At 54.1% G+C, this 57,671-nt stretch carries 53 protein-coding genes (1 of these 53 running past the window's edge); 24 read left to right on the top strand and 29 right to left on the bottom strand.

What is annotated here, in order from left to right; translation table 11 throughout:
• The 3 genes from ppk1 to ACTH3S_RS03515 all read right to left on the bottom strand — a co-directional run.
• On the bottom strand, positions 1–282 hold the beginning of the coding sequence (ppk1, locus tag ACTH3S_RS03525; RefSeq protein WP_441807640.1) for a polyphosphate kinase 1. Its footprint begins 1,860 nt before the window's first position; 282 of the gene's 2,142 nt are visible here — the first part of the coding sequence; the start codon lies at positions 280–282; its stop codon lies beyond the left edge, outside the window.
• Between the two features lie 65 nt (positions 283–347).
• Entirely contained in the window at positions 348–1,364 is a 1,017-nt protein-coding gene (gene hemB / locus ACTH3S_RS03520) for a porphobilinogen synthase (RefSeq protein WP_441807639.1), read from the bottom strand.
• A 131-nt stretch (positions 1,365–1,495) separates the two neighbouring features.
• A complete protein-coding gene (locus tag ACTH3S_RS03515) occupies positions 1,496–2,527 on the bottom strand; it encodes a lipase secretion chaperone (RefSeq protein ID WP_441807638.1) in 1,032 nt (343 codons plus the stop codon).
• A gap of 173 nt (positions 2,528–2,700) precedes the next feature.
• Between ACTH3S_RS03515 and ACTH3S_RS03510 the strand changes: the two genes are divergently transcribed.
• The 4 genes from ACTH3S_RS03510 (at position 2,701) to panP (ending at position 7,423) form a co-directional block, all read left to right on the top strand.
• The gene (locus tag ACTH3S_RS03510) at positions 2,701–3,336 is read left to right on the top strand and encodes a TetR/AcrR family transcriptional regulator (RefSeq protein WP_441807637.1); all 636 of its coding nucleotides are present in this window, start codon (positions 2,701–2,703) and stop codon (positions 3,334–3,336) included.
• A 2-nt stretch (positions 3,337–3,338) separates the two neighbouring features.
• Positions 3,339–5,030 (top strand): isovaleryl-CoA dehydrogenase, encoded by a 1,692-nt coding sequence (locus tag ACTH3S_RS03505; RefSeq protein ID WP_441807636.1) that lies wholly within the window; start codon positions 3,339–3,341, stop codon positions 5,028–5,030.
• A 102-nt stretch (positions 5,031–5,132) separates the two neighbouring features.
• Positions 5,133–5,573 (top strand): DUF503 domain-containing protein, encoded by a 441-nt coding sequence (locus ACTH3S_RS03500; RefSeq protein WP_441807635.1) that lies wholly within the window; start codon positions 5,133–5,135, stop codon positions 5,571–5,573.
• A 173-nt stretch (positions 5,574–5,746) separates the two neighbouring features.
• On the top strand, positions 5,747–7,423 hold the full coding sequence (panP, locus tag ACTH3S_RS03495) for a pyridoxal-dependent aspartate 1-decarboxylase PanP (RefSeq protein WP_441807634.1): 1,677 nt from the start codon (positions 5,747–5,749) through the stop codon (positions 7,421–7,423).
• A gap of 170 nt (positions 7,424–7,593) precedes the next feature.
• Here the strand turns inward: panP and ACTH3S_RS03490 are convergent, their stop codons facing one another.
• On the bottom strand, positions 7,594–7,863 hold the full coding sequence (locus tag ACTH3S_RS03490) for a hypothetical protein (protein WP_441807633.1): 270 nt from the start codon (positions 7,861–7,863) through the stop codon (positions 7,594–7,596).
• A gap of 97 nt (positions 7,864–7,960) precedes the next feature.
• Entirely contained in the window at positions 7,961–9,520 is a 1,560-nt protein-coding gene (locus ACTH3S_RS03485; RefSeq protein ID WP_441807632.1) for an inorganic phosphate transporter, read from the bottom strand.
• A gap of 215 nt (positions 9,521–9,735) precedes the next feature.
• Between ACTH3S_RS03485 and ACTH3S_RS03480 the strand changes: the two genes are divergently transcribed.
• The 3 genes from ACTH3S_RS03480 to ACTH3S_RS03470 all read left to right on the top strand — a co-directional run bounded on the left by ACTH3S_RS03480 (position 9,736) and on the right by ACTH3S_RS03470 (position 14,000).
• Entirely contained in the window at positions 9,736–10,839 is a 1,104-nt protein-coding gene (locus tag ACTH3S_RS03480; RefSeq protein ID WP_441807631.1) for a GGDEF domain-containing protein, read from the top strand.
• Between the two features lie 77 nt (positions 10,840–10,916).
• Positions 10,917–11,375 carry a flavodoxin domain-containing protein gene (locus ACTH3S_RS03475; RefSeq protein ID WP_441807630.1) on the top strand — a complete coding sequence of 153 codons (459 nt, stop codon included), beginning with the start codon at positions 10,917–10,919 and terminating at the stop codon, positions 11,373–11,375.
• A gap of 63 nt (positions 11,376–11,438) precedes the next feature.
• The gene (locus ACTH3S_RS03470; RefSeq protein WP_441807629.1) at positions 11,439–14,000 is read left to right on the top strand and encodes an EAL domain-containing protein; all 2,562 of its coding nucleotides are present in this window, start codon (positions 11,439–11,441) and stop codon (positions 13,998–14,000) included.
• 10 nt (positions 14,001–14,010) lie between these two features.
• On the opposite strand, the gene tesB is transcribed toward ACTH3S_RS03470, so the two are convergent.
• From tesB to ACTH3S_RS03455, 3 genes are all read right to left on the bottom strand, one after another.
• Positions 14,011–14,865 carry an acyl-CoA thioesterase II gene (gene tesB / locus ACTH3S_RS03465; RefSeq protein WP_441807628.1) on the bottom strand — a complete coding sequence of 285 codons (855 nt, stop codon included), beginning with the start codon at positions 14,863–14,865 and terminating at the stop codon, positions 14,011–14,013.
• Between the two features lie 174 nt (positions 14,866–15,039).
• A complete protein-coding gene (locus ACTH3S_RS03460) occupies positions 15,040–16,194 on the bottom strand; it encodes an NAD(P)/FAD-dependent oxidoreductase (RefSeq protein WP_441807627.1) in 1,155 nt (384 codons plus the stop codon).
• Positions 16,195–16,213: 19 nt separating this feature from the next.
• Positions 16,214–16,381 (bottom strand): rubredoxin, encoded by a 168-nt coding sequence (locus ACTH3S_RS03455; RefSeq protein WP_441807626.1) that lies wholly within the window; start codon positions 16,379–16,381, stop codon positions 16,214–16,216.
• Positions 16,382–16,647: 266 nt separating this feature from the next.
• Between ACTH3S_RS03455 and ACTH3S_RS03450 the strand changes: the two genes are divergently transcribed.
• The 5 genes from ACTH3S_RS03450 (at position 16,648) to phoR (ending at position 20,836) form a co-directional block, all read left to right on the top strand.
• Complete coding sequence (locus ACTH3S_RS03450; RefSeq protein WP_441807625.1) at positions 16,648–17,205, top strand: hypoxanthine-guanine phosphoribosyltransferase; 558 nt, start codon at positions 16,648–16,650, stop codon at positions 17,203–17,205.
• Complete coding sequence (locus tag ACTH3S_RS03445; RefSeq protein ID WP_441807624.1) at positions 17,186–17,800, top strand: chorismate--pyruvate lyase family protein; 615 nt, start codon at positions 17,186–17,188, stop codon at positions 17,798–17,800. Before ACTH3S_RS03450 ends, ACTH3S_RS03445 begins: the two co-directional genes overlap by 20 nt.
• Positions 17,801–17,804: 4 nt before the next feature.
• Complete coding sequence (ubiA, locus tag ACTH3S_RS03440) at positions 17,805–18,692, top strand: 4-hydroxybenzoate octaprenyltransferase (RefSeq protein WP_441807623.1); 888 nt, start codon at positions 17,805–17,807, stop codon at positions 18,690–18,692.
• 80 nt (positions 18,693–18,772) lie between these two features.
• Entirely contained in the window at positions 18,773–19,465 is a 693-nt protein-coding gene (phoB, locus tag ACTH3S_RS03435) for a phosphate regulon transcriptional regulator PhoB (protein ID WP_441807622.1), read from the top strand.
• A 54-nt stretch (positions 19,466–19,519) separates the two neighbouring features.
• Positions 19,520–20,836: a phosphate regulon sensor histidine kinase PhoR gene (gene phoR, locus ACTH3S_RS03430; RefSeq protein WP_441807621.1), complete on the top strand. Its 1,317-nt coding sequence runs from the start codon at positions 19,520–19,522 to the stop codon at positions 20,834–20,836.
• A 47-nt stretch (positions 20,837–20,883) separates the two neighbouring features.
• On the opposite strand, the gene ACTH3S_RS03425 is transcribed toward phoR, so the two are convergent.
• On the bottom strand, positions 20,884–21,768 hold the full coding sequence (locus tag ACTH3S_RS03425; protein ID WP_441807620.1) for a response regulator: 885 nt from the start codon (positions 21,766–21,768) through the stop codon (positions 20,884–20,886).
• 249 nt (positions 21,769–22,017) lie between these two features.
• Between ACTH3S_RS03425 and ACTH3S_RS03420 the strand changes: the two genes are divergently transcribed.
• The 4 genes from ACTH3S_RS03420 to rsuA all read left to right on the top strand — a co-directional run bounded on the left by ACTH3S_RS03420 (position 22,018) and on the right by rsuA (position 26,078).
• The gene (locus tag ACTH3S_RS03420) at positions 22,018–23,268 is read left to right on the top strand and encodes a lytic murein transglycosylase (RefSeq protein WP_441807619.1); all 1,251 of its coding nucleotides are present in this window, start codon (positions 22,018–22,020) and stop codon (positions 23,266–23,268) included.
• Between the two features lie 151 nt (positions 23,269–23,419).
• The gene (locus ACTH3S_RS03415) at positions 23,420–24,151 is read left to right on the top strand and encodes a THxN family PEP-CTERM protein (RefSeq protein WP_441807618.1); all 732 of its coding nucleotides are present in this window, start codon (positions 23,420–23,422) and stop codon (positions 24,149–24,151) included.
• 192 nt (positions 24,152–24,343) lie between these two features.
• A complete protein-coding gene (locus ACTH3S_RS03410) occupies positions 24,344–25,372 on the top strand; it encodes a metal-dependent hydrolase (protein ID WP_441807617.1) in 1,029 nt (342 codons plus the stop codon).
• Positions 25,373–25,376: 4 nt separating this feature from the next.
• Positions 25,377–26,078: a 16S rRNA pseudouridine(516) synthase RsuA gene (rsuA, locus tag ACTH3S_RS03405; RefSeq protein ID WP_441807616.1), complete on the top strand. Its 702-nt coding sequence runs from the start codon at positions 25,377–25,379 to the stop codon at positions 26,076–26,078.
• Between the two features lie 12 nt (positions 26,079–26,090).
• Here rsuA and ACTH3S_RS03400 read toward each other — a convergent pair whose 3' ends face one another.
• From ACTH3S_RS03400 to ilvD, 3 genes are read right to left on the bottom strand one after another with little or no spacing between them, the layout of a single operon-like run.
• The gene (locus ACTH3S_RS03400; RefSeq protein ID WP_441807615.1) at positions 26,091–26,570 is read right to left on the bottom strand and encodes an asparaginase domain-containing protein; all 480 of its coding nucleotides are present in this window, start codon (positions 26,568–26,570) and stop codon (positions 26,091–26,093) included.
• Between the two features lie 33 nt (positions 26,571–26,603).
• On the bottom strand, positions 26,604–27,545 hold the full coding sequence (gene pbpG, locus ACTH3S_RS03395; protein WP_441807614.1) for a D-alanyl-D-alanine endopeptidase: 942 nt from the start codon (positions 27,543–27,545) through the stop codon (positions 26,604–26,606).
• 31 nt (positions 27,546–27,576) lie between these two features.
• Complete coding sequence (gene ilvD, locus ACTH3S_RS03390) at positions 27,577–29,253, bottom strand: dihydroxy-acid dehydratase (protein WP_441807613.1); 1,677 nt, start codon at positions 29,251–29,253, stop codon at positions 27,577–27,579.
• Between the two features lie 131 nt (positions 29,254–29,384).
• Here ilvD and ACTH3S_RS03385 point away from each other — a divergent pair, with 131 nt between their 5' ends.
• The gene (locus ACTH3S_RS03385) at positions 29,385–31,787 is read left to right on the top strand and encodes a xylulose 5-phosphate 3-epimerase (RefSeq protein ID WP_441807612.1); all 2,403 of its coding nucleotides are present in this window, start codon (positions 29,385–29,387) and stop codon (positions 31,785–31,787) included.
• A 27-nt stretch (positions 31,788–31,814) separates the two neighbouring features.
• Here the strand turns inward: ACTH3S_RS03385 and ACTH3S_RS03380 are convergent, their stop codons facing one another.
• The 7 genes from ACTH3S_RS03380 to cysZ form a co-directional block, all read right to left on the bottom strand.
• Positions 31,815–33,554 carry an alkaline phosphatase D family protein gene (locus ACTH3S_RS03380; RefSeq protein WP_441807611.1) on the bottom strand — a complete coding sequence of 580 codons (1,740 nt, stop codon included), beginning with the start codon at positions 33,552–33,554 and terminating at the stop codon, positions 31,815–31,817.
• A gap of 260 nt (positions 33,555–33,814) precedes the next feature.
• Entirely contained in the window at positions 33,815–34,390 is a 576-nt protein-coding gene (locus tag ACTH3S_RS03375) for a glutathione S-transferase N-terminal domain-containing protein (RefSeq protein ID WP_441807610.1), read from the bottom strand.
• A 152-nt stretch (positions 34,391–34,542) separates the two neighbouring features.
• The gene (locus tag ACTH3S_RS03370) at positions 34,543–34,749 is read right to left on the bottom strand and encodes a cold-shock protein (protein WP_041340064.1); all 207 of its coding nucleotides are present in this window, start codon (positions 34,747–34,749) and stop codon (positions 34,543–34,545) included.
• Positions 34,750–34,985: 236 nt separating this feature from the next.
• Positions 34,986–35,366, bottom strand: a complete 381-nt coding sequence (crcB, locus tag ACTH3S_RS03365) for a fluoride efflux transporter CrcB (protein ID WP_441807609.1) — start codon at positions 35,364–35,366, stop codon at positions 34,986–34,988.
• Positions 35,367–35,383: 17 nt separating this feature from the next.
• On the bottom strand, positions 35,384–37,834 hold the full coding sequence (locus tag ACTH3S_RS03360; protein ID WP_441807608.1) for an acyl-CoA dehydrogenase: 2,451 nt from the start codon (positions 37,832–37,834) through the stop codon (positions 35,384–35,386).
• A 131-nt stretch (positions 37,835–37,965) separates the two neighbouring features.
• Positions 37,966–40,845: an RNA polymerase-associated protein RapA gene (gene rapA / locus ACTH3S_RS03355; RefSeq protein ID WP_441807607.1), complete on the bottom strand. Its 2,880-nt coding sequence runs from the start codon at positions 40,843–40,845 to the stop codon at positions 37,966–37,968.
• Positions 40,846–40,861: 16 nt separating this feature from the next.
• Positions 40,862–41,611 carry a sulfate transporter CysZ gene (gene cysZ / locus ACTH3S_RS03350; RefSeq protein ID WP_441807606.1) on the bottom strand — a complete coding sequence of 250 codons (750 nt, stop codon included), beginning with the start codon at positions 41,609–41,611 and terminating at the stop codon, positions 40,862–40,864.
• Between the two features lie 97 nt (positions 41,612–41,708).
• Here cysZ and ACTH3S_RS03345 point away from each other — a divergent pair, with 97 nt between their 5' ends.
• From ACTH3S_RS03345 to ACTH3S_RS03320, 6 genes are all read left to right on the top strand, one after another.
• Positions 41,709–42,113 (top strand): VanZ family protein, encoded by a 405-nt coding sequence (locus tag ACTH3S_RS03345; protein ID WP_441807605.1) that lies wholly within the window; start codon positions 41,709–41,711, stop codon positions 42,111–42,113.
• Between the two features lie 516 nt (positions 42,114–42,629).
• The gene (gene mnmH / locus ACTH3S_RS03340) at positions 42,630–43,733 is read left to right on the top strand and encodes a tRNA 2-selenouridine(34) synthase MnmH (RefSeq protein ID WP_441807604.1); all 1,104 of its coding nucleotides are present in this window, start codon (positions 42,630–42,632) and stop codon (positions 43,731–43,733) included.
• A gap of 129 nt (positions 43,734–43,862) precedes the next feature.
• On the top strand, positions 43,863–44,747 hold the full coding sequence (locus ACTH3S_RS03335) for a mechanosensitive ion channel family protein (RefSeq protein ID WP_441807603.1): 885 nt from the start codon (positions 43,863–43,865) through the stop codon (positions 44,745–44,747).
• Between the two features lie 123 nt (positions 44,748–44,870).
• The gene (locus ACTH3S_RS03330; RefSeq protein WP_441807602.1) at positions 44,871–45,425 is read left to right on the top strand and encodes an aminoacyl-tRNA deacylase; all 555 of its coding nucleotides are present in this window, start codon (positions 44,871–44,873) and stop codon (positions 45,423–45,425) included.
• 85 nt (positions 45,426–45,510) lie between these two features.
• Entirely contained in the window at positions 45,511–46,806 is a 1,296-nt protein-coding gene (locus ACTH3S_RS03325) for an FAD-dependent monooxygenase (protein WP_441807601.1), read from the top strand.
• Positions 46,807–46,844: 38 nt separating this feature from the next.
• Complete coding sequence (locus tag ACTH3S_RS03320; protein WP_441807600.1) at positions 46,845–47,210, top strand: histidine triad nucleotide-binding protein; 366 nt, start codon at positions 46,845–46,847, stop codon at positions 47,208–47,210.
• A gap of 16 nt (positions 47,211–47,226) precedes the next feature.
• Here the strand turns inward: ACTH3S_RS03320 and phoU are convergent, their stop codons facing one another.
• The 5 genes from phoU to ACTH3S_RS03295 form a co-directional block, all read right to left on the bottom strand.
• Positions 47,227–47,949, bottom strand: coding sequence for a phosphate signaling complex protein PhoU (phoU, locus tag ACTH3S_RS03315; protein WP_441807599.1), 723 nt, complete (start codon positions 47,947–47,949; stop codon positions 47,227–47,229).
• A gap of 32 nt (positions 47,950–47,981) precedes the next feature.
• Positions 47,982–48,809, bottom strand: a complete 828-nt coding sequence (gene pstB, locus ACTH3S_RS03310; protein ID WP_441807598.1) for a phosphate ABC transporter ATP-binding protein PstB — start codon at positions 48,807–48,809, stop codon at positions 47,982–47,984.
• A gap of 13 nt (positions 48,810–48,822) precedes the next feature.
• Entirely contained in the window at positions 48,823–50,100 is a 1,278-nt protein-coding gene (gene pstA / locus ACTH3S_RS03305; protein ID WP_441807597.1) for a phosphate ABC transporter permease PstA, read from the bottom strand.
• Positions 50,093–51,481 carry a phosphate ABC transporter permease subunit PstC gene (gene pstC / locus ACTH3S_RS03300; RefSeq protein ID WP_441807596.1) on the bottom strand — a complete coding sequence of 463 codons (1,389 nt, stop codon included), beginning with the start codon at positions 51,479–51,481 and terminating at the stop codon, positions 50,093–50,095. The genes pstA and pstC overlap by 8 nt, the downstream gene beginning before the upstream one ends.
• A gap of 64 nt (positions 51,482–51,545) precedes the next feature.
• The gene (locus ACTH3S_RS03295) at positions 51,546–52,550 is read right to left on the bottom strand and encodes a substrate-binding domain-containing protein (protein ID WP_441807651.1); all 1,005 of its coding nucleotides are present in this window, start codon (positions 52,548–52,550) and stop codon (positions 51,546–51,548) included.
• 246 nt (positions 52,551–52,796) lie between these two features.
• On the opposite strand from ACTH3S_RS03295, the gene ACTH3S_RS03290 reads away from it, so the two are divergent.
• Entirely contained in the window at positions 52,797–53,201 is a 405-nt protein-coding gene (locus tag ACTH3S_RS03290) for an acyl-CoA thioesterase (RefSeq protein WP_441807595.1), read from the top strand.
• Between the two features lie 34 nt (positions 53,202–53,235).
• Here the strand turns inward: ACTH3S_RS03290 and ACTH3S_RS03285 are convergent, their stop codons facing one another.
• The 5 genes from ACTH3S_RS03285 to ACTH3S_RS03265 are packed head-to-tail and all read right to left on the bottom strand — an operon-like array spanning position 53,236 to position 57,488.
• Complete coding sequence (locus ACTH3S_RS03285; RefSeq protein ID WP_441807594.1) at positions 53,236–54,357, bottom strand: tRNA-queuosine alpha-mannosyltransferase domain-containing protein; 1,122 nt, start codon at positions 54,355–54,357, stop codon at positions 53,236–53,238.
• Positions 54,354–54,974, bottom strand: coding sequence for an SDR family oxidoreductase (locus tag ACTH3S_RS03280; protein ID WP_441807593.1), 621 nt, complete (start codon positions 54,972–54,974; stop codon positions 54,354–54,356). The genes ACTH3S_RS03285 and ACTH3S_RS03280 overlap by 4 nt, the downstream gene beginning before the upstream one ends.
• Entirely contained in the window at positions 54,878–56,083 is a 1,206-nt protein-coding gene (gene arsJ, locus ACTH3S_RS03275; protein WP_441807592.1) for an organoarsenical effux MFS transporter ArsJ, read from the bottom strand. The genes ACTH3S_RS03280 and arsJ overlap by 97 nt, the downstream gene beginning before the upstream one ends.
• A 1-nt stretch (position 56,084) precedes the next feature.
• Positions 56,085–57,089, bottom strand: coding sequence for an ArsJ-associated glyceraldehyde-3-phosphate dehydrogenase (locus ACTH3S_RS03270; RefSeq protein WP_441807591.1), 1,005 nt, complete (start codon positions 57,087–57,089; stop codon positions 56,085–56,087).
• Between the two features lie 45 nt (positions 57,090–57,134).
• Entirely contained in the window at positions 57,135–57,488 is a 354-nt protein-coding gene (locus tag ACTH3S_RS03265; protein WP_441807590.1) for a metalloregulator ArsR/SmtB family transcription factor, read from the bottom strand.
• Positions 57,489–57,671: the final 183 nt, after the last annotated feature.

Below are 57,671 nucleotides of genomic sequence, written 5' to 3'. Positions count from 1 at the left end.
GTATTTTATCTGCTGGCGCAGGCCCGCCACCCGTATTTCAAAAAACTCGTCCATGTTGCTGCTGAAAATACAGCAGAACATCAGCCGATTAATCAATGGATGGGTGGTATCGAGTGCCTGCTTTAACACCCGGTAATTGAACTGAAGCTGACTCAACTCCCGGTTGAAGTAGTTTTCTCTGGCGTCCAGATTAATCACTTCACCAATCGGCGGAACATCAATCGGGGCGGGCACACTCTGCCCCTCGCCCGTTGTGCTTTTGTTGGCAATTTCCGTTGTCATAGCCTTTTACTTCCTGTCTGATGAGCAACCCGCCAATTCCAATAGCGGGTGAGTCGCAACTCGCCTTAGCGCCCCTGATCTCGCATCAGGCGAGCGGCACGTACCGCATAATACGTAAGGATGCCATCTGCGCCGGCACGGCGCATGGACATCAGGCTTTCCATCATCACAGTGTTGCCATCCAGCCAACCATTCTGTTCCGCCGCCATGTGCATCGCGTATTCACCGCTAACCTGGTACACGAAGGTGGGCACCTGCAATTCGGTTTTTACCCGGTGCACAACATCCAGGTACGGCATACCGGGTTTGACCATCACCATATCTGCGCCTTCAGACAAGTCCATCATGGTTTCATGAAGCGCTTCGTTGCTGTTGGCCGGATCCATCTGATAAGTCTCTTTGCTACCCTTACCAAGATTTCCCGCAGAGCCAACCGCGTCTCGGAACGGCCCGTAATAACCAGAGGCATACTTGGCAGAATACGCCATGATACGGGTATTAATATGACCTGCCGCTTCCAGCGCTTCGCGAATGGCACCAATGCGCCCGTCCATCATATCCGACGGGGCCACTACATCGGCACCCGCATCTGCGTGGGACAGGGCTTGATTCACCAAGGCTTCTACCGTGATATCGTTCAGCACATAACCATTGCCATCAATGATGCCATCCTGACCATGGGTGGTGAATGGATCCAATGCTGCATCGGTGATCACGCCCAACTCCGGGAAAGCCTTTTTCAAGGCTCGGACGGCACGCTGCGCCAGCCCGTCAGAATCCCATGCACCGGAGCCAGACAAGTTCTTTTTCTCCGCTGAAACCACAGGAAACAGAGCCACCGCTGGAATGCCCAACTCAACCATTTCGGCCGCCAGCTCAAGCAATAGATCAATACTCAGGCGATCTACGCCGGGCATAGACTCGACTTGCTCACGCTGTCCTTCACCTTCCAGCACGAACACTGGATAAATCAGGTTATCTGGCGTCAGTTGGTTCTCCCTCACAAGCCGCCGGGAAAAATCACTGGCACGATTGCGACGCAGACGAGTAGTGGGAAAAACACGGGGTGTTGATAGCGACACAGAAAACCTCCTGAAAGACACGGCAAAGAGTTGGATCAAAAACTCCGGTGCCTTGGCGGCACCGCTTACACTATCATACACCCCCCGGGCCGCCAGTTGCAGGCCGCGCCGGGTCTTTTCCGGCGGTTATGCTACTGGATGGAATCCAGCGCTTTGGCCCGGACACGTTCGGATTCAGTGAAATACTTCTCGCGTAGCCGGATCAGGCTCTCTTCGCGCTCAGGCTCAGCTAGACCGGACGCGCCCAGAGCCTCACGTTCCTTTGCATAAGACTGCCACCGGCGACTCCAGTCCTTTTGCTCGGCATCCAAGTTCTCTAACCTTTGGGCAGCCTCCTTGCCAAATTCGTGCTGCCGCATAGATCGCAAGGCCTCCGGATCATCGGCCAAAGCTTTGCGGGCCTGCTCATATCGGGAGAACTTTCGGGTATCTTGTCGCGCTTGTCGCACGGGTTCCGGCAAAGCCATCTCAGCCTCCGCAAGAGCTTCTTCGCGCTGCTGCTGGGAGAGGCTCTTATCTGCACCAATACTCCGCTTTTTAAGCTGGTAGCGATCTATTGCTTCGTCATCTGCAAAAAAGGCTTCAGCGGTATCCGCATCCATCCAGGTTCTACGCAATGCATGGATTTCTGCCATTCTGCTCTCTATCTCATCCGACCCTGGAGTGCCTACATCCCCATAGGCTGTTTCGAGATCCGACAACGCAAGCTTATAATCCAGGTACCGGCCAAGGGTATCCAGCGCCTGCCCTCTTGCGGGCTCTTCCAGCGCTGAAAGTGCAAGCTGAATTCTAATCACCAGTTGCGGCAGTGTTTCCTCGCCCAGAGCAGATAAATAGTATTCAAATAGTTGCCGTAACTCGCCAGTAGGGATCAGGTTGCCTAGGCGATCCGTTCTCGCCCAACCACCTGGCTCAGACGTCCCTCTCAAAGACGGCGGCTGCCGATCCGGTATAGTGAGATCAGAGCCCTCACCGACCAGTTTTGAGGGCGCTTGTTGACTCGCTTCTGAAAAGTCGGTGCCACCCGTAGTTACCTCAGCGGTGCGGCCAGATGTAGGAGTAGACGCAGGCTGATCCTGCGCGCCGTCGGCCAAAAACCAGAGTGCAATCACAACTGCTATGATCACCGGTACAGTAAAGAAGAGTCTGGAAACAGATTTCATAATAGCGAACAGATCCGACATGTCGGTGGTTTGAGTACAATCCCGGAAAACAGGGAGTGAGACGTATGGCACGAATCATAATAGACGAGGCGGGACTTTTTACCGAGACAGACCGCAAAAACCTGCGTTGACACAAAAAATGAATAATGATTCACTAGTTCTAAGGAGCCGGGATGGCTTATCGCGAAACAGAGAAAATGCGCCTGCGTAAAGCGGCGGCGCGCCAACGAATTGCTGAATGCACATACCAATGCGTTGCAGAAGGCGGCTTTCGCAATGCAAAGATTACTCGCATCGCGGAGCTCGCGGGTGTAGCCACGGGAACGATCTATCGCCATTTCGAGTCAAAAGAGGACTTGTTTGCCGAAATATTTCGCCTGGCCACACAGCGCGAAGTAGACAAGGTAGTGGAAGCTCTAGCAACAGAGGGAAGCGCGACAGAACGACTAGAAAAAGCATTACGGCAATTTGCCGAGCGGGCATTGACCAGCCCTATGATGGCTTGGTCACTCATTGCCGAACCGGTGGATCCAAAAGTAGAGGTAGAACGGTTGGCCTACCGAAAAGCCTATGCCGGCTTGTTTGAACAAGCGATTTTGGAAGGCATTAAAGAAGGGGGCATCCCGGATCAAAACGCGCGCCAGAGCAGCACCTGTCTGGTTGGCGCTATTGCGGAAAGCCTGGTCGGCCCGCTGTCGCCGACCCAATCCGGACAAGCAACCGCAGCTGAAACTGACAACAACAACGACCCGCTAGTCAACACCATCATCCGCTTTTGCATACAGGGGTTGACCGGCACCAGGAGGTAGCTATGAACACCCCGCAGCCAAACGCCGGAACACCGCCAGAGAACCTCGGTGATCGCTACTTAGCGGTCACCCACGAAGTCGTCAACCAGCCGCCCACGCTGGAGAACTACAACCTGTACGAACAGGATATCGCGCTTCAAGAAGCCGTAAAGCGCGAAGGCGCGGGCAAAGCCGAAAGCGACCTGAAAGCCTTCGGCGCCTTAGCTGGCGACGCAGCAACCATCGACCTGGGCTTTCGGGCCAATATCAACAAGCCCGTATTCAATACCCACGATCGCTTTGGCCATCGCATCGACGAGGTGGATTTTCATCCCTCGTATCACGAACTGATGCGCATCGCCTTTGAAAATGGCTTGCACAGCAGTCCATGGACGAACCCAAGCAAGGGTGCCCACGTAACCCGCGCAGCGAAATACTACATGCACTCCCAAGTGGAAGCTGCGCACTGCTGCCCAGTTACCATGACCTTCGCGGCCATTCCTTCCATCCGCAAACAACCGGAACTGGCCGCACTCTGGGAATCCCGAGTTTTGGCCAACAGCTACGACGCCCGCAACGTTCCAGACAGCCAGAAGGGCTCTGTCACCATCGGTATGGCCATGACCGAAAAACAGGGTGGCAGCGACGTGCGCGCCAACAGCACCCTAGCCTACCCAATAGGCACAGGCCAGGCTTACGAACTAGTCGGCCACAAATGGTTTGTTTCGGCCCCCATGTGCGACGCCTTCTTGGTACTGGCCCAAGCACCCGGCGGGTTATCTTGCTTTCTGATGCCACGGTGGCGCCCAGATGGCACCAAAAACCCCTGGCAGATCCAGCGTCTGAAAAATAAAATGGGCAACGTCGCCAACGCCTCCAGCGAAGTAGAGCTGCGCGGCGCACTGGCCTGGATGATCGGTGAAGAAGGGCGCGGCGTGCCCACCATCATCGAAATGGTCGCCATGACCCGCTTCGACTGCATGATCGGCAGCTCCGCTGGCATGCGCCAGGCCGTGGCCCAAGCCACACACCACAGCCGCCACCGCAGCGCCTTCGGCAACCGCCTTATCGACCAGCCGCTGATGCAGAACGTACTGGCCGACCTGGCTTTAGAAAACGAAGCCGCCCTCGCCTACACCATGCGAGTCGCCCGCGCCCTGGACAACCAGGATCAGGAGCACGAACGCTTGTTTGCCCGTCTAGCCACACCGGTAGGCAAATACTGGATCTGCAAACGCGCACCCAACCACGCCTACGAATCTATGGAATGCATCGGTGGCAGCGGCGTAATGGAAGACTGCATCATGCCCCGTCTGTTCCGGGAATCCCCCATTAACGCCATCTGGGAAGGTAGCGGCAACGTCCAGTGTTTGGATACCCTACGCGCCATCCAGAAAGAGCCGGAAACCCTAGACGCCTTCTTCCACGAAGCCGCCGAAGCAAAAGGTGCAGACCGCCGCTTTGACCAGTTCCTGGCGCAACTGCAAAACGACTTCGCAGATATCAGCGATTTCCAGTACCGAGCACGCAACCTGGTAGACCGAATGGCCTTGGCCATGCAGGCATCCCTGCTGCTACGAAACGGGGACAAAGCCGTTGCAGACGCCTTCTGCGCCTCCCGCCTGCAATCGAATGGCGGCATGAACTACGGCAACCTGCCCTCTGGCATCGATGCTGCGGCTATTATCAAGCGCGCGACACCTGTAGTAGGCTAGAGCCGATATCCACCGAGGTGTAAAAGCACAACTTGGCGGACTCCCCTTGCATTGTTCATGAACCTGCGGGGGAGGCTTTTCCAAAACTGTGCGGAGCCATGGATGGCGGAGCCCAAGCGCCACATGGATGTGCCGCAAGGAGCGTGTTTTGGAAAAGCCTCCCCCGCGGGTTCCAGCACCAAAGCCGGAACACCCATGTCTGAAGCACTAAGAAAACTGCTCAAAGAAGGCAATGCGCCTCAACAACACACCACGATTACACCCCACGTAGGCGTACTAACCCTCCACTTCCAGCTATACGGCTGCGAAGACCTCAAAGCCAAGCGCAAAGTTTTCACCCCACTACGCGCCGTATGGGGCAAAGAACCAGATCTGGCCGTAGCAGAAACCGCCGACCTGGAAGACCTAGACTGTGCCACCTGGACAATCGCCGCCCTGGGCACCTCCTCGCAACTAATCACCCAACGCCTCGACCAAATAGAGAAAGCCATCCAAGAACGAGTCGATGCCGCTATACTCGATATTCATCGAGAAATTCTCTAACAAAGCTCAGTGGCACAACACCGCATCAGCCCGTATACTACGCGTCCTCAGGGATGCCAGCGTGCCTGTAAGCGACAGGTTTCAAGTAACCAATGCCGGAATCAGACCCCGGCTGTATCCGTCGGGCATCCGGAACCGGCCCCGCGGATGACCACTGATAGTGTGTGGTATCTATGACCGGAAAGAAAAAATCCGCCCAAGCTTCAGTCGAAGCCATGTACCGAGTGTTCACCGTGCCCGAGGCACCGGAATCTACGCTCAGTCGGATTGACCAAAACATTTCCCGCAATCTTGCAGGCTTTCTGCAGGATCATATCGTTGCAGTTGAACGGGACCTTGCAGACGTCGAGAAAAACTTCTCCGACTACGCCATCCCGGAAAAGCCCGTATTCGTTTCCGAGCAAACCCAATTCCTGCTCGACAAACTCGTGGCCAATTCTGTTCACACAGCCTCACCCGCTTTTATCGGGCACATGACCTCAGCGCTGCCGTATTTTATGCTACCGCTGTCTAAAATCATGATTGCCCTGAACCAAAATCTGGTAAAAACCGAAACCTCCAAGGCCTTTACGCCCATGGAGCGGCAGGTTCTGGGCATGATTCACCGACTGGTGTACGAAGAAGACGGCGCTTTTTACCGGAAATGGATGCACGACCCCCGCTACGCCCTTGGGGCCATGTGTTCCGGCGGCACCGTCGCCAACCTGACTGCACTTTGGGTGGCCCGAAACCGCGCTTTCCCAGCCGAAGGTAGCTTCCGCGGTTTACACCAGGAAGGCCTGTTCCGCGCCCTGAAATACTACGGCTACGAAGGTGCCGCGATCGTTGTGTCCCGTCGCGGTCACTACTCCCTAAGCAAGGCTGCCGATGTATTAGGTTTGGGCCGCGATGCGCTAGTGGCAGTAGATACCGACGACGACAACCGAATCAACACCGATGCCCTGCGCGACAAGTGTTTAGAGCTGCAGAAGCAAAAAATCAAGATTATGGCCATCTGCGGCGTAGCCGGCACCACCGAAACCGGTAACGTAGACCCACTGGATGCCATGGCAGATACCGCCCGGGAATTCGGCGCCCACTTCCACGTGGATGCCGCCTGGGGCGGGCCAACGTTGTTCTCCCGAAGCTATCGCCACCTGCTGCGCGGCATAGAAAAAGCAGACTCCGTCACCTTCGATGCCCACAAACAACTGTACGTGCCCATGGGCGTTGGGTTAGTCGTGTTCAAAGACCCAAGCTTAGCCAATGCGGTTGAACATCATGCCCAATACATCATTCGAAAAGGCTCACGCGACCTGGGCACCACCACGCTGGAAGGCTCACGCCCAGGCATGTCCATGCTGATCCACTCGGGTCTGAAAATCCTGGCCCGAGAAGGCTACGAGATACTGATAGACCAAGGCATCGAAAAAGCGGCAACCTTCGCCAACATGATAGAAGCGCAGGCCGACTTTGAACTAGTTACGCGGCCCGAGCTGAACATTCTCACCTATCGTTACTGCCCGAAAAATGTGCAGGAAGCTTTGGCTCTGGCTGATCCACTCCAGGCCGAAAAACTCAACGCCTGCCTAAATACGATTATCAAGTTTATCCAGAAGACCCAACGGGAGCGCGGCAAGGCGTTTGTTTCAAGAACTCGTTTAGAGCCAGCCCGCTACTATAATTTCCCGTGCATCGTTTTCCGGGTGGTTCTGGCAAACCCTCTAACCACGCCAAAAATCCTGGCAGATATTCTGGAAGAACAGAGCGAGCTTTCCGGAGAAGAAGAGATTGAGGATGAAATCAGAATACTGTATCAAATGGCAGATGCTGTGCTAAAGCAGCATGGGCAGAGTCAAAGGCAGGCCTGATTTTTCTGACCACCCTCCAGGATCCGCAAAGGAGGGTAACAGGCTTCCAAAACACGCTGTGAAATACATCCGTGTACGCTCGGCTCCGCCATCCATGGCTCCGCACGGTTTTGGAAGCCTGTTACCCTCCCTTGCTCAGAGATGGCCTCTAACCCTCGAAGAGGATTTGTTCAGTACATCGCCTCTTCGTCATCCAATACTTCCTGGATGATATCCAAGAACATGCGATCCGCTTCGCTCCACTTTTCCGGAATACGGATGGTGGTGTTGGAGCTGATCTCCCGGGCGATCAGTTCGTCGGAATCGGCTTCTGAACGATGCTTGCGGGCAATATCTATGGACTTCACCGCAATAGTCGGATCGCTTAACACCTTTTTGATGAACACTCGCAGCTCATCAATCACCCTGGCCTGGCGATGGCTTTCAACCGGTGTACTCATAACTCACTCTCCGGGCAAATGAACTCTTGGGGAGCGCGTAGCTCCCTCCGCAGACACACAGTATGACCAAACCCGCGCGTTACAACCAGCCAGCCCGTTAAACGAAGAGCCCGCGCAATGTGAAAAACAGAATCGCAGCCATAATTGCTGATGCCGGCACCGTGATAATCCAAGCTGCTGCAATACGTACCAGATGCGACCGCTTAACCATTTCTTCTTTGTAGATTTTCTTGAGCCGCTTACGATCTGACTTGGTCAGAGGCACGTGTTTCTTCTTCTTGGCCCGCTTCAGGAGTTTTTCCATTTCCTCAACGGAGGCATTTCGGAAATCATCCAAGAAGGGTTTGAGAAGTTCCTGATCGTCCGCGTCACGCTCCTCCATAATCTTGTGCAGTTGAGTCGCGTAGTTGGACTTCAGATACTCGCGCAGGAAGCCAACACCGAATACACCACCAATAGCGATGTGTGTGGAGCTCACAGGCAAGCCCAGTTGCGAGGCCAGAATAACCGTAAGTGCTGCCGAAAGGGCAATACAGAACGCACGGGTTTTATCCAACTCGGTAATTTCACTGCCCACGGTTTTAATCAGACGTGGACCGAACAGCATCAAACCAACAGTTAGGCCCAAGGCGCCAATCATCATGACCCACAAAGGGATACTGGAGGCAGTGACCACTTCGCCGCTGGAGAGTGCATCGTTGATCGCTGCAAGCGGGCCAATGGCATTGGCTACGTCGTTGGCACCGTGGGCAAAACTCAGCAGTGCGGCAGCGAATATCAACGGCCAGGTAAACAGGGTGTTCACCCCGCCGGCGTTGTTTTCCATAGTGGCTGCCCGGCGCGCGGCCAATGTGCGCACGACAAAAAATGCAATCACTGCGGCAACCAAGCCAACCAGGGAGGCCTCCAGGAAGTCTACCTTGATGATTTTTTTCACACCTTTGATCATCAAGTAAGTACCAAACGCCCAAGCCATGATGGCCACAAGCCAAGGCACGAAGGTGCGAGCTGCAGGTATTACATTTTTCCGGTACAGCACTGTCTTATTAATCGTGAATAACAACAGAGCCGCCAGGGCGCCGCCAAGCACCGGTGAAATAACCCAGCTTCCGGCAATCTTCGCCATGACCGCCCAATCTGCGATACCCCAACCACCAGCCGCGATACCCGCCCCGAGCACGCCACCTACAATGGAGTGCGTAGTGGATACTGGCGCACCCATCCAGGTCGCCAGGTTGAGCCAAAGCGCACCCGCTAGCAGTGCCGCAGTCATTAGCCAGACAAAGGCCCGACCATCTTCCAGGCTTGTGGGGTCAATAATGCCTCCTTTGATGGTGGAGACCACATCACCACCGGCAATCAGCGCACCCGCAGATTCAAAAACACCCGCAAGAATAACGGCTGCCCCAAGAGACAAGGCTCCGGAGCCCACCGCAGGGCCGACATTGTTCGCGACGTCATTAGCGCCTATATTGATGGCCATATAACCGCCGATGACAGCAGCAGCCATTAGCAACGTACTGTTGGGCATACCATCACTAAAGGCGCCCACAACCAGCCAGACCCCCAAAAGAAACAACAGGCTGAACCCGATCCGGTATCGTTCCGTAGAGTTGCTGGTAAGAAGAGTGTCCAGGAATCCGCTTGAACGGGCCATAACAGAAAAGGTCTCATTTGGTCTGAATGGAGAACGAACCGATGTATTGCGCGCAACTATAAATTTTTTGCCATTGAATTGAAACAAATGTGCACCTACTCGACGCGGTCACACAATACACGCGCAATGGGTGCATACCCACCATTGCCTGATTCATAATAAATAAAAATGCCAAAGTGCCATCCAAAAGCACTGCATTTCCAGACAGGGCTGCCATGACCAGAGACTCATCTTCGGGCTACCAAGCTACGCGCGAACGTGAAGATGTGCAGATTTCACGTGTGCTGACTTGGTTATCACTAGCAGCTGCACTTTGCCTCTGTGGCATTGGGGCCAAAGCTTGGTTTTCCGGCCACAATAATCATGCAATGACCCTATGGGCCTTTGTCCTTCCCGTGTTGGCAAATATGATCTGGTTTGCACGAACGGGCAATCGTGATGTGCAAAAAGGCGGGCTTCTGATTATTGTCAGTGTGCTGTTTACCTACCTGATAGCTTCCGGGGGCGAAAGCAATACCGGCCCTCTTTGGTTCTACGTTTTCCCGCCCCTACTATTTTTCCTGACCAATCTCAAAACCGGCACTATGATCCTCCTGCTGGTTTATCTGGTGGCAGTTGTTGTATTCCAGTACCCCAACCTACCTTTTGTGCTTGGCGAGTACGAAAGTGACTTCAAAATCCGCTTTTTCGTCACACTGACCTTTGAATCAATTTTCTGCTTTGTCCTGGAAGCAAGTAGGCTGAAAGCCCGTAATGAACTACTGGAGCTGGCCCTGACCCATGAGCACGCGGCCAAAACCGATGAGCTCACCGGCCTTTCCAACCGCCGGGACATCCTCAATCGGTTATCAGAGGAGTTTTCACGATACCAACGCTCCGGGCGCCACTTCTCCATTGCCCTAATCGACTTGGATCTGTTCAAAACCATCAACGATCAATACGGCCACAACGCTGGCGATGCAGCCCTGAAGCAATTCGCCAATCTGGTGCAATCCGTTATCCGCCAAACGGATGTGGCCGCACGCTGGGGTGGTGAGGAATTCCTGGTGTTGCTATCAGACACATCATTAATTCCGGCCCTGACGCTCGCCGAACGTTTGCGCGCCGAAGTGGCAAAAGCAAGCTTCAGCTTTCAGGGCCAGAACTTGCCCATAACCATGAGCGCAGGCGTTTGCTCTATCGCCCAGATTGACTCTATCGATAGCATGCTCAAGCAGGCAGACATCCAGCTTTATAGCGCAAAGACAGCCGGCCGCAACCGGATTGCGCCCCGGGTTCGCAGCCAAAAGCCAGATATTCAGAACGAGCCAAGCGCTTGAGACAACCTACCCTGGCCGTTATTATCCTACGCAACAAAAAACTCGGTCATCCGCTTTTGCAGTGAACAGGTAACTTAATGACAGACATTCGAATTCTGGTAGGCAGCGTATATGGTGGCGCGCTGATGACCGCCAGAGCCATCAAACAGGCCCTGGCTACCGACGGCTACTCAGTAACGGTTCTGGAGAACCCAGTGCTTGATGACATCACGTGTGACGCGGCTCCACTACTGGTTTGCACATCAACGACCGGCCAAGGAGAGGTTCCAGGCAACCTGCTGCCTTTCTATGTAGCTTTGCGCGAGCAGCTACCGCAGCAACCGGGCAGACCTTTTGGCGTTATTGTCCTAGGTGACAGCTCCTACGGCGATACCTTTTGCGGTGCCGGCCAGCTCATGGAAGAAGCGTTTTATGAAACCGCTGCCCGGAAGGTTGGCGAAACCCTGTGTATTGATGCACTTGAAACCTTGGAGCCTGAAAATGAAGCCCTACCCTGGGCGCGCGAATGGATATCTGATGTATTCACACGGGCGTAACTTGTATAGCAATTAGCCACGCAACATATTGATTCCGGTAACAACGATGATAAGCGGTGAATCGTGACAAGGCTCCAATGGTCTCGCACTCTAACAGTGCTGATACTGCTCTTACCTCTGGCATTTACCTGCCAGGGTGCCGAGACATTCCGCTTTCCAAGCGTCGAGTTTCTGCGCTTAGCGCCTGAAGACCTGCTCTCTCCATACGAAGCATCAAACTCGGAGGACTGGCAGCCTCTCGAGAACAGTAGCCCGAACCTTGGCTATACCCGGGATATCGCATGGCTCCGCTTTGACGTTCCTGCCAATAGCCAAATTAATTTACTTGAGATTGCATACCCCCATCTGGATTACATCACATTCCACCTTTTTGAAAACGGAAAGCTTACCAAAACAATCAAGACCGGTGATCGCTACCCGTTTACTCAACGCCCTATTCTAAACCGTCACTTTCTGTTCCCGTTCAGCGCAGACACCAGCACTAAACAGCAGATTCTTCTGGAAGTTCATACGACTGGCACCCTGCAGGTTCCGTTAGCTCTATGGAATGACCAGTCTTTTTTTGAACACGCCTCTGTTGAGGAGCAGCTTCACGCCGTTTATTACGGCATATTGATCAGTGCCATCTTCTTCAATCTATTTGTCTTTATCGCTCTTCGAGAACCTCTGTATCTGCTCTATGTGCTCTCTACTCTTGGTTACCTATTACTGATTGGGAACCTGAATGGCACCGCATTTCAACTATTCTGGCCAGGCAGCCCTGGATTACACAGCCAAGCGACCCTGCTTGCGGTCCCTTTTGCCGTGATGTTTACGCTACTGTTCTCGCGTTCTTTTCTGAAACTTAAACAAACCGGACCAACCCTTGACCGTATCGTCCTTGGTTTCGCTACGGTGAACGCCGCCGCAGTGGCCTTAACGGTCCTCATTGATTACAGCAGCGCTATCCGGCTAACCGTCGCCCTTGCCATCCCTAGCACCATTCTGCTCACAATAATCGGCCCACTGCAGTGGGTGAGAGGCAAACCCCAGGCAGGTTATTACACAATAGCCTGGGGTGCGCTCTCCCTCGGTAGCGCCATTACAGCCGCCAATAAGTACGGATTACTCCCCAACAACTTCATCACCACCTACGGCATGGAAATGGGCTCTGCACTTGAGACAATTCTCCTTGCTCTGGCCTTAGCAACACGGCTGTATCAGGAGCGCCAAGATAAGGTAGAAGCCAGGGAAGCAGAGCTTGCGGCTATGGCCGCCAGACGCTCAGCCGAACTAAAGCTGATTGAGAGCGCCCTGCACAATTCGCTTACAGGCCTGCCGAACCGCATCAGTTTTGAAATGCAGGTGAACGATCTGATTCGTCAAGCCCCAGACACTCGACACGGCATTGTGGTGATTCACCTCAACAACCTGCAATCGGTGACCAAAACCCTGGGACATCAGAACAGTGACCGGATATTGGAATTGGCCTCACGGAGCATTAATGCCATCACTCGCGAGCTTCCAGGCATTATTTCCGTTGGGCAGCACAACGGGCGCAATTTTTTTGTCGCCTCTCTCGATTCGGAAACCTTTGCTTGCGTGGTCGATGCTAGTATTTCAGAAAATGCGCGCAGATCTGTGGTGCGCGCTCTAGACGCCATTCGTACCCCGGTTGATTACCTTGGCATGCAAATCCCATTGAACGCTCAGCTTGGCGTGGCTGTCTCACCGATTCATGGCACCGACGCCACCTCGCTGATTCGCAGGGCCTCCATCGCGGAAGGTTCCGTGCGTGCCCATGAGCGGGGAATTGCGTACTACAGACCATCCAGAGACTCCTACAGTGCCGGCAGGCTTACGATGGTTTCGGAATTGCAAAAAGCGCTTTCGAATAACGAGCTAGCACTTAACTTGCAACCAAAGATGGATCTAAGAAGCGGTCGAATATCCGGCTTAGAAGCACTCATACGCTGGCCGGGTAGGGACCAACCTATTCGTGCGGATGAGATCATCATGCTTGCTGAACAAACAGGATTGATCAAACCACTAACACGCTGGGTGCTAGAGCAATCTCTGCAGCTGCGTAACCGTCTTCTCGAAAACGGTCACCGCCTCGACCTGTCGGTGAATATCTCACCCAACAACCTCCGAGAGCCAGATTTCCCACTTTTTGCAAAACGGCTGATGAGCGCTCACCCTCAGCATAGGGGCGCGGTTATCTTCGAGGTCACTGAAACATCGATGATGCAGGACCCTGTTAACGCACTGAAAGCGCTCAACTCACTGGCAAACGCGGGCATCCCGGTTTCAATTGACGATTTCGGCTCGGGCTACTCGTCGCTTTCCTATATCAAGCAACTACCCGCCAGCGAAATCAAGATCGATCGGTCGCTTATTTCGGATCTAGCTACCCGAGAGGAAGACCGGGTTATTGTTCAGACCACCATAGATATGTGTCACAGCCTCGGCTATCTGGTTGTAGCCGAAGGCGTGGAAGACGAGGCAACAGCAAGCCTGCTGAAAGGAATGGAGTGCGACATAATTCAAGGCTACCTGCTGAGCCAGCCGCTGTCGCTTGAAGAAATGCTTAGCTGGCTCGCCGAGCGGCGCGCAACTGACACCGCCCAGCCCGCACCCGGATGATTCATCGCTATCAGCGCTGACGAATCAACGCTTCTTGAGTTGTAGACGCCACCAGAACACCGTCCTGATTAAAAAAGTTGCCACGGTTAAAGCCACGACTGGAAGAGGCGCTTGGGCTGTCCTTGTCGTAAAGCAGCCACTCCTCCATACGAAAATCCCGGTGAAACCAGATGGCATGATCCAGGCTTGCAATCTGCAACCCTTTGTTCATAAAGGACACTCCATGGGGATTAAGGGAGGTTCCCAAAAACGAAAAATCCGATGCATAGGTTAGCAGGCAGCGGTGTAAAACCGGATCATCCGGTAGCGGCCCAAGTGCACGAATCCAGCTTTGCTTGTGAGGCGGGCGTTTTTCCGGCTGAAGCGGGTTCATTGGATTAACCGGGCGGATTTCGATGGGGCGGTCACGAGTCATGAGTTCTCGCAATTTCTCCGGCACCTGAGCCGCCATCATTTTGCCCCACTCCTGCTCGGAACGCAGGGTTTCAGGATCCGGCGAATCGGGCATGTCCAGTTGATGTTCAAAGCCTTCTTCAGCAGCATGAAACGACATAGAACCGGTCAGAATTTCCTTGCCGTCCTGTCGGGCAATAACACGCCGAACTGCAAAACTCCGGCCATCGCGCACCCTCTGAACCTCGTAATCTATCGGCATATGCTGGTTGCCCGGGCGCAGAAAATAGGCATGCATCGAGTGGCAGAGACGGCCCTCGACAGTGTGGCTGGCAGCCATCAATGCCTGCCCAAGAACCTGTCCCCCAAATACGTGGGGAAACCCAAGATCCTGGCTGTCGCCCCGATAGTGATCTTCACCAGCCGGAGTCAGGTACAGCAGCTCCACCAGTTTTTTTGTAATCTCAAGCATGGCTGCTCCTGTTGATTCGTTAGCACACGAAGTAGTTTCTACCCCAAGCAAGGAGTTTTCGCAACGAAAAGCCGACCAAACCCGCCCCAGTGTGCACAGAAAGGGGCGAACTGTCTTAGCTCAGAACGAAGGAATTTGCCCACAAGGAGCTAGGTGGTTATAACTAAGAAATAATTACGAGTGAATAGGCGGCACGACTTTAGACAGCGCCTGTTTTTCTACAGCAAACCGGCCAGTTACTGCAAAACCCAACACGTCGCCTTCCGCATTTTTGAACAGGGTTTTCACATGGGTACCATCTTGCTCGGTTTCCCAGCTACCTTGAGCATCGACTGGAGGCGGGCAAACCGCAGCCGGGCAACAAGGTGTTTTGATCATCACCGGCATAGTGCCGTAGCTCACTTGTGTACGCTCACCGGTCAGGCTCTTTGCCAACGCACGGGCGCAGGCCATCAGAGGCAAAACATATAGCAGTACATGGCCGTCCACTTCCGCACAGTCACCCAGTGCATAGACATCCTGAGCCGATGTTTCGAGCGCCCGGTTAACCGTGATACCCCGGCCAATATCAATGCCTGCCATGCGAGCCAACTCCGTACGAGGCCGCAATCCCACAGCAGAAATCACGATATCGGCCTGCAGGGTTTCGCCATTGGCCAAGAACAAGGATACACCGGTTTCTGCTGGCTCAATTCTTTCAACCAAGGTTTCCAAGTGGAAGCTAACGCCAAGTGATTCCAGCTCTGCCTGCACCGCATTGGCGGCGGCTGGTGGCAATAGGCTGGGCATAACGGCATCGGAAGGAGCAATCACCTCCACCTCGTAGTCGCCATTACGCAGATCGTTCGCAAACTCGCAGCCAATCAACCCGGCTCCCATAATCGCGACACGGCTTCCTGACTTCAGTGCCTTGCGAAACGCTCGGTAATCTCCCAGATCGTTAATTGGAAATACCCATTCTTGGCCATCACCCGGTATGGTCAGGCGAATAACGTCGGCGCCCCAAGCTAGCACCAGCTTGCTGTATGACAGGCTATCGTCACCCAGCAGTAACCTATGCCCATCGGTATCTATACCCGTCACAGTGGCGTAGGTGCGTAGCTCCAGGTTCAGCTGCTCAGCCATCGCCTCAGTGGCTGCCTGAGCCAACCCATCCGCATCTTTACCTTTGGTGAAGCCTGTGGACAACATGGGCTTGGAGTAGCTAACGCCATCGTCCGCCGTCACCATAACAATCCGGGCTTCTTTGTTCTGCTTGCGGATTTCCCGGGCCAAGGAATAACCCGCCAAACCTGTGCCAACAATAACGATAGGGCTGTGCTCTGTCATAACCATGCTCCGTTCGGCTTCAGCTGATTTCGATCATTTCAAAATCTTCCTTGCCCACACCACAATCGGGGCACTCCCAGTCGTCGGGTACATCATCCCATGCGGTACCCGGCTCAATACCATCTTCTGGCCAGCCTTCTGCTTCATCGTAAACCAAGCCACACACCACGCACTGCCACTTCTTCATAAACAACCTCTCCACCACAAATATGTAGCTACAAAATATATTGTCGAACAATACATCAACGGATCGATTTCGCCAACAGGGCTTTTTATCTGTCGTGCATCTCATCTCTATGCGTTGCAGCGCAATGATACTCGGCACATGGGGATTGACCAATGCCGGCAAAGACGCACCCTCAAAGTTTTTCTGCCAATTGTCGCCAGGACACCCCCTCCCTTCCGCCGGCCCTCTCCGGTATAATCGCCGGTTTTACGACAGGATCCACCGTTATGATCGATACCGTCGCCGAAATGAATCAGGTGATGGCCGAAGCTGATTGCCTGGTTGATGAGCAACAGGTACAGACCGCCATCCAAAACCTGGCCGACGACATTACCGGCCGCCTTAAAGACAGCAACCCTCTGCTGTTTTGTGTGATGAACGGCGGGCTGATTTTTACTGGACAACTTCTACCCCGGCTAAAGTTCCCGGTGCAGGCGGAATACCTTCACGCAACGCGCTACCGGCAAGAAACCACGGGCGGTATTCTTGAATGGAAACTCCAGCCCGAAGCCGATATGAAAGATCGCATTGTGCTGATTATTGACGATATTCTTGATGAAGGCACCACCCTGGGCGCCATCGCCGATTATTGCCGAGCCCACGGCGCAAAACAGGTGCTGACAGCCGTACTGGTCGATAAACAACATGATCGTAAGGCCCACCCGGATCTCAAGGCAGACTTCACTGGGCTGGATGTGGAAGATCGCTTCCTATTTGGCTATGGTATGGATTACAAAGGTTACTGGCGCAATGCTCCCGGGATTTATGCCGTCAAAGGTCTCTGATATCGACACCCCGGCAGACAATCCCAGTCTGATCATCCCGCCAACCGACTGGTATCAGTCTTTCGCCGCAGCCGGGCTTCGCAACCCGGGCGTTCATGGCCCGGCGCGTTACTGGCTGCAAGTGGAAGGCTCCTTTACCCGGGCGCTTCAGAAGCAATGCACTCGCTCGTTTCATGTTGAAGTCCAGCGCGAAGGGTTTGCTACGCCAACCCTCGAAGAAGCCAGGCGCCTCAAGATTCCCATGCGCCAGCAGGCTTGGATTCGTGAGGTACGTCTGTGTGGTGATGGCACGCCCTGGGCTCTTGCTCGCACCGTTATCCCCCTTTCCTGCTTAACTGGAAAGGGCAGGCGCCTTCTTCACCTTGGCAGTAAGCCTCTGGGCGCCTACCTGTTTAGCAGCCAAGGCTGGCAGCGGGGGCCGCTGGAAACCGGTCTCTGTACTCACCAAAACGGCAGCTCGCCTAAAACCGGTATACCCGAAATTGCACGCCGCTCCCTATTCAGCAACAAAAAGAGCGCCCTGCTGGTAGGTGAATACCTGCTTCCGGTTCTTTACCAGAAAACCGAGCTGTTCCCAGATACCCCAAACGGATAGACCCATGCTGCTTGATGCCGTGCCAGAACATATACGGAGCCGACTGACCGATTATGCACAGTTGCTGCGCATCAACCGCCCGATTGGCACACTACTCCTACTTTGGCCTACCTACTGGGCACTCTGGTTAGCCGGTAACGGCAGCCCCAGCATTAGCAACATCATTGTTTTCACGCTGGGTGTCTTCTTCATGCGAGCGGCCGGCTGTGCCATTAACGACTTTGCCGACCGGGACTGGGACAAGCACGTAAAACGCACCAAAGACCGACCACTGACCACCGGTCGGGTAAATGCCTGGGAAGCGGTCGCCCTGTTTGGCGGGCTATGCATTGTCTCGTTTGTGATGGTGGTGCTGTTTACTAACACCCTCACGCTCTACTTGTCCTTCGGCGGTGCCGTGCTGGCGTTTATTTACCCCTTCACTAAGCGCTACACCCACTTACCCCAACTATTCCTGGGCGCAGCTTTCTCCTGGGCCATCCCCATGGCATGGGCCGCCGAAGCCGGTGAGCTAAGCCAAATCACTTGGCTACTGTTCACCGCCAACGTACTGTGGACCGTGGCTTACGATACTCTTTACGCCATGGTTGATCGCGACGACGATCTCAAGGTAGGCATTAAATCCACAGCTATTCTTTTTGGCGAGGCCGACCGTGCCATCATCGGCGCCCTCCAAGCCATGGTGGTGCTTATCCTCATCATCATTGGCCACCGCTGTGGGCTGGGAACCTTCTATTATCTTGGCTTGGTGGCCATGGCCTGCCTGTTTATCTACCAGCAATACCTGGCCAAAGACCGCGAGCGCGATGCCTGCTTCAAAGCCTTCCTGAACAACAATTGGGCCGGGTTTGCCGTTTTTTCGGGTTTGGTCATCGACCTGGTTATCTCTTGAGACGGCCTGTCATATAGTTGTAACACTGAAACGTTGTAATGGGTCTGCAACACATCAAGGTCTGAAACAGGTTATACATTATGACTGGAAAAACTGTCCTGATTGTCGACGACGAACCCGCCATCCGCGAAATGATCGCCGTCGCACTGGAAATGGCCGATTACGAATGCCTGGAAGCGGCAGACGCCCTTGAAGCCCATGCCCTAATCATCGACAGGCAACCAAATATCATTCTGCTCGACTGGATGCTTCCAGGCACCAGCGGCATTGAGCTGGCGAGACGCCTGAAGAAAGAAGAGACCACCGCAGACATTCCCATCATCATGCTGACTGCAAAAGTTGAGGAAGATAATAAAATCCGTGGCTTGGAAGTGGGCGCTGACGACTACATCACCAAACCTTTCAGCCCAAGAGAACTTGTCGCTCGCCTGAAGGCTGTGCTCCGTCGGGCAACGCCACCGGGTATAGACAGCCCCATTGAAGTGAACGGGCTTACACTCGATCCCTCAAGCCATCGCGTTACCTCAAACGATGACTCCCTGAACATAGGGCCTACCGAATATCGGCTGCTGCAATTTTTTATGACACACCAGGAACGCGTGTATACACGCTCACAGCTTCTGGATCAGGTATGGGGCGGTAACGTCTATGTTGAGGAACGAACAGTCGACGTGCATATCAGACGGCTGCGAATAGCCTTAGGGAAACAACACGATCACCTGATTCAAACCGTAAGAGGCGCCGGTTACCGATTCTCTACCCAGTCTGCTTAATAGGCAGCGATAACCCTCGCCAGTGCTTTCAACCTTAATACAGGGCAGCCCTTCATGCAGCAAACCTGGTCGCGACACCTGCGCTATACCCTTGCCGGCCTCGCGGGCGCCACGCTTGCGGGCCTGTACATGGGATACCCGGTTTATGGACTTACCGCAGGGCTGGGTATCTATGTGCTGTGGACGCTGAATCAAACCCGCCGTCTGGCACAATGGCTGGTAGAACCAGACGCCACCAACGAAGCACCGCAAAGCCTGGGCATGTGGGGCGATCTCTTCGAAAAACTGCACAAACTCAACCAGAACTACCTACACTCTCGGGATCGACTGCGGGCAAGAATTGACCGCATACAAGAATCCACAAACGCTATGCGTGATGGCGTTATCATGACCAACGCACACGGTGCCATGGAGTGGTGGAACGGTTCGGCTGAGCATCTTCTGGGGTTTCGCCACAACACCGATCAGGGGCAGTACATCTATAACCTGATACGCACACCGGCATTCAGATCCTACTTTGATGCTAAAAACTACCACGAGCCACTGGAGCTGCATTCACCTGCAAAACCCCACATTCATCTGCAGATTCAGATCAGCCTGTTCGGAGAGGAAGACCGCCTCATAATGGCCAAAGACGTTACGCGTTTGCACCAACTGGAACAAATGCGGCGAGATTTTGTAAGCAATGTTTCCCATGAAATGCGAACCCCGCTGACCGTGATCAGCGGATATCTAGAGACGCTGGTGGACAACGCCGATGAACTACCCGCCAAATGGCGACGGGCCGTCAACACAATGGCCACCCAGTCTTTTCGCATGGAAACACTGATTACCGATCTCATTTTGCTATCGAGAATTGAAACCGGCGAACAGGAAGTAGACGACACAACAACGGACATTGACAGGTTAATCCAGCAAATTTGCCAGGACGCCCAAACGCTCAGCGACCAAAAGCAACATGAAATCACCTTCAAAAGCATTGGAGGCCACCAACTGAAAGGCGATGAAAAACAGCTGCGCAGCGCCTTCTCCAATCTGGTATTCAACGCCGTGAAATACACCCCCGCCCAGGGTCGGATCACCGTATCTTGGTTCAGCAACCGTGAGGGCGGACACCTTTCGGTAAAGGATACGGGCGCAGGCATTGAGCAGGTTCATATTCCCCGGCTGACCGAGCGCTTTTACCGTGCCGACCCCAGCCGACACAAAGACACCGGGGGTACAGGGTTGGGGCTGGCTATCGTTAAGCATGTGCTAATCAACCACGATGGCAACCTGGAGATACTCAGCCGTTTTGGCGAGGGCAGTGAATTTATCTGCCACTTCCCAGCGGAACGACTGGTTGTAGACTCAGCCGAGCACCAATCGTAAAAAAGCGCCAATCGCAATAAAGTAACCATCACGAACGTGAGAGGAATTTAACGCTTTCCGGCCCGAAAACGGGCAACAAATCGAGACAGATCCTCAAGCTTTTTCGGATCCTCATCCACAAACCGAATAGTAACGCTAACAAAGTCGGTATCCTGACGCTTGTCTACCGCCTGCAACTGGTGCACATAACCGTTCAGCCGTGCCATCTGCCCTTCGCCTGTCTCTATATCAACAACCGCCTGATCCAGAATGCCGGGAAACGCCTGATCCCGCTTTGCAATCACTCGCACTTCTGTCAGATTGATATCCTTTACTGCAGATTTCAAAGTGCTCTGTGCAAAGCGTATCGAGGCAAGACTCACACCACCCCTGGCCACAGCCGGTTTCCGACTCTCCGACAGCGACGCAGAGAGGGCCGGTGCTGAGGTAGGCTGGCCCGCCACGGGGGCCGTTGGTGTGGGCTCCCGTTTTTGCGTAAGCAACGCTGCCGACTCCTTGAACGCATCGGCTGACCCCGCCATGGACTTACCGTTCTGGCCCATGGCAGTGGTCAGGGTACTCCCCATCACTTTTATGATTTTTTTACTCAGCCCTTCCGGGCTAAAAGGCTTACCGAGATATTCAGAAACACCTTCCTTCACGGCCTCAATCACATGGTCCTTATCACCCCGACTGGTAATCATAATGAAAGGCACTTTCGCGTACTGAGGCTGTTGGCGCATCCATTGCAGTAGCTCCAGGCCGGACATTTCCGGCATTTCCCAGTCACACAAAATCAGATCAAAAGTCGTCCGGGACATAAGCGACTGTGCCCTGCGGCCGTTCTGAGCATCCGTGGTTTCTAAAACCGGGAAGCGCTGGCGTATTGTTCGCTTAACCAGATCTCTTACAAAACTGGCGTCATCAACTACCAGCGCTTTCAGCGTCGCCATGTTGTTTCGAACTCTTATAAAGGTATGGCCCAACTATAGAACAAAGGCCCGCTCGGGAAACCCGAAAGCTACAAAAAAGCCACAAACTTCAAGCACGAACGTCGATAGAAACACAGTTATACAAAACACGGGAACAGACAGGTTAAAGAACTGTCACCCCCAGTGGCTCGGCAAAGTGTTCCACCTACGGGAAAACACGCTACCATGGGCCTAATATCGTCCACTTTTTTACCCTGATCGAGGTTTCGCGTGCTGACCAAGCTTGCAAGGATTCTGCCCTCCCGGCATATGGCATGTCATCTCTGTGTATCCGCCCTTTTGGCCACGTCTGCACTACCTGCCATGGCAGAGAGCGACACCCTGCCGAAAGCACCCGATGGCTTCGAAGAGTGCAAACTGCAACTGCAGGAAAAAGCCATTGCAGCCGGGGTAAGTGCTAAAACGGCCCAAGATGTCATGACGGGGGTCGAACATATAGACCGGGTAATCGAGCTAGACCGTAAACAGCCCGAATTCACCACCACATTTGCAGACTATCTGAACCGTCGGGTGAACGACGACAGAGTGAACAAAGGCCGCGAGCTGCTTAAAGAACACAGCGCGCTGCTGGAACGGGTTACCGAGGCAACCGGCGTGCCCGCGCCCTATCTGGTCGCTTTTTGGGGGTTAGAAACCAACTTCGGCAGCTATTTTGGGAAAATGTCGGTGCCAGACTCACTAACAACTCTGGCCTGCGATGCCCGTCGCACCACGTTCTTTACCCAACAACTGATTGCTGCCTTGCGCATTATTGATGAAGGCGCAATCTCCGTAGATCAGATGGAGGGCTCCTGGGCCGGTGCCATGGGCCACGTGCAGTTCATGCCCACGGTATTTTTGGAGCACGCCGTAGACGGCGACGGAGATGGCCGTCGTGATCTATGGAACAGCCTACCAGACGCCATGATGTCTGCCGGCCGCTTTCTGCGGTCTATGAACTGGGACGGAGATTATCGTTGGGGCCGAGAGGTTCTTTTACCTGAGAATTTTGATTACTCGCAAGCTGATGGCCGGCGTCTGGAACTGAGTATATGGCGTGAGTTAGGCATCACAGACGCATTCGGCAACCCCCTCGGCCGGGAAGATATCACTGCTGCATTGATTGTGCCGGCTGGCCATCGCGGGCCCGCCTTTCTGGCTTACCACAACTTTAAAGTAATCATGGGCTGGAACCGTTCTGAGTTTTACGCCATAGCGGTGGGCCACCTAGCCGACCGTATCGCCGGCGCCGAGACGCTCCAGAATCCGCCACCGGTTGACACGCCATCTCTTTCAAGAGACACGGTTCTTGAACTTCAAACCACTCTTAACGAACGCGGATACGACGCTGGCAAGCCAGACGGTATTACTGGGCCGGCAACTCGTTCCGCTATCCGGAAGTATCAGCACGATGAAGGACTGATCGCCGATGGTTATCCAGGGCAGGAATTGCTAGATGGGCTTGGGGTAGCAACCCCCTAAAACTGTCAGATTTATTTACATAAGAAAAAAACAAAGAATGTCAAGCCTTTGTTATTTAGAAGATTTTATAGTTGGCACAAAACTGGCTTTATGAGTATCAGAATGCGACATAAAATTAATTATGTCATCTCAGAAGGCCAGGAGAAGTGCTATGAGGTTATTGGCGAAAGGATTTTTCGGTGTGCTGTTTTTGACAGCTGCGATGAGTGTTGCAGCGTTCCCGGTTGACGTTACGTCTATCGCTGGGATATTCGAAAACACTCAAGACGAAAACGGTAATACTGTTGGAGGCGAAAACTCAAGCTTCATCTATTGGGGCGGCAATACTAGCTACAGCAGCTACGAATTTGTTAGCAACCCAGGGGTACCTGTTCACAAAACTGATGATACGACTTTTAGTTTGGGCGAACTAATTCACACGAACAACCAAATTCCAGGCAGCAGTTCCACGCTGGCATCCACGGACCTTGCCATCACTCTTGGCCTTTCAGGCTTTGGCGATACTGGCGCGCAGGACGGTACATTCCAGTTTGCTCACGATGAAACAATCGACAACGGCACAAACTTGGAGTGCGGCTTTTACTTATTTGGTTGCTGGTTCTACAACGATTTGGAGAATGCCCCAGTCGACGACACGATTACACAAACGGGTGCATCCATCACAAGCTCAAGCCTCATACTCGGTGGCTTTGAATACTCCTTAGAGTTGATTGGGCTCAAGGACACCAGCGTAGTGGGCACTTCCGAAGGAAGTATCAACAACTACGAACTGTTCGCCAAGCTGAATGCGACAGCCGTACCTGTCCCAGAGCCCGGCACCCTAGCTCTGCTCGGCGTGGGCCTTGCCGGTCTCACCATGGCACGTCGCCGCAAAGCCGCTTAATTGGCTGAGGCATTTACAGGAGCCCCATAGTCCTGTTGTGCACATCGTACAAAGCAGACACCCTGCGCTTTCATAAAGCCCCGGGTGTCAGTTTTTTTAACACCGTTTTTTTCAACACATCCTTCTTCCCGTGATCTGAACTCCCATTCCACGCATAATACCCACCACCACTTTCTACTTTTTACGGAATTCATGGACTCAATCACCCAAGCTGCCCTTGGCGCCTCAATAGCGGGGGCTCTGGCGGGCAAAACCCTCGGGCGGCCGGTTCTTCTCATCGGCGCACTATTGGCGACGCTTCCCGATCTTGATGTACTGATTGATTACGGAACGGCGGTCGCGAACTTTACCCAACATCGCGGTTTCAGCCATTCGTTGTTCGTGCTTGCAGCCCTATCACTGCTGTTGGCCGTTATACTCTGGCGCTGGAAACCAGAGCTGGGGTTCCCACGTTGGTTGTCGCTAACCGCTCTAGTATTGATAACACATCCGCTTTTGGACACGTTTACTACCTACGGCACCCAGCTTTTCTGGCCACTTGGCCGGCCGTTTGCCATTAGCAGCATTTTTATTATCGATCCACTCTATACCCTGCCCTTGCTCGCCGGTTGCACTGCCTTCCTACTGCGCCCTCCCGCATTGCGCGCCATAACGGCCGGCCTGTTGCTATCCACGGCCTATCTCGGCTGGTCTTTGGTAGCTCAACAGATGATTACGGAGCGTGTGCAACCAGCCCTGGCAAAAGCCGGCTTCGCTGGCGGGGAACTGCTGGTGCAGCCTATGCCCTTCAACACGATTCTCTGGCGAGCCACGGCCATCACCGACCAAAAACGAGTTGAAATCGTTACCGGTTTTCTGGATGACAACGCACCGCTAACGCTTGAATACTTCCCCCGCCAACCTGAGCTAGCGAACGCCGTATCACACTTGCCCGAAACCTCTCGCTTGGAATGGTTTACCCGGGGGTTTCTTGACTACCAAACCATCAGCGGTGAAATCACCGCAACCGACGTTCGCTTGGGCATCCCTGGAGCGCATCCTTTTTCTTTTGTGCTGGCCCATGAGCGAGATGGTACCCTTACACCCGCTAATGGCGAGCTAGCGCCACGACCAGCCATGAATACCGGCGCACTGCCGCTACTATGGGCCCGCACGACTGGCGCCATTCCAGTGCTGTGCCTTGCCAGTCTTAAAACGCCGACCCCCGGCGAGGAATGCTAAAACCATGCGTCTTGATCAGTTTATTGCCACCAGCTCACCACTTTCACGCAAAGAAGCCAGGCGCGCTATACATGCGAGTAAGGTTGAGGTGAACGGTGAGGTTTGGAAAGATACCGGCAAACACCTCCCAGCCGGCGCTCAGGTTCTGCTGGAAGGAGGACAACTAACCTTGCAGGGAGAGCGTTATATAATGCTCAACAAGCCTGCAGGCATTGTTAGCGCAACCCAAGACAGCGAGCACCCAACAGCATTAGACCTTCTGCCGGCCGAGCTAACAGAGGTAGCCCGAAATCTTCATATCGCCGGGCGGCTAGACGCCGATACCACTGGCTTACTGCTGCTGACAACCGATGGCAAATGGTCCCACAGGGTTACGTCTCCCAGAGTAGAATGTCCGAAAACCTATCGGGTGAATTTGAGCACACCTATTTTAGATTCAACCATCAACACCCTGGAAACAGGCGTAATGCTTCACCAGGATCCTAAGCCTACAAAGCCTGCGCAGGTAAAGGTTCTGGAGCCGCAATTGATTGAATTAATAATTTCAGAAGGACGCTACCACCAGGTAAAGCGCATGCTGGCAGCGGCGGGAAACCACGTGGAGGCGTTACACAGACAACGCATTGGCGACATTATTCTCGACTCGGCACTGGAGCCCGGCGATTACCGGGAACTGACTGAGAAGGAAATCGCTTCAATAGGCTGAGCTGAAGGGAGCTCAGGTGCGCTCGAAACGCTGGGCTTTCAGGTTTTTACGCACAGCACCTGCCTCGAACACTTCCCCGTTCATGGCAATATAGACTCCAGGCGGCAAAAGTTGCACCGCCGCCCAAGCAAAACCTATATTGAATACCGAATCACTGCGGCGCATCCGCGCTGGCTGCATAGCGCCTGTAAGCACAATGGTTTTGTCGTTCATTGACGACAGCGCTTGGGCGGTTTCCGCCATGGTGTCGGTGCCATGGGTGATCAGTATGCGTTTGCTGCCGCAGGCGGTGACAGCTTCACGCACCAGCACACGATCTTCATCGGTCATCTCCAGACTGTCTTTACGCAACAGCCCCTGCAGCTGGTATCCCTTGTGGATATTGGATTCCGCCAGCAGTTCCGGCACCAGAGACTCGCCGATTTCGAATTCGCTGTTGGCGTCGAAATACACCTTGTCGATGGTGCCGCCAGTGGTAAAGATCTGGATCATGAGAGCCCTGCCCTGTTCAGCTTGCGCGCACGTTCATTTCAAAGCGGCCGTGGTGCTATGAGCCATGGCGTTATATGCCGCGTTCTTGTCCTGCGCGTATTGCCGCGCCGCTTTCGCCACCTGCCCAGTGGCGCCAGTATCCAGCCAACGCTTAATGCGACCGGCATCTCCCATGGGCGAACGAGTGCCCAAAGAGTCCAGAAGCACCGTTACCACCCGCTTGCCGTTCATCTTGGAAACCATAACCAAGCAACGTCCCGCGTCCGACAAATAGCCGGTTTTACTCAGCCCCACACCCCAGCTTTCACGGTGCACCAGTGAGTTGGTGTTTCCGAACGACAAGCTGTAACGGGGCTGACGGAACTGTCCACGAAAGTAATCAGTTGTAGAGTACTCGCGAATTTCCGGGTACTTCGACGCAGCATTCACCAGCCGTACCAAGTCGCCAGCGGTTGAGAGATTCTCCACCGACAAGCCTGTGGGATCCACAAACCGAGTGCCGATCATTCCAAGCTCTTTCGCCTTGGCGTTCATAGCCTCCACAAAACCGTCGAATCCTTCCGGGTGGCTGCGAGCCAGCGTGTAGGCGGCAAAGTTCTCTGACGACATCAACGCAATACGCAGCACATCAGAACGGCGCATCTGCGAACCAACGCGTATACGTGTGTATGCATTGGCCGCTGCGGGCGTATGGCGTTTCTGGAATACCAGCCACTCATTCAACGGTGCACCAGAGTCAAGCACCACCAGTGCCGTCATTACCTTGGTAACGGACGCGATAGGTACAGAACGATCAGCGTTTTTAGCAAACACCAAATCACTACTGCCAGCCACGGCTACCGCTGCGTTAACGGATGCCAGGTTCGGGCCCGGTGCATCCGCATTATTAGCGCTTTTCTGATGCGCGTGCACTGCCGCCAGCGGCAGGCAAAGCACCAGCCACAACATCATTCGCGCTATGTTCGTTCTGTGCATGTATAAACTCTATTTTTGCGGTAACGAATCTCTACGGCAGGTCAGTAACCGCGCCGGTGGAGGCAGAACTTACAGTGCGGGCATATTTTGCCAGCACACCTCGGGTAAAGCGCGGCGGGGGAGCAACCCAAGCCTTCCGGCGACGCTCCAATTCTTCTGCAGTGACATCCAATTCCATACTGTTGGCAACGGCATCGATAGTAATTGTATCGCCATCTTCAACCAGCGCAAGAGGGCCGCCTTCTGCGGCTTCCGGGGCAATGTGCCCAACCACAAATCCGTGGCTACCGCCGGAAAAACGCCCGTCAGTAATCAGCGCCACATCGTTGCCCAGGCCTTTGCCCATAATTGCCGAGGTAGGTGTCAGCATTTCACGCATACCCGGGCCACCTTTAGGGCCTTCATAGCGGATAACCAGCACATCACCAGCAACGACTGTGCCGTCCATAATCCGGTCCTGAGCTTCCTCTTCCGAATGGAATACTCGTGCGCGACCAGAAAAGTGAGTACCTTCCTTGCCGGTTATCTTGGCCACCGAGCCCTCAGGGGCCAGATTGCCGTAAAGAATACGCAAATGACTATCTGCTTTAACAGGGTTATCAAACGCGTGAATGATGTCCTGAGCCTCCGGATAAGGTGCAACAGACGCCAGGTTTTCAGCCAGCGTATGTCCGGTTACCGTCAGACAGTTACCGTGCAAAAGCCCACGCTCCAGCAGCATTTTCATCAGTGGCTGAATGCCCCCGATCGCCACCAGCTCTGACATCATGTAATGCCCGCTTGGGCGCAGATCCGCCAGCACCGGCACGCGCTTTCCAATCTCCACAAAGTCCTCAAGGCTTAGTTCAACGTCAACCGTGCTGGCCATCGCCAGCAGGTGCAGAACCGCATTGGTTGAACCACCGAGCGCAATCACAACTGTAATGGCATTTTCAAACGCTTCGCGGGTCATGATATCCGAAGGCTTGATGTCTTTTTCGAGAAGATTCATAACCGCCGCACCAGCAGCACTGCAGTCATCCATCTTGTTGTTAGAAACCGCGTTCTGCGCTGAGCTTCCGGGTAGGCTCATACCCATAGCTTCAATTGCAGACGCCATGGTGTTAGCGGTGTACATGCCACCACAGGATCCCGGGCCGGGGATCGCCGTTTCCTCAATCTGTTTTACTTCGATAAGGTCGAGATCGCCTCGGGCATGGGCGCCCACTGCCTCGAATACCGAAACAATGTCTGTGTGGTTTTCACCTGGCAGAATCGTGCCGCCATACACAAATACCGATGGCCGGTTCAGCCGGGCCAGGCCCATCAAGCAGCCGGGCATGTTCTTGTCACAACCGCCGATGGCAACCACCCCGTCAAAGCCTTCACAACCCGCTACGGTTTCAATGGAGTCCGCGATAACTTCTCGGGAAACCAGAGAGTACTTCATGCCGAGGGTACCGTTGGCAATGCCGTCAGAAACGGTGATGGTGTTGAAGATCAGTGATTTGCCGCCGGCCGCATCGGCACCCGCCGAGGAGGCTTCTGCCAGCTCATGAATGTGCATGTTGCAGGGCGTTAGATTGCTCCAGGTGGAAGCGATACCAACCTGCGGCTTGCGAAAATCTTCATCAGTAAAGCCAACGGCCCGAAGCATGGCACGGCTGGCGGACTTGCCTATGCCATCTACCACGGGGGCAGAATAACGGCGGCGCTTGTCATCACTCATCAGTCTCTCCTTATAAAGCGTTCACAAACCACAGTTGTTGTCAGAAGCCTACCAGACTGACCTGCATCAAACCGTATGGTGTTACTGTGTCTTACAATCATTTCAAAACAACCAAGCCGTAGAGGCACACTATGTCATCACCCATTCCGCCATCAGCGGCTTACCCCGAGTACAAGCTCTGGCGACAGGGCTATGGTGTGATTCAGCATACTGAAACCACCTGTGATCGCGTGCAAAACCTCGCCTCCCGACTTGTTGCTGCCGGCCATCAACCGGATATTGCAACGGTGTATCGCAAGCTGGCAGATCTCGACCGGCTAACCAGCGCTGGCCTCTGGCTGGTTGTGCACATGACCTACGCCAACCGAGTTGACAGCACCGGCGCCCCACTGGCCGCGCGGGATTTCAAATCCAGCCCCGAGGGCCACACCGGCGGAGCGCTGAATATGGTGCCGGCTTACGCGGCCTATCTCGCTCTCAATAACCTGACCGGACAAACACGAAGCTGGTTGATGGGCCAAGGACATTGCGTGGCCGCCATAGATGCGCTGAACGTACTCACCGGCAACCTGCACCCAGAACAGCGCGAACGCTACACTGGAACAGACGGGCTGTCACGAATGGTAGCGGATTTCTATAGCTATCAGCAAAAACCCGACGGCAGCACCGCGGCACCTCTAGGTAGCCACGTGAACCCTTATACCGCAGGCGGCATTATGGAGGGTGGCTATCTAGGCTTTGCAGAGCTTCAGTACGCACACATGCCGCTACCTGGGGAGTCATTGGTGGCTTTTCTTTCCGATGGTGCGGCAGAAGAGCAACGAGGCAGTGATTGGATACCCCGCTGGTGGCGGGCGAAGGACTGCGGCCTGGTGACCCCTATTATGATTGCCAACGGTCGCCGCATTGAACAGCGCACTGAGCTGGGCACCCGCGAAGGGCTTGAGCGATTTGAGACACACCTCGCTGCCAGGGGCTTTGAGCCGTTCCGCTTTGATGGCCGCGACCCAGCTGCGTTTGTCTGCGCCCTGGCAGAAATGGAGCATTCCCTGAAGGATCGCGGCGATCGTGCACTCACGGGCGAGCTGAACTATCCGGTTCGTATTCCTTACGGTATTGCCGAAACCGTAAAAGGCTTTGGTTTCTACGGTGCGGGCCTTAACCCTGCTCACAACCTTCCGCTACCAGATAACCCCCGCTTGGATATCCATGCCCGGGAGCTATTTCAGGAACACGCCTCTTTTCTGTGGGTAGCGCCGAATGAACTGGCACAAAGCACACTGCGATTGAAAGAGCACGACCAGCAGGGCCGACCTTTGGAGCGGGATCACCCACTGGCTATGCGTAATCCACCAGACCTCGACATTCCAACTATTCCTAGCCGCCACGACCGGATTTCGCCGATGCTGGCGGTGGACGATTTTTTCCGGGCACTGGTTACGCAGAATCCGAACCTAAGACCCAGGGTCGGCAACCCAGACGAACTTGCCAGCAACCGCCTGAAGGGCGTCTTGGAAGATCTTAAACATAGGGTAAATGACCCGGAAAGCCCATCTGAGTCGGTACACGGGCAGATCATCACAGTATTAAACGAAGAGGCGGTAGTGTCTGCCTGCCTGGCGAACAAGGCAGGGATTAACCTAGTTGCGAGCTACGAAGCCTTTTGCGTGAAAATGCTCGGCGCAATCCGACAGGAACTTATTTTCGCGCGGCACCAGAAAACGGTTGGCCGCCCTGCCCGCTGGCTTGGTTTGCCGATTATCGCCACCTCCCACACCTGGGAAAACGGCAAGAATGAACAATCTCATCAAGACACCACGTTCTGTGAAAACCTGCTGGGTGAAATGAACGACGTGTCTCGGGTTATTTTCCCTGCCGATTACAACAGCACCCTTGCAGTTCTTCCCTCAGTCTTCAATGAGCGGGGAACCATTAGTTGCATGGTAATTCCCAAACGGGATCGGCCTTGTGTTTTCGATAGCCGCGAAGCAGAAACCCTTGCTCGTACCGGCGCTTTGGTAGTGGACGAAGACACTTCCGGGGGACAGGAGCCCGTGCTACTGATCGCAAACGGCGCCTACCAGTTATCGGAAGCCATTCGCGCTTGTGAACGTCTGCGCGACACCGGCGCGTCATTTCGCTTAGTGTATGTTCAGGAACCAAGACGCTTCCGGGAGCCAAGGGATATTCTAGAAGCACAGAGCTGTGTATCGGAGCTTGCACGGGAACAGCTGTTCCCGAATCGGTTACACCGAAGAGTTGCGCTAACCCACATGCGCCCTGAAGTGTTCCGTGGGCACATGCACGCACTATTCCCGGATCCCAGCCATAGTGCAGTGCTAGGCTATACCAACCAGGGCGGCACACTAAACGAGGCCGGCATGCTCTTTGCCAACGGATGCTCCTGGGGCCACGCCCTAGCCGCCTGCGCTAGAGTTCTGGACAAGCCGCCCGGGGAGTGGCTGAGCAGTGCCGAATTGGCAGCGGTGGAAGGGCGCGGCGACCCTTCGTTAATCACGCGCGGCCTCCCCTAACAGTTTGAAGGCGGGCTTTGCCCGGCCTCAGGTGGACATTTCCAGAGACCGGTTACCCACACCAGGCCGAACACTACGGCTCGCACTGCGGGCCGTATCTATGGCATATTCGCGAGATTTGATGGTGTCAACAAAGTACCAATCGGCACGAGCTTCCTCCGCGGTGAATGTCACCACCATATAACCGCGCTGATTCATGTTCAGGTAATCTAGGTCATCTGCCAATAAACCAATACCCTGCTCGGCCCCAGCAATTTGCTCCTCCTCCAGCTCTAGGTACTCTTCTAACCCAGGGGACGACACCGAAGCCGTCGCGAACTCCACACCAATCTGGTCGCCGTCTATATCCTTCAAGTTATTGGCCCAGGCGTTATGGGTATCGCCAGCCAACACCACAAGGTTTTTGTTCAATTGCTTTGCCGTACCCAATACCACTTCACGCTCATACTGGTAGCCATCCCAGGCATCAAGGTTGTAAGGGGCAACGGTGTTTATCCTCGCGGACTCTTCAGGCGTAAGGGAAGTATCCCCCGCCAGCTGCCGACCTTTAATCTGCGCGAGCTCCCCAAGCATCTGGGGCAGCCCTTCAAAGTCCTCCGTCGCGATTTTAACCAACAGTTCCGCCGGCAGGTTCATCCGGCCCATCAAAATTTGCTGCCCCAGCACTTGCCAAGTGGCGGTGGAATAGCCTAGCGATGACTGCAACCAAAGCAACTGCTCGGCGCCAAGCAAGGTCCGGTTTTTGCTCCCTACATCCGCAGTGAACCGAGCCTCATCAAGCCCAGCTGATGTAAAGTAATTGAGATAATCCAATGGCTCGTCGCGGCCCATGTGGCGAGTATCCAGCATGTGCAAATCCACCAGATTTCCAAATCGGAACGTGCGGAAAATCGCTTCATCATTGCCTTCAATGACAGGCCGAATCGGCATCCATTCAAAGTATGCCTGCAGAGCCTCAAGCTTGCGGGTACCGTAATCGCCTTCACCGTCATTGTGATTTTCAGCACCGTTTTCCCAAGCGTCGTTAGCCACCTCATGGTCATCCCAGACCACGATAAATGGCATTTTTTTGTGCAGGGTCTGAAGGTCTTTATCATCCCGGTAAATACCGTAACGGCGCCGATAATCCTTCAACCTGATCAGTTCAAGGTTGTTATCCTCAGGGAAGGCACGACCCAGTTCGGCGGCATCGGCCGCCGCATAACTTTCGGCTTCACTGCTGTACTCGTAGATGTAATCTCCCAAATGCACAACCACATCCAGATCATCACGTTTGCTGATTTCGCGGTACACATTGAAATAGCCAGCGGGATAGTTGGCACAGGACACCACCCCTAACCGAACCGAATCAATCGCGCCCTCAGGCAGCGTTAGTGTGGTGCCAGCGGGAGACTGGCTGTCTGAGCTATGAAAACGATAGTAATACGTCTGGCCAGCGGAGAGCCCGCGAACGTCCACTTTAACGGTAAAGTCATGGACATTTCTTGCCTCTGCGGTGCCGGAGTGAACCAAGGTTTCAAAGTCTTTGTCTGTGGCTACTTCCCAGGCCACGCTTACGGCTTTTTCAAAATCCTTATCTGGCACCACCCGAGTCCATAGAACCACCCCGTCTGCCAGTGGATCACCACTGGCAACACCATGAGTGAACTCCGTAGAACGCTTGTCGTCACTATCAAATACACAGCCGGCCAGGCCGGTCGAGACAACCACCGCACCCATGCCCATAGCGGACGCCTTCAGGAAATCCCGTCTCGTCAGTCTTGTCATTATTATGCCTTCCTCTGGATTCTTAGTGTCGGGCACCCTATGCCCGAAACGTCACAGCGCGCCTTCAGGACGCCAACCTAGAACCTAGTCCGCTTGGGCAAATAACGCATTGCCCAATTGCGACAACACAATATCCAATTACGACACGTGAGCGGAAATCGGAGCCTTTGCGAAACGGACAATGCTAGCGGGAGGAAGTGAAGAAGGTAGTCGAGGTATCAAGGCGCCCACTGGACTGGGCGCCTTCTGGAGTAACAGGCTTAAGACTGTCGTGGGTCCGTTTCGGCAACCCAAGGGGTAGCTTGCCGACTATCCCGGAAGGCGACCAGACTTTCTATGCCGGAGAAATCCACAAGGTCGCGGAAATCCAGCCAGTCCACTAGGCAATAGAGGCACATCGCCGGATAGTTCCACTCTTCAAACTGGCCGTCTTCAACTTGAGCAGCGAGAGAACGCAAGGTGGTCATAATGCGTTCACGCTGCAAGTCAAAAAACAACACGCCCGAAGCATCTACATCCAGGCCGGAACGCTTGGCTAGCAGCAAGGTGACCGCCGAATCGTTGGCACCATCTATAAGAGTAAGCTGGTTTTGCTGATCCCAAGTGAGAGGATCCCGGCCTTGCTTGGAGCTGATATAACGGGAAATGATCCGAGAATCGTAGATCTCCTGACCATCGCTTTCCAGCACAGGAATTTTTAGCGCCGGATTGCTACGCCTGATTTCGTCACGGTCTTCGCCGTAAATATCAAGGTTTACAAATTCGTAGCGCTCTTCGTCCAGAAGAATGCGAATTCGCCGAACATAGGGCGAGGTAGTTGATCCAATCAGCTTCATAAACTCTCCGGTTGTATAACCCACTAATACTCTGTGTCTGACTGAAAATGTACCACATCAACGCGCCAGCACAGGAAAATAACAGGGCTTTTACAACAAAAAAAGGCAGCCGAAGCTGCCTTTTTGGCGGTTATTGCTCTATCCGAATGGGATTAGAGAGCAGTAACGTTCTCCGCCTGTGGGCCTTTTTGGCCCTGAGTAACGGTAAACTCAACTTGCTGACCTTCTGCCAGAGTTTTGAAACCGCTGCCCTGAATAGCGCTGTAGTGAACAAAAACGTCCGGGCCGCCTTCACGAGTGATAAAGCCAAAGCCTTTTGCTTCGTTGAAGAACTTAACAGTACCGGTAGTAGTAGACATACTTAAACTTCCTGAAATCAATCATATTATCTGCTGCCATTCACTGAATGCGTCCGGTCAGCGTTTTATGGAAATACAGAACTCGCGGAATCAAAAACAGGACGGTCACTACTAACTGCGGAGTACGTCTTATTCATGAAATGCTTAACTGATTCTTTCCTACGAAGATAACTCTACTCTGGAATTGCAGGCTTGCCAAGTAGATTTGGAATAATTCACGTAGGTAGTAATACCCATCAGCCTTTCACCAGGCCAAAGGTATAAATACCCAGCGCAGTCATCAAAATAGAACCAATCACGTGGAGCAGAATACCGGTTACTGCCATCGGCCATTTACCATCCTGAATTGCTGCGAACATTTCCAGGGAAAACGTCGAAAATGTCGTTAGTGCGCCACACAGGCCAGTTATAGCAAACAGGCGCCACTCAGGCGCAAGCGCACTGGCGTGGCTGAAATAACCGATCAACAGCCCGATCAGCCACCCCCCACTGAGGTTCGCAGCAAGAGTTCCATAAGGAATGGAGTGGTAGCTGGTGTTCAACCACAAGCCCAAAAGCCAACGCAGGTTGGCGCCAACAACGGCGCCAACGCTAACGGCAGCGAACGATAACCACATAGCGGTCTCTCGCTCTATTAAGCCGGGTTGTGATCAATCACGGTGTCCTTGTTGCGGGCAAACTCATCAAATGGGAAATCATCCACTGTAAGCATTTCCAGAACAACCGCTTCATACTCAGCCATAAAATCGGCTTCTTCCTTGGTATAGACGCCTGCCTCCAGTGCCGCTTCAAAGCGCTGTTCCGGATGCAGGGCCGTCATGGGCAGCTCACCTTTGGCGTAGGCCTTGCCGGCTTTACGATACAGCTGTTCGGCTTTGTCGTAGTCTTTCAGCAAACTATTGTACGTTGCCACCGGGTTCTCAACCGAACCTTCACCTTCGGTTGTCCAGGTGCTGGCAAGTAGCTTGTGACGGATAGGGGTATCGGTAGAGATAAACCGAGCCAGCTTACGGGCCTGATCGTCATGGGGGTTACCCCAACGGCGACCCAGAGGCAATGTAATCCCTCGCAGAACCACCGCCACTGCACGGTCAGGAAGATTTCGAAGAAACCCATCCAGCGCTTCTTCAGTGCGATGTAACAGCAAGCCAAGACTGTACTGCATCACTTCTTTTTCGCCTTCCACCGGCTGGGTTTCGTGCCAGTTTTTAAGAACCATGGAGGCCAGGTACAGGTTAGACAGCATGTCGCCAAGGCGCGCAGAAATCAGCTCGCGCATTTTTAGCTCGCTGCCAAGCGTTGTCATGGCTGCATCCGAGCACAAACCAAAGGCCGCACTAAAGCGGGAAACCGCCTGAGCGTATCTACGGCTAGCACTGTCGAACGGAACATCCGCACGGCCAAGGCTAAGCGCCTGAGTAAAGGCCCGGGCAGCGTTGCCGAAAATCAGGCCAGCATGGCTAAAGAAGGCATCATCGAACGCATTGATATCATCGTTATCCTTGGCCGCCAGCTCTTTGAGCACGTACGGATGACAACGAATAGCCCCTTGCCCGAAGATCATCAGGCTGCGAGTCATGATGTTTGCGCCTTCCACCGTAATCGATACCGCTGCGCCGCTGTAACCAATACCCAGGTAGTTGCGGGGACCAAGTGTGACCGTTTTACCACCGTGAACATCCATGGCATCCGTTAGGATCTCGCGCTGGAATTCAGTCAGGTGGTACTTGAGTATCGCCGAAGGCACAGCTGGCTTTTCGCCTTTATCAATCATGTTGGCTGTGTGGTTAACGGCCGACTGAGCAATGTAGGTTTTCGCAGCAATGCGAGCCAAAGGCTCTTGCACGCCTTCCATGTCTGCCACTGGGCTATTGAACTGGCGACGGATTCGGGTAAACCCACCCGCTGTACCAACAGCGGCGGCGGCGCCACCGGCAGCACCCGAAGGCAAGGTGATGCAGCGCCCTACAGAGAGGCACTCAACCAACATGCGCCAGCCTTGGCCGGCCATTTCCATGCCACCAATAATGTAATCCAGTGGTATGAAGACGTCTTTACCAATAATTGGGCCATTCAGGAAAGGACTGCCTATAGGGCAGTGGCGGCGACCAATTTCCATGCCTTCCGTGTCACGGGGTATCAGCGCACAGGTAATGCCGTAATCTTTCGTATCGCCAACTAGGCCGTCAGGGTCGAACATGCGGAACGCCAGGCCAACAACCGTCGCTATGGGCGCAAGCGTAATCCAACGCTTTTCAAAATCCAGTTTAATACCGATCACTTCCTTGCCGTCTATTTCCCGCTTACACACGATGCCGGCATCCGGCAGTGATGTAGCATCTGAACCCGCACGGGGACCCGTCAGGCCAAAGCAAGGAATTTCCCGGCCATCGGCTAGGCGCGGTAGGTAATGGTTTTTCTGTTCGTCAGTGCCGTACTTAAGCAATAACTCACCAGGCCCAAGAGAGTTAGGCACGCCAACGGAAACCATCAGCATTTCATTGGCGGCAATTTTCTGCAATACCGCCGTCTGCGCCTTGGCAGAGAACCCCAGACCGCCGTACTCTTTGGGGATAATCATCCCGAAGAACTTCTCTTTCTTGAGGAAATCCCAAAGCTCTTTTGGAAGGTCGGCCCGCTCTACGGCAATATCCCAAGCATCACACATGGAGATAGCCTGAACACACTGGCCATCTACAAAAGCCTGCTCTTCGTCGCTTAACCCAGTGTGGCGGTTAATCAGCAGGTTGTGCCAATCTGGCTGCCCGGTAAACAGCTCGCCGTCCCAACCTACGGTGCCGGCTTCGAGGGCAACCTTTTCGGTCTCTGACACCTTCGGGGCAACCTTTTTAAACATGGCAAAAATGCGCGGCGTCAGCCAGCTTTGGCGAAAAGCTGGCAACCCAGCGACGGCAGTAACGGCCGCGCCGACAAAGAGAATCAGAGCCAGCCATCCAGATGCGAAGAGCATCGACAAAACGCCAACCACAACCATTACACCTATAGCCGATTTAGCACCGGCCTCGCGACGCATGACTACCAACAAGCCCACCAGCGCCACTACAAACAGAATGAAAGTCATCATAAGTTCTCTCTGTCATCCATAGTTAAAGACTAAAGCTAAAGACTAAGATTATTACGTTAAAAGCATCGTACCAGATTATCATTCGTCAGCAGGTGCCGCAGCCTCCAACGGTTAACGGCATCGCAAAATACTCACGCCGTAACAATAACCCGAATACCTTCCAGAGCCAGACTGGCATGCCCAATTGCCTCACGGGCGGCATTCAGCTGATTGCGGAAATAATCGATTTCCTCTTCCCGAATGGCTGGATTCACTTTTTTCAGAGCTTCCAGCCTACGGATTTCCGGCTCAAGGTTCGCCGCCAACTGCTCCAATGCCTTTTGCTTCATCGGCTCCAGGTGTGGCTCGGAAAGCCGTTCCACATGATCCACCATAGTTTCTACTTGCGGGCGAATTTGCGGTACAACAGCTTGGGCCGTGCGCCGACGAATGTTTGAACACAAATCGTTCAAGCGATCATGGGGCAAAGCTGCCGAGAGCTCTTTCCCGTTTACATCCACCAGTAAGCGCAAGGGTGAAACCGGCAAATAGCGGGTCAACTGCAAGGCTTCCGGCGCCGGGCAGTGCACAGTCATCACGGCTTCCATTAGCAGAGTCCCTGCTGGCAACGCCTTCACCGACAAGCTGGCCAGAGCCGCTTTGCCCAATCCAGAGCTGGTTACCGAGTCCATCACGCCGGTTACCATGGGATGCTCCCAACTCATGAAGGCGATGTCTTCACGCTCCAGTGCATGCTGACGATCCCAGGTAACGGTTACTCCGTCTTCCGGCAGCTCCGCTACGTGACCAGCCTGGTATTGCTCGCCGGGGCGCAGAATATCAGCATGATCAGAGTGGTCTTCTATATCTACCCCGAGAATGTCGAATGCTTCGACCATGTAATCACGCACCAGAACCGAACCCTCTTCCTCCTCAATGCCGGCAATCAGCGTGTCGGCTATATCGCCGCGACAGGAATTGAGCTCAATCAGCGCATCTCGACCATTCTGTAGAAGCGTTTTCAACCGGGCCGCCTCAGTGGCAGTGGTCTCAACCAGGGCTTCCAGCACGGAAAGCTCGCCTTCAATCGCGCTCTGCCACTGTTCGCTAACCTTCTCCTGCACCGCCACACCGACTGCGCAGCTTTCAGCAAATGCATTCAGACCTTCATGGAACCAGCGATACTGCACCTCTTGCGAGGAGCTCTGAAGATAGGGAATATGGATATCGATGGTTTCCGTTTGACCAATACGATCAAGACGGCCAATACGCTGCTCAAGCAGGTCAGGATTAGCTGGTAGATCAAACAGCACCAGGTGGTGAGCAAATTGAAAATTACGACCTTCACTGCCAATTTCCGAGCAAATCAGCGCCTGAGCGCCCTGCTCATCGTCGGCAAAATAGGCGGCGGCGCGGTCACGCTCCACAAGGCTCAGGTGCTCATGGAATGCAGCACTGCGGATGCCGGCCCTGAGCTGGAGGTAGTTCTCCAGCGCCATAGCGGTTTCAGCGATGGCGCAGATAACCACCACTTTGGCCGGACGCAACCCTGCCAGCTTTTTCTCAAGCCAGGCCACTCTCGGGTCGTCTGCCAACCACTGTTCATCCGGTACGGATTGTTCTGGTGCTAACCCGGGATAGCCAAACTCCTGACTCTGATACATAGCGGGGAGTGCCAGCGGCACAGGATTAACGCGGCGTTCGGGAAAACCCTGAATAGCAGCACGGGTATTACGGAACAAAACCCGCCCGGTGCCGTGGCGATCGAGCAACGCGTCGATAATGGACTGCCGCGGCGACTCGCCTTTCAGCAACTGCTGCAGTTCGTCGCCCAACCAGGCTTCCAGCGCTTTCTGGTCGTCCCCTTGAATGTCTGCATTCTCATCCTGCAGGCGCCGCACAACACTGTTAATCGCTTCGTACTGTTGCTCTTCTTCCTGAAACGTCTGTAAATCGTGAAAACGCGCCGGGTCTAACAAGCGAAGCCGGGCAAAGTGGCTGGCTACGCCCACCTGTTCCGGCGTAGCGGTCAGTAGCAACAAACCTTCACTGGCCGCAGACAGCTCTTCTACCACCTGATATTCAGGGCTGGCACTCTCAGGGCTCCAGGCCAAATGGTGGGCCTCATCCACAATCATCAGATCCCAATCGGCCTTCAGTGCATCCGTCTGGGCCTTCTTGCTGTTCACCAGAAAATCAAGACTGCACAGTACCAACTGATCGCTTTCAAACGGGTTGACGGCATCTTCGTCGCCAAATATATGGCTCATCAGGGCGTCGACATCGTCTTCGTCATCTTTCAAGGCATCGTAACGGCTCTGATCCACAATGGAGAACCGCAGGTTGAAGCGCCGGAGCATTTCCACCAGCCATTGATGAATAAGCGAATCAGGCACCACAATAAGGGCGCGACGAGCCCGCCCTGTCTGCAGCTGATAATGTAAAATAAGGCCAGCCTCAATGGTTTTACCCAGGCCCACCTCATCTGCCAAAAGCACCCGTGGCGCATAGCGTTTTGCAACTTCCTGGGCAATGTAGATTTGGTGCTGCAAGTGCTGTGTGCGGGCACCAATCAGCCCCCTAGCCGGTGAGGCGCGCAACCGATCCATGTGCTGAATAGTTGCGAAACGCAGGCGAAAAGCCCCATTTCGATCAAATTGGCCGGCAAATAGGCGCTGTTGAGGCGCAGAGAAGTTCACGGAACCGGCAAGTTTTACCTCAGATATCTGCTCAATGTTTTCATCAAGCTCTTCCCCACCACTGGCCTCGGCGTGATACAGCAATACGCCACCGAGATCCTCAACCGCACGCACGATGTATTTGGCACCCTCGAACGTCTCGATGCCCTCACCAATCTGGTACACGATGCGGGAAAGCGGCGCATTATCAATCGCGTAAGTGCGCTCTTCATCAGCGGCAGGAAATCCCAAGGTAACCCGCCGGCCGGAAATGTCTGTCACTATGCCCAAACCAAGCGCGGTATCACTGTGGCTTACCCAGCGCTGACCAATCACAAATTCCGAAGCGTCCAAAAAACCTCCAAACTCTTTAATGTCGTGTTGCGCCGTTTTCACGCACCCAATAGGCAGTCGCACCGCAGACAGCTGCGGGAACCACAATAAGATTCAGAACAGGCACCATGGCTGCCAAAGCCACCGGCAGCCCGAAACCCAATGCAGACAGCCGAGTATCGGCAAGCAGCTGGCGCAACGCCGAAAAGCTTACTTTGTGATTGTCTGCGGGATAGTCCACATACTGCAGCGCCATCATCCAGCTGTTAAACAGAAACCACAGCACCGCGGCAACCAGGTTAACCACCGGGATCAAACCGATAATAAACAAGCCAATGGCTCGCGGCAGGTAGTAGACAATCTTCTGCACTTCGCGCCAAAGCGCCCGGGGAATGTCTTTTATGATGGTAGCCCAACCACCATCCGTGCTGACGTCCTGTCCGGTGAGATGTTTTTCAGTGAGTTCCGCAAGGTAACCATAAAACGGGGAACCAATAAGATTCGCGAGGATCACAAAACCGTAAGCCAGCATGAGCAGGATCACGGCTCCGTAGAGAATCCAGAACAGCCAATCCAGCGACTGCAACCAAGCCCAGTCGGGGAGCCAGCTCATTGCGGTGGCAATCAACGCACCGAAGATCTCGCCCAGGAAATAGAACAGCAACCCGAAGAGAAGAATGTTGATCACCAGCGGAATCACTACAAATAGTCGTAAGCCAGGCTGGCATATCAGCCGAAAGCCCTCACCCAGGTAGCCCAGACCACGAAAAAAATTACCTCTGAGCATTGCCGTTTAGCCCTCCGCTTCAATGACATTGACGGGGCGCAAAGCATATCATGTTGAAAACCTTCACACAGCCAGAGAACTCTGACGGATTTCACCAATGGCAACACTGAAACACCAAGTTCGAACCCTGCTTCATTTTCAGCCGCTGTGGCGCTTTGCTCTGCTGCTGTCCGTGATTGCCATCGGCTTTCTGGCAACGACAAGCAGCGACTACCCAATTCCTTCGGCGCCCAGCGACAAAGTGAATCATTTCATCGCCTTTCTTGAGCTCACCCTTGTTGCACGACTAGCTTGGCCGAACCTCCGTACCTTCTGGTATGCGCCGGCATTGCTGGCTTTCGGGCTAGGCATTGAAGCGGTCCAGGCCAACCTGCCATACCGGGATTTTTCCCTTGCAGATGTGGCTGCTGACGGGGCCGGGATACTGGTCGGGCTTATGCCCTGGCCCGGTTTACACAAAACCAGTAAACGCAGCTTGAGAGATTCACCCAAGTCTTTGTGAGATATATCGCACAAGCCTGTGAGATCTTGCAGTGACTTTACATGTATAGCCGTTACCAGTCTCACCAGAACACCTCTAAACTATTGATATGTATAGTTCGCCGTCACCATAGCTGCCAGACACCTCGCGCAAGCGCTCAAAGTTCACAGGTTTCCGCGCGCACAGTTGATATAGTGATCTCGTCAAGGATGACAGGGAAAAGGACGATGCACTGGATGCACCCCGGCACGGACGGCAGGGAGAAGCAAGGACACAAGGATCACCAAGCTTAAGGGACAACTATTCGGATCGCTGGCTAGGAAGCCGGCACCACGGAGTGGCAAAAGGATTCGCGACACGGCTGTTGCACTCAGCGTAAGGATGCGCCGACCTGTTCCGGTAGAGGGCACCCCTAGGGTTGCCCTTTTTTTGCGCCACTTTTGCGTACACATCCTTCTGAAATCCGGGCTCACAAAGCAGGAAAACCTCATATCCGTTATACTTCCGCCTCATTATGACAAGCGGTTGAACCCTGAGATGGCAAGCAGACCCGATACCGACAATTACCTGTCCCTGTTCCTGAACGACATCCCATTAATGGATGTACGGGCACCCGTGGAGTTTGCTAAAGGCAGCTTTCCTGGCGCTGATAACGCGCCATTAATGAACGATGAAGAGCGGCACCGAATAGGCATTTGTTACAAAGACAAAGGTCAGGATGAAGCCATCCGGCTCGGTCACCACCTGGTTTCCGGCGACATAAAGGCCCAGCGCATTGAGGCTTGGAAGCGGTTTGTGGCGCGCCACCCAGAAGGCTACCTGTTCTGCTTTCGTGGAGGCTTACGATCCAGGCTGACTCAGCAGTGGATAAAAGATGCCGGCATTGATTACCCCCTCGTTCAGGGTGGCTACAAGGCTTTACGCCGGTTCCTTATTGATAGCCTTGACAACCTGATTGAATCTGGCGACTTCCACATCATCAGCGGGCGCACGGGTACGGGCAAAACCCGCGTTTTACAGCAGCTTCCCAACCCGGTAGATCTTGAAGGACTGGCCAACCACAGAGGTTCCAGCTTCGGGCGCCAGGTAACACCGCAGCCATCACAGATAGATTTCGAAAACCGTTTAGCGGTTGCCATGTTGAAAGCCCGACATTCGGTTGGCGGCCCTGTGTACCTGGAAAATGAAAGTCGCTTAGTCGGCCGCTGCGCCCTACCGGATTCTCTAAAAGAGCGCATGACACATGCACCACTGCTTGTTCTTGAGCAATCGCTGGAAGACCGCACACAGATTATCCGGGAAGACTACGTAGAAAACATGTCTGCCGATTATAGGTGCCGTGACGGCGAGGAAGCCGGCTGGCTGAATTTTCGAGACTACCTTCTTGGGGCGCTGGAGCGCATAAGCAAGCGTTTAGGCGGCGAGCGCTACAACCAATTACGTGGTTTTATGGAACAAGCGCTGGCGCAACAAGAAAGCACCGGCGATGTTCACGCCCACGATGCGTGGATTCAACCGCTTCTTCAGAACTACTACGACCCAATGTACGATTATCAACTCGGCCAGAAACAAGGGCAGATACTTGTCCGTGGAGACCCGAATACCGTAATCGGGTGGGCCAAAGAGAACACGCCTGCGTAAACACTGGGCTCGCATCAGATATACCCAAGTAGTTTTGTCTGCTATATAAAGCCTTGAATACATCCGGCTACGTCGAATCTATACTGGCGGGTTGAAAGCACCAAAAACTGAAACCTCTAAGGAGTCCCTATGGAAGATCTATTCAGCGCTGACGGACGCGCTTCGGAATACATTGATCAGGCCATTTCGCTGGTCATGACCTACGCGCCCAAGGTTTTGTTAGCCATCATCACACTGATTGTTGGATTGTGGCTGATCAATCGTCTTGTGAACTTGCTGGACTCAAAACTGGGCAAGAAAGACCCTACGCTGAACAAATTTTTATGTGGGCTGATTGGGGTTGTTCTCAAAGTGCTCCTGCTGGTCTCCGTTGCTTCCATGGTAGGCATTGCAACGACCTCCTTTGTCGCTCTTATCGGTGCGGCCGGCTTGGCTGTTGGCCTGGCCTTACAGGGTAGCCTTGGCAATTTCGCCGGCGGTGTACTGATTCTGATCTTCAAGCCGTTCAAGGTCGGCGACACCATCGAAGCTCAGGGTTACCTGGGCGCGGTAAATGAAATCAGCATCCTTTACACCATTGTTAATACCTTTGATAACCGCCGAATCGTTATCCCTAACGGCAGTTTGTCCAACGCAACGTTGGTGAACGTAAGCATCTATAGCACCCGTCGCTGCGATATGACGTTCGGCATTCGCTACGGTGACGACATCGACAAAGCCAAGGCCATATTGCAGCGCCTGATGGAAGAAGATGAGCGTTCACTGACCGAGCCAGCACCCAGAATCTGTGTGGGCAGTCTTGGCGAAAATTCCGTTAATCTGATGTTCCGTGTCTGGGTCGCCACCGACGATTTGTGGCCATACTATTGGGACATGCACGAGAGCGTTAGAAAAGCATTTGATGAAGAAGGCCTGCGTGCTCCGCTTCCGCAGCGCGATGTGAATATGCAGCAGGTTGGGCGAGAAACGACAACCGCGCAAAATGATACAACACGTTACTCGCAAACTCGGTAACCTCAGCTAAGCTGACCAGTAATGGCGGGGCAGAATACGCCCCGCCAGGATCGTCGCCGGTGCGAGACAAGCATTGAGTCAACCGCTCCGGATTGCTGTCATTGCTGGTTGGAGGCTGTCATTATGCCGGTACAGCAGTTGAAAGAGTTTCTTGAGGAAGCAAATGTTGAATACATGTGCCTCACTCACCCTCCCGCGTTTACCGCTCAAGAACTTGCTCACCACGTGAAAATTGCGGGTGACAAAGTCGTCAAGACCGTCATTATCGAACTTGATGGAAAAATGGCCATGTTGGTCATGCCGGCAACCTGGCGTGTTCGCTGGGACAGCCTTTCCCGCATTCTGGACACAGACTTTGTAGATCTTGCCGATGAGCAAGAGTTTCAGGATCGCTTCCCAGATTGCGAAGTCGGTGCAATGCCGCCCTTCGGCAACCTGTTCGGTATGACCGTTTATTGCGCAGAGCCCCTAACGGAACAACCTGAACTCGCATTTGCCGCGGGAAGCCACACCGAATCCCTGCACATGAAAACCCCCGATTTTCTAAACCTGGTTCAGCCGATGGTACTCAACCGAGGTTTCATCAGGCCCGGGGCTCAGAAGCCTGCATGGCTCGTGAAACCCCACCATCAGCACGGGGAGCCATCAGAGCAGCAGGCATCCGGCATGGTAGGTTAATGGCGCTTATACAGCCGGCTTGATCCCGGTCGCTTGTCTGTTCTTTGCCTTCGCGTAAACTGTGGGCATCAGACAGGAACCCGATATGACTCAAGCTTTTGATATTGTGATTGTCGGCGCCGGCATGGTCGGTGCCGCCCTTGCCACCGGCCTCGGGCGAGATGGCCTTAGTGTCGCGATGGTCGATCGCGCCCCAGCCCCTATGTTCAACCCGGAAACAGCCCCCGATATACGTGTGTCTGCTTTAAGCGCTGGCAGCGAACGATACCTGCAAAGCTTGGGTGCTTGGGATCACATCCTCAACATGCGTGCGACACCTTATTGCCGGCTAGCGGTGTGGGATGAAACTCGGCACCCGCTGAGCAACCTGCTGCCGCGAACCTCAAGCCAGGTGGAATTCGACGCCGCAGAGCTGAATACCACTCACCTCGGCCATATCGTTGAAAACTCGGTTACTCAGCAAGGTCTTTGGCAGGCTGCAGAAGCAGAGCCCAGCGTTACCATACTGGCCGGCAATGGCGTTTCCAGTATTACCCAGACAGATGAATTGGCAACCGTAACCCTTGAGAACAACGAGCAGCTAACCGCAGCACTGGTTATCGGCGCTGACGGTGGGCAGTCACGGGTGCGAGATATGGCGGGCATAGGCGTTACCCGGAATCAGTATGGCCAGCAGGCTATGGTGATCTCTGTGCGCTACCAAGGCGAGGTGGAAGATATCACTTGGCAGGGTTTCTACCCTTCCGGCCCCAGGGCCTTTTTGCCGTTACACAGCGCAGACCCCGACTACCCAGGTGAGAGCCGAGGGTCCCTGGTGTGGTACGACGCACCGGAGGAAATTGCCCGCCTTAAAAGCCTGAGTCACGAAGCACTGATAGTAGAAATACAGCAAGGCTTCCCTACAGAACTGCCGCATATCACCCACATTGAAGACCGCGCCAGCTTTCCCATTGCTAAGCAACACGCCAAACACTACTCTGCTGGGCGCATTGTGCTTGTAGGGGACGCTGCGCACACCATCAACCCGTTGGCTGGCCAGGGTGTGAATCTCGGTTTTCAGGATGCCCAGTGTTTGCAGACTATTCTGAAGGAAGCCCGGCGAATGGGCGAAGATCTGGCAAGCCCTTCACGGCTGGCCCGTTATGAGCAACAACGACGACCGGCGAACCGGCGCATGATGTTTGCCATGGATGCGTTCTATCACCTGTTCAGCAACCAAACCCCTCCGCTTCATCTACTCCGAAACATCGGCCTGGGAACCGCCCGCGCCTTGCCCTTTGCCCGCAACCGGGTGGCACGTTATGCCATGGGGATCGATGACGAACTACCAGCGATCATCCGGCGACTAACCGCCAGTCTTCCGGGCCTGAACCAACTTTAGATACATGAACAATCAAGCGACAAAAACAGGAATCCATTATGGCCGACACGCTTTTTACTAAAATCATCAACCGCGAAATTCCGGCGGATATCGTTTATGAAGACGACATCAGCTTGGCCTTCCGCGATATCAACCCTCAGGCACCTGTACATCTACTGATTATTCCGAAAAAGTTGATTGCCACCATCAACGACATCGAGGAAGTGGATCGCGAGTTGGCGGGCCACTTGTTCTGGGTTGCAGCCAAGCTTGCCAAAGACATGGGCTTTGCCGAAGACGGTTACCGCACCGTGATGAACTGCGGTGAGAACTCTGGCCAGACGGTGTTCCACATCCATCTTCACCTACTGGCGGGCAAACCACTGGGCTGGCCGCCATATACCGACAAAATGAAGCAGGCCTAAAGGGATGCAGTGGGGCCTAGCGCCCCACAACTCGTTCCGCTTCTTCCATGGATGTGTGGCGAACGTCTTCACCCTTAACCATGAAGATCACGTTCTCGGCAATGTTGCAGGCGTGATCCCCTACCCGTTCCAGCGCCCGTAGAACCCACATCACCGACATACAGCGTGAAATATTGCGGGCGTCTTCCATCATGAAGGTCAGCAGGGTTCGGGCCGCAGCCTGATACTCTTCATCCACTCGCTTATCTTCTTTCAATACCCGCAGAGCCTGCTCTGAATCCAACCTGGCAAAAGCGTCCAGTGAATCACGAAGCATTCCCTTCACATGGGCACCGATATGGCGCACCTCCCCATAGCCTTGGGGCGACTGTCCTTCCTCAGAGAGTTTAATCGCAAACTTGGCGATTTTCTTGGCTTCATCCCCCACCCGCTCCAAATCCGCAACCATTCGGATCACCGAGATAACCAGCCGCAAATCCCGAGCCGTTGGCTGGCGACGGGCGATGATGAGCATGGCTTCTTCATCAATGTCCATCTCCATCCTATCCACCAGCTTATCCTTGCCTCGGATGTCTTCCGCTAAAGGGGTATCGCCTTCCATCAGAGCCACAACGGCGCTATCGATCTGAGTTTCCACCAAACCACCCATTTTCAGAAAACGGGTTTTCAGGGCCAGAAGCTCATCGTTGAATCTATTGGAGATATGATCCCCATAAACGTCATCTTTTTTCGCAACCATACCAAGTTCCTCTCTTGTTCTGCGCTACCGGATCATCCGAAACGACCGGTGATATAGGATTCCGTCAGTTCGTGTTCCGGCGTAGTAAACACCTTGCTGGTGTCGTTTACTTCCACAAGGTGGCCTAAGTGGAAGTAGGCGGTGCGGTTAGAAACCCGCGCGGCCTGTTGCATGGAGTGGGTCACGATCACAATGGTGTAGTTCTCGGACAACTCGGCAATCAACTCTTCAATTCTGGCAGTGGCGATGGGGTCCAGCGCTGAACAAGGCTCATCCATCAGCACCACTTCTGGGCCAACGGCTATGGCTCTGGCGATGCACAACCGCTGTTGCTGGCCACCAGACATGCCAGTTGCCATGGCATCCAGGCGATCCTTCACCTCATTCCACAGGCCCGCTTTGCGCAAGCTGTTCTCTACAATGTTGTCCAGCTCCGACTTACGATTAGCCAGGCCATGAATGCGCGGGCCATAGGCAACGTTATCGTAGATCGACTTGGGGAACGGGTTGGGCTTCTGGAACACCATGCCTACACGGGCACGCAGCTCCACCACATCTCGCCTGGATTCGTAGATATCCTGGCCATCTAGCTGCAGCGAGCCTTTAATCCGGCAAGTCTCAATACTGTCGTTCATGCGGTTCAGACAGCGCAGAAAGGTAGATTTGCCGCAACCGGATGGCCCGATAAACGCAATCACTTCGTTGCGGGCAATATCCAGACTGATGTTCTTGATGGCCTGGGTTTCACCGTAAAACACTTCCACATCCCGTAGTTTGAATTTGGGATCGTCCGAGAAGGGAATGCCGACGGTTTTCCCTTCTTCAATCATGGTTTCTGCTGGATTCATACTCGTGCTCATAGGTGTTGTCTCTTTACCACCGGCGCTCAAGACGCTTACGCAGCCAGATGGCGAATGCATTCATAGTGATCAGGAAGGCAAGCAGAACCATGATGCCGGCGGAGGCCAACTCCACGAAGCCCTGCTCGGCGCTACCGGCCCAGATGAAAATTTGTACGGGCAATACGGTGGCTGAACTGAAAAACCCCTCGGGAATTTCCACAATAAACGCTACCATGCCGATCAGTAACAAAGGCGCGGTTTCACCCAGCGCTTGAGCCATACCAATAATGGAACCGGTCAACATACCGGGCATGGCTAGGGGCAGCACATGGTGCAACACCACCTGCATTTTCGACGCGCCTATGCCCTCCGCGGCCTCGCGAATTGAGGGCGGCACGCTTTTGATCGCAGCCCGACTTGAGATAATGATGGTGGGTAGCGTCATCAGCGCCAGGACCAGGCCGCCTACCACGGGCACCGATCTGGGCATACCAAACAAGCCGATAAACACCGCCAGCCCTAGCAACCCGAAAATAATGGAGGGTACGGCAGCCAGGTTGTTAATGTTGACCTCGATAAAGTCCGTAAGCCGGTTACTGGGTGCAAACTCCTCAAGATATACAGCTGCTGAAACGCCTACCGGGAAGGCGATAACCAGCGTAATGCCCATGGTCAACAAGGACCCGATCAAAGCCCCAAGAATGCCCGCGTTAGACGGCTCTCTTGAATCACCCCGGCTAAAAAACACATCGTTGTACCCGGTATCGATAACACCTTTGCTGCGTAGCTCGTCTGTCCAGCGCTGTTGCTGTTCGGTCAAACGTATGGAATACCCCGAATCACCCGCATGTTTTACATAAACCGACACCGTATCGTGAGCTGGGAACTCCATGGTTTGGGTGGTGCCCAGCAAATCCGGGTTCTCTTTCAGCAGGTCGCGCACCTGGTTGCTGGCGTAGCTGCCTGTCATCCGGCTGAGCTCCCGCCTATCCGCACGGCTTGTGGCTTGGGGGAAATACCCTTGCAAAGCTTTGATCAAGGGCGCTTGAAAATCCGCCATAGCTATCTGATCCGGATCAAAGGCATCGTTCAGGTACATCAGCTCTCCATCCAAATGAACCTCTAGGGTCACGGTGGTTTTGATGAAGCCGGTATAGCCCTTACTAATAATGTCCGTGAACAGAGCCATCAGTGAAAACAAAGCAATCGCGATGGCGGCTACGCCATAACACCGGAACCGGCGTTCTTTACGGTAGCGGCGCTTGAGCGATCGGCGGACAAGCTCCGCCTGTGAGCTTGGGTTAGTCATATTGTTCCCTGTATTTGCGCACCACCTTCAGTGCAATCACGTTCAGCAGCAGCGTTACGATGAACAGCATCATGCCGAGTGCAAATGCGGCCAGTGTCTTGGCGCTATCAAACTCCTGGTCACCGGTTAGCAGGCTGACAATCTGCACCGTTACGGTCGTTACCGAATCCAACGGATTGGCCGTTAGGTTTGCGGCCAGCCCGGCAGCCATGACCACTATCATGGTTTCGCCGATCGCACGGGATGCCGCCAGCAGAATACCGCCCATAATGCCAGGCAGCGCTGCCGGGAAAATCACGTTCTTCATGGTTTCAGACTGGGTTGCCCCCAGTGCCAGGGAGCCATCCCGAAGGGTTCGCGGAACCGCGTTGATCACATCGTCAGACAGTGATGACACAAACGGAATAATCATAATGCCCATCACCAACCCCGCCGCCAGCGCACTCTGGGAGGAGGCCTCAAGCCCCAGCGCCAAAGCCAGATCACGGATAAAAGGCGCCACCGTGAGCGCTGCAAAAAAGCCGTAAACCACAGTGGGCACGCCTGCCAGCATCTCCAGCAGAGGCTTAACCACCGCGCGAACCGGCCGGCTGGCGTATTCGGAGAGATACACCGCCGACAGCAGGCCAACCGGCACGGCGATCAACAAGGCAATGGCGGAAATCATCAGGGTACCCGTGAACAGCGGAATAACGCCGAACGCGCCCTCTGAACCTATCTGATCCGCACGCAAAGCGGTTTGAGGGCTCCAACTGGTACCAAACAAAAACTCGCTGACCGGCACCTTGCCAAAAAATCGGAAGGTTTCGAAAATAACGGAAAAAACAATGCCAATGGTGGTAAGAATCGCCACGGCGGCGCACACAAAAAACAGTCTCTGAAGCGTACGCTCAACGCTCTTGCGAGCATTGATGTGCGGCGCGACCCGTGTCCAGGCGAAAGCACCACCCAGAACGGCTAACAGAATCACCAACAGGGTTTTGAATTGGCTGCTTTGCGCGCGCAGTTCCTGCAGCAGTGTTGCTGCGCCGGAAATCCCATCCGGAACCATGGCTGGGTTCAGCTTGCCGGCAGCCAGGTTACTGATCTGGGAAAGCGTCAAGCTGGCGTGCCCTTCCGATTGAGGTGCCAGCTCTGCGGGTAGAGAGGCCATCACTATGTCTTGAATAACCTTGCCCTCAAAGGCAGCCCAAGCACCCAGAATGACCAGCGCCGGGATTGCACACCAAAGCGCAGCCCTGGCGGCATAGTATGCCGGCAGGGCCTTGAGGTTACGAATACCACCCAGAGGTGTCGCCACAGCGCGGGAACGCATATAAGCGAACCCGTAAGCCACTGCGGCAAGCACCAAAACCAGGGGCAATAAATCAGCTGTCTGCATGGCTATCTACCTGGCTCATGGCTGTTTTTTGGTTCATCGCCCCTGTTCCTTGCTCGTTCTGGTGTTAAAGTTCATTACCAGTCATTGATTTGAGTTCCCTAACCGCTTTCGCCGTTTCCATGCGGACATTGCGAGGGTTTGGAATCAAGCCCACATCCACCAGATAGCCATTGTCGCCCCAAGTACCTTCGGTGGTGAACTCCTCGGCATACTCCTGAATACCCGGAACCACACCTGCGTGAGCATTCTTGATATAGAAAAATAGCGAGCGGGCCACCGGATACTGCTCATCGGCAATGGTGTCTGGAGTTGGTTCTACGCCGTTAATGGTGGAAGCCTGAATCTCACCACTGTTTTCCATCAAGAAGCTGTAACCAAAAATCCCCAGCGTGTCTTTATCTTGCACTAGGCGTTGTACGATCAGGTTATCATTTTCGCCGGCCTCCACGAACGGGCCGTCTTCGCGCATGCTGTGGCACACAGACTTGTAGCGGGATTTGTCATCGCTTTTGATCTGCGCGATAAAGTCGTAGGTTTTGCAGCCCCCTTCCATGGCAATTTCCACAAAAGCATCACGGGTGCCGGAGGTTGGCGGCGGCCCCATCACGCGGATGGCCTTGTTAGGTAGGCTGGCGTCTACATCACTCCATTTCTGATATGGATTTGGGACCAGCTTTTCGCCACCTTTTGGGTCTGGAACGTCCTTGGCAAGGGCGAGAAATACCTGTTTCAGTGTTAAATCCAGTTTCTCGGCGTCCTTTGAGTTCGCGATCACAATGCCGTCAGCGCCAATTTTTACTTCGGTAATGGCTTCTACACCATTGCGCTGGCACATCTCAAACTCACTTGATTTCATCCGGCGCGACGCGTTGGTAATGTCCGGGTGTTGGGTGCCAATGCCGGCACAAAACAGCTTGAAACCGCCACCAGAGCCGGTTGATTCCAGCTTGGGTGTGGGGAAATCGGTGTTGCGGCCAAAGCGCTCGGCAACAACGGTGGCGAAAGGATAAACAGTCGACGATCCCACAACATTTACGGTGTCGCGGGCCATGGCTGGGGCGGAAACCATAGATAACCCGCCGGTCAGAGCAACGATAGCAAGAGCTGTATTCGGTTTAATCACGTTGAATCTCCATCAGTCACTTAGTTTGTGTACAGCACCGGTTTACTGATGAATGAAGACTAGAGCTTCTGTGTGACAGCTTTGTTACACCACCTGAAATATTGAACAGAAGCTGCAAATAAGCTTGCAGCCGTGTGATAGGCCGTTAACATGCTAAGAAAATAATTCCAGAGACTAAGAAAGGCGATGTTCATGACGGCGTACGATGACGACAAACCCAAACCCAGAGGCGATCTAACCATTCAGATCGTACCCCTGCCCCAAGACACCAACGCCAATGGCGACGTGTTCGCTGGCTGGCTGGTCAAACAAATGGATATCGCCGCTGCTACCGTGGCTGGGCGTATTTCGCTGGGCCGCAACGCGACGGTAGCCATGGACGGGATGGAGTTTCTCTCACCGTTGCGAGTTGGATCCCAAGTCGGTTGTTACTGCGAGCTGGTGGACATCGGCCGCAGCTCCATGAAGATCAAGGTGGAAGTGTGGACTCTTGATCGCACCTCTAAACATCCGCGCAAGGTGACCGAAGGCCGTTTTGTGTACGTCGCCATTGATGAACAAGGCCGCATCCGGGAAGTACCGGAGCAAACACTCTAGCTAACCTGCTCAAGAAAAACAGGCTCGTCGGGTCTCATTGCTCGGAATGATCAGGGCTTTGCGTGGCCTCGATGAGCTCGTCAAACAGCGTACGGTACTGCTCCGCCAATATCGACGCTCTCCAGGCATCCGGTCGACACTGGCTGGGCGGCTTCTCCAGAATCCGTTGCAAGCAGCTGGCAGCCGCTTCTGCTTCCGCGCCAGCGTCTTTCTCATGGCTTTCATAACGACAGCTTTCAGGCACGTATTCACGGTACGCCAGCCGGTCTGGCGCCAGAGGAATGCACCCGGACGCCATAGCTTCCAGCATCGACAACCCCTGAAAATCATGAAGTGCGGTTGATAGAACAATATCTGCCTTGCGCAGTAGTTGGTCGTACTCAGCCCGACTTTCCTGAAAGCCCCAGAATTCTATGCGATGACTGAACCGTGTCGCTATCTGATCAAACGACTCCGGATAATTACGGAAACCTTCTCCAACCACGCTCAGCCGATATGGCTGCTGTCGATTTTCCAGTTTTTCCAGAAAACTGAGCAGCCTGTCCGGCGCTTTATCGTACTCCCAGCGGTGGTTCCAAAGGAGGTGTGGGCAACCTCGATTCAAGTTGCTTGAGGCCCCCACAAACAAATGGTCTTCGATAGGCACCGGCAGCACTGTGGATTTATGCCGAAGGCTTTCAATCAGTCCTCCCGGTACCGCATCCGGCATTTTATTCAAAAACGTCTCAACACCCTGCAAAAAGCTGTCTCGATTCCAGGCACTGTTGAATACCACACAGTCTGCGGCAAAAGCGCTGTACAGATTTACCATCTGGGGCTCAACGCGCCCCGTCTGCTGTTTGCTTACCGGAAAGGCAAACTGGTTCTCGTGCATGTATAGCAAGCAAGGCGTGTTCGCCAGTTGTGGGTGCAAGCCGCGCAAGGTTGCGAGATCCACCATAGACGTGGCGATGATCAGGTCCCAGGGATCCTGAAAACAGGCCTCGTTTAGCCAACTCAGTGCGTTACCGCGGATACGCCACTGAAAGTACCTGGGTGCCAATGCCAATGTATGCCAGTGGTATTCCGGCAACAGGGTTGTGAGCTGCTCCCGCCAGCGCTTGTGGCTGGCGGCATCGTATGCCGACAGCAGCAGAAGGCGTGGTTTGATGCTCACCAAGGCAATTCTTCCCCATTGCTGTGCCAGAAAGAGCCGGTATTCTCCAGGCTAAGCTGGGCAATACGCTCCGCAAGACCACGGGCGGAGTCTTGCGGGGTAATCAGACCACCAAAATTCACCATCCGTGTTTTCACATAACCAGGGTGCAACTGAGCCACAGCAATACCCTTGGGCTGCAAGTCTATCGCCAGTGACTTGCCAAAGGCGTTCAACGCCGCTTTGGAGGCGCGATAGCCATAGCGACCACCGGAATCGTTGTCAGCAATGGAACCCATGCGACTGGTGATGTTAGCGATTTTTCTGCCCTGCTCTATCAGCGGAATGAGCGCCTCGGCCACGCGCAATGGGGCGTAGGCGTTAATTTCCATCTGAGTACGGATGGAATCAAAATCAATGCTGCCAAGCGGCTCATCCTGCAGCAAGCCGGCGTTGTTGATCAGCAGGCTGATGCGTTTGCCCGCCAAACTGGCCCTCAGTTTTTCTATACCCGCACTGATGGTGACATCTATTTCGTCGATCACTTGAGCGGCCAGGCCGGATTTGCCTGCCTGTGGGGAAGCATCAGCGACAATAGCGCCGCCATGGCCACCAATCCCGCAGAAATCCACAAACAAGCCTCCAAGCCGTAACCCTGATAAACCCAACCCGAGAGGAGCGTGCCAAGAAGCCGGCCGGCGGCGTTGGACATATAGTAGAAACCCACATCCAGAGACACACCCTCACCCCGGGCATAGCTGATAATCAGGTAACTGTGCAAGGAGGAATTGATCGCAAACAGCACACCGAATAATAGCAAACCACCGATAACTACGTAGTGGGGCGACCAACCCATCATAAGACCCGCGGCAATCGCCGCAGGAACCAGCGCCAGGGCAGCGGCCCAGAGCACTGCCGGCCTCCTGTTCTCCATGTTGCCAGTGATTCGTGGCGCAAGAGTTTGAACAAAGCCATAACCAATCACCCAGGCGGCCATAAACCCGCCCACCTTCCAGAAATCCCAACCAAACACCGTGTGCAGATATACCGGCAAAGCCACCACAAACCAGATATCCCGGGCACCAAACAGGAACATCCGCGCCGCAGACAACACGTTGATGGCACGGCTTTTAGACAGAATCTCACTGAACTTCGGTTTGGCTTTGCCCTTGCCCAGCGCCTGCTTGAGCAGGAACAGACTAACCAACCAGACCAGGCCCAAAGCCACGGCCATGATGACCACCGCGCCGGTGAACCCAACGGCCATCAGCAACACGCCGCCCAAAAAAAACCCGACGCCTTTCAGAGTGTTCTTTGAGCCAGTGAGGATAGCTACCCACTTGTATAGCCGGTCCTGCTCGCCATCCGGTACCAGAAGCTTAATGCCGCTTTTCGCTGACATCTTGTTCAGGTCTTTGGCAATACCCGACAGTGCCTGAGCGGCCATCACCCAGGGCACTGTCAGCATTACAGCTGGCACCGCCAACATTCCCAGTGCCAGAATCTGCAAGAACAAACCCAGATTCATGGTGCGATTGAGCCCGATTCGCGCACCGAGATATCCACCCACCAGATTGGTCACCACCCCGAAAAATTCATAGAAAATGAACAACAAGGCAATTTCCAGAGGCGAGTACCCCAGCTGATGGAAATGCAAAACCACCAGCATTCGCAGAGCCCCGTCCGTTAGGGTAAAGGCCCAGTAATTACCGGTGATCACCAGGTACTGGCGGATGGAGGCAGTCATATCAGGCAGCACCTACCTTACGAACCAGCTCGGCAGTGCGGTTGGCATAGCCCCATTCGTTGTCGTACCAGGCGTAGATTTTCACCTGGGTGCCGTTAACCACCAGAGTGGAAAGCGCATCCACAATGGATGAGCGCGGGTCGGTTTTGTAGTCGATAGACACCAGTGGACGCTCTTCGTAGCCCAGAATATCCTTCAATTCGCCCTCGGCGGCCTCTTTCAACAACCGGTTCACGGTGTCGCGGTCCGTTGGCGCCTCCACTTCAAACACACAGTCGGTCAGCGAGGCGTTGGTTAAGGGTACCCGTACGGCGTGACCATCCAACCGCCCTTTCAGCTCCGGGAAGATCTCGATAATCGCCGTAGCAGAGCCTGTACTGGTGGGAATCAGCGAACTGCCACAGGCGCGAGCCCGGCGCAGATCCTTGTGGGGCGCGTCGAGAATGGTCTGAGTATTGGTGAGGCTGTGGATGGTTGTGATCGAGCCGTGTTTGATGCCGAGCTTTTCATGGATCACCTTTACAACAGGCGCCAGGCAATTGGTGGTGCAGGAAGCAGCGGTAACAATGCGATCATTGGCCGGATCGAAAATATGCTCATTTACCCCCAAGACAATGTTCTTGGCGCCGGCTTCCTTCACTGGGGCCGTCACCACTACTCGTTTCACACCCTGATCCAGATAACCCTGCAGCACTTTCACGGTTTTGTTGGCGCCGCTGGCCTCGATGACCAGATCACAGCCAGACCAATCCGTGTCGCCGATGGCCTTGTTGTGGGTGACGGCGATGGGCTTGCCTGCAATGACTAACTCATCACCACTGGTTTTAGCCTCACAGCTCCAGCGGCCGTGAACACTGTCGAAGTTCAGCAGATGTGCCAGCGTGTGGGTATCTGCCCCCGGATCGTTAATAGCAACAAATTCCAGTTCCGGCCAGCCCCAGGCTGCCCGCAGAGCCAGGCGTCCGATGCGACCAAATCCGTTAATGCCTACTTTGATCTTATTCATGGTGATCTCCTTGCGAGATTCGCAGCTTGTGTGCCCGGTAGGTGATCAGGGGCACTGCACAACCGGGCGTTCAGCCATGGCCTGCAATTGCGCCAAGGGCTGTTCGATAAGTGCCTCATTATTCTGTGCGGTTTCATCCAGAACCCGCGACACCCAAGCTGGTAGCCGGGGGTTCAGGTAGTAATAGACCCATTGGCCGCGACGCTCTGTTTCCACCAGCCCTAAATCCCGCAGGATGGCCAGGTGGCGGCTGACTTTCGGCTGAGACACGTCAAAAGCTTCGGTCAGTTCACACACGCACAGCTTGCCTTGGCCCCGAATCAACAACAGGGCCGCCAGCCGCAATTCATCACTCAGGGCCTTGAAAATGGCCACCGGTTTGTAATCTGTGGGTTTCATGCCAGCTTCCTTTTGCACAGAGTTCTGCTTTCCATCGTATCTTCCAATGTTCACACCACTGTATATTCGATTTGCCATATATGTATTTTTAGCGATAATAGGCAAGGAAAGTGACAAAGTAAAGACACCGGTGTTTTTCAAGATAGATGGCACTGTTTCTGTGCTCAAGCGGCGTCTTTTTCT

The sequence above is a fragment of the Marinobacter sp. genome (genome assembly GCF_052094685.1).
Lineage (GTDB): Bacteria > Pseudomonadota > Gammaproteobacteria > Pseudomonadales > Oleiphilaceae > Marinobacter.
This window is presented reverse-complemented; position numbering and strand designations above follow the sequence as displayed.

What these genes read in the sequence shown, in the direction of transcription:
- ACTH3S_RS03515 (WP_441807638.1), bottom strand. Translation starts at nt 2,527, where the DNA reads ATGAAATCTGTTTCCAGACTCTTCTTTACTGTACCGGTGATCATAGCA.
- ACTH3S_RS03510 (WP_441807637.1), top strand. Translation starts at nt 2,701, where the DNA reads ATGGCTTATCGCGAAACAGAGAAAATGCGCCTGCGTAAAGCGGCGGCG.
- ACTH3S_RS03505 (WP_441807636.1), top strand. Translation starts at nt 3,339, where the DNA reads ATGAACACCCCGCAGCCAAACGCCGGAACACCGCCAGAGAACCTCGGT.
- ACTH3S_RS03500 (WP_441807635.1), top strand. Translation starts at nt 5,133, where the DNA reads ATGGCGGAGCCCAAGCGCCACATGGATGTGCCGCAAGGAGCGTGTTTT.
- panP (WP_441807634.1), top strand. Translation starts at nt 5,747, where the DNA reads ATGACCGGAAAGAAAAAATCCGCCCAAGCTTCAGTCGAAGCCATGTAC.
- ACTH3S_RS03490 (WP_441807633.1), bottom strand. Translation starts at nt 7,863, where the DNA reads ATGAGTACACCGGTTGAAAGCCATCGCCAGGCCAGGGTGATTGATGAG.
- ACTH3S_RS03485 (WP_441807632.1), bottom strand. Translation starts at nt 9,520, where the DNA reads ATGGCCCGTTCAAGCGGATTCCTGGACACTCTTCTTACCAGCAACTCT.
- ACTH3S_RS03480 (WP_441807631.1), top strand. Translation starts at nt 9,736, where the DNA reads ATGACCAGAGACTCATCTTCGGGCTACCAAGCTACGCGCGAACGTGAA.
- ACTH3S_RS03475 (WP_441807630.1), top strand. Translation starts at nt 10,917, where the DNA reads ATGACAGACATTCGAATTCTGGTAGGCAGCGTATATGGTGGCGCGCTG.
- tesB (WP_441807628.1), bottom strand. Translation starts at nt 14,865, where the DNA reads ATGCTTGAGATTACAAAAAAACTGGTGGAGCTGCTGTACCTGACTCCG.
- ACTH3S_RS03460 (WP_441807627.1), bottom strand. Translation starts at nt 16,194, where the DNA reads ATGACAGAGCACAGCCCTATCGTTATTGTTGGCACAGGTTTGGCGGGT.
- ACTH3S_RS03455 (WP_441807626.1), bottom strand. Translation starts at nt 16,381, where the DNA reads ATGAAGAAGTGGCAGTGCGTGGTGTGTGGCTTGGTTTACGATGAAGCA.
- ACTH3S_RS03450 (WP_441807625.1), top strand. Translation starts at nt 16,648, where the DNA reads ATGATCGATACCGTCGCCGAAATGAATCAGGTGATGGCCGAAGCTGAT.
- ACTH3S_RS03445 (WP_441807624.1), top strand. Translation starts at nt 17,186, where the DNA reads ATGCCGTCAAAGGTCTCTGATATCGACACCCCGGCAGACAATCCCAGT.
- ubiA (WP_441807623.1), top strand. Translation starts at nt 17,805, where the DNA reads ATGCTGCTTGATGCCGTGCCAGAACATATACGGAGCCGACTGACCGAT.
- phoB (WP_441807622.1), top strand. Translation starts at nt 18,773, where the DNA reads ATGACTGGAAAAACTGTCCTGATTGTCGACGACGAACCCGCCATCCGC.
- phoR (WP_441807621.1), top strand. Translation starts at nt 19,520, where the DNA reads ATGCAGCAAACCTGGTCGCGACACCTGCGCTATACCCTTGCCGGCCTC.
- ACTH3S_RS03425 (WP_441807620.1), bottom strand. Translation starts at nt 21,768, where the DNA reads ATGGCGACGCTGAAAGCGCTGGTAGTTGATGACGCCAGTTTTGTAAGA.
- ACTH3S_RS03415 (WP_441807618.1), top strand. Translation starts at nt 23,420, where the DNA reads ATGAGGTTATTGGCGAAAGGATTTTTCGGTGTGCTGTTTTTGACAGCT.
- ACTH3S_RS03410 (WP_441807617.1), top strand. Translation starts at nt 24,344, where the DNA reads ATGGACTCAATCACCCAAGCTGCCCTTGGCGCCTCAATAGCGGGGGCT.
- rsuA (WP_441807616.1), top strand. Translation starts at nt 25,377, where the DNA reads ATGCGTCTTGATCAGTTTATTGCCACCAGCTCACCACTTTCACGCAAA.
- ACTH3S_RS03400 (WP_441807615.1), bottom strand. Translation starts at nt 26,570, where the DNA reads ATGATCCAGATCTTTACCACTGGCGGCACCATCGACAAGGTGTATTTC.
- pbpG (WP_441807614.1), bottom strand. Translation starts at nt 27,545, where the DNA reads ATGCACAGAACGAACATAGCGCGAATGATGTTGTGGCTGGTGCTTTGC.
- ilvD (WP_441807613.1), bottom strand. Translation starts at nt 29,253, where the DNA reads ATGAGTGATGACAAGCGCCGCCGTTATTCTGCCCCCGTGGTAGATGGC.
- ACTH3S_RS03385 (WP_441807612.1), top strand. Translation starts at nt 29,385, where the DNA reads ATGTCATCACCCATTCCGCCATCAGCGGCTTACCCCGAGTACAAGCTC.
- ACTH3S_RS03380 (WP_441807611.1), bottom strand. Translation starts at nt 33,554, where the DNA reads ATGACAAGACTGACGAGACGGGATTTCCTGAAGGCGTCCGCTATGGGC.
- ACTH3S_RS03375 (WP_441807610.1), bottom strand. Translation starts at nt 34,390, where the DNA reads ATGAAGCTGATTGGATCAACTACCTCGCCCTATGTTCGGCGAATTCGC.
- ACTH3S_RS03370 (WP_041340064.1), bottom strand. Translation starts at nt 34,749, where the DNA reads ATGTCTACTACTACCGGTACTGTTAAGTTCTTCAACGAAGCAAAAGGC.
- crcB (WP_441807609.1), bottom strand. Translation starts at nt 35,366, where the DNA reads ATGTGGTTATCGTTCGCTGCCGTTAGCGTTGGCGCCGTTGTTGGCGCC.
- ACTH3S_RS03360 (WP_441807608.1), bottom strand. Translation starts at nt 37,834, where the DNA reads ATGATGACTTTCATTCTGTTTGTAGTGGCGCTGGTGGGCTTGTTGGTA.
- cysZ (WP_441807606.1), bottom strand. Translation starts at nt 41,611, where the DNA reads ATGCTCAGAGGTAATTTTTTTCGTGGTCTGGGCTACCTGGGTGAGGGC.
- ACTH3S_RS03345 (WP_441807605.1), top strand. Translation starts at nt 41,709, where the DNA reads ATGGCAACACTGAAACACCAAGTTCGAACCCTGCTTCATTTTCAGCCG.
- mnmH (WP_441807604.1), top strand. Translation starts at nt 42,630, where the DNA reads ATGGCAAGCAGACCCGATACCGACAATTACCTGTCCCTGTTCCTGAAC.
- ACTH3S_RS03335 (WP_441807603.1), top strand. Translation starts at nt 43,863, where the DNA reads ATGGAAGATCTATTCAGCGCTGACGGACGCGCTTCGGAATACATTGAT.
- ACTH3S_RS03330 (WP_441807602.1), top strand. Translation starts at nt 44,871, where the DNA reads ATGCCGGTACAGCAGTTGAAAGAGTTTCTTGAGGAAGCAAATGTTGAA.
- ACTH3S_RS03325 (WP_441807601.1), top strand. Translation starts at nt 45,511, where the DNA reads ATGACTCAAGCTTTTGATATTGTGATTGTCGGCGCCGGCATGGTCGGT.
- ACTH3S_RS03320 (WP_441807600.1), top strand. Translation starts at nt 46,845, where the DNA reads ATGGCCGACACGCTTTTTACTAAAATCATCAACCGCGAAATTCCGGCG.
- phoU (WP_441807599.1), bottom strand. Translation starts at nt 47,949, where the DNA reads ATGGTTGCGAAAAAAGATGACGTTTATGGGGATCATATCTCCAATAGA.
- pstB (WP_441807598.1), bottom strand. Translation starts at nt 48,809, where the DNA reads ATGAGCACGAGTATGAATCCAGCAGAAACCATGATTGAAGAAGGGAAA.
- pstA (WP_441807597.1), bottom strand. Translation starts at nt 50,100, where the DNA reads ATGACTAACCCAAGCTCACAGGCGGAGCTTGTCCGCCGATCGCTCAAG.
- pstC (WP_441807596.1), bottom strand. Translation starts at nt 51,481, where the DNA reads ATGCAGACAGCTGATTTATTGCCCCTGGTTTTGGTGCTTGCCGCAGTG.
- ACTH3S_RS03295 (WP_441807651.1), bottom strand. Translation starts at nt 52,550, where the DNA reads ATGGTTTCCGCCCCAGCCATGGCCCGCGACACCGTAAATGTTGTGGGA.
- ACTH3S_RS03290 (WP_441807595.1), top strand. Translation starts at nt 52,797, where the DNA reads ATGACGGCGTACGATGACGACAAACCCAAACCCAGAGGCGATCTAACC.
- arsJ (WP_441807592.1), bottom strand. Translation starts at nt 56,083, where the DNA reads ATGACTGCCTCCATCCGCCAGTACCTGGTGATCACCGGTAATTACTGG.
- ACTH3S_RS03270 (WP_441807591.1), bottom strand. Translation starts at nt 57,089, where the DNA reads ATGAATAAGATCAAAGTAGGCATTAACGGATTTGGTCGCATCGGACGC.
- ACTH3S_RS03265 (WP_441807590.1), bottom strand. Translation starts at nt 57,488, where the DNA reads ATGAAACCCACAGATTACAAACCGGTGGCCATTTTCAAGGCCCTGAGT.